The organism is uncultured Gimesia sp., from assembly GCF_963976445.1.
Lineage (GTDB): Bacteria > Planctomycetota > Planctomycetia > Planctomycetales > Planctomycetaceae > Gimesia.
The window spans coordinates 115,343-173,013 of sequence record NZ_CAXBKP010000013.1 but is presented as its reverse complement, the minus strand read 5'-3'; the positions used below and the strand labels follow the sequence as shown (position 1 = coordinate 173,013).

The 57,671-nt window shown below is 49.1% G+C and carries 39 protein-coding genes (2 of these 39 running past the window's edge); 20 read left to right on the top strand and 19 right to left on the bottom strand.

Features of this window, described 5'->3' with window-relative positions; all coding sequences use genetic code 11:
* The 5 genes from AAC022_RS15880 to AAC022_RS15860 all read right to left on the bottom strand — a co-directional run.
* A protein-coding gene (locus AAC022_RS15880; RefSeq protein WP_339732498.1) for an FtsX-like permease family protein crosses the window boundary here: on the bottom strand, positions 1–3,380 show its 5' portion. It extends 130 nt beyond the left edge of the window; 3,380 of the gene's 3,510 nt are visible here — the first part of the coding sequence; the start codon lies at positions 3,378–3,380; the stop codon falls past the left edge of the window.
* Positions 3,381–3,415: 35 nt separating this feature from the next.
* Entirely contained in the window at positions 3,416–4,108 is a 693-nt protein-coding gene (locus tag AAC022_RS15875; protein ID WP_339732496.1) for an ABC transporter ATP-binding protein, read from the bottom strand.
* Between the two features lie 20 nt (positions 4,109–4,128).
* Positions 4,129–4,560, bottom strand: a complete 432-nt coding sequence (locus AAC022_RS15870) for a thioesterase family protein (RefSeq protein ID WP_339732494.1) — start codon at positions 4,558–4,560, stop codon at positions 4,129–4,131.
* Positions 4,561–4,665: 105 nt separating this feature from the next.
* Positions 4,666–6,672 carry a sodium:solute symporter family protein gene (locus AAC022_RS15865; RefSeq protein WP_339732491.1) on the bottom strand — a complete coding sequence of 669 codons (2,007 nt, stop codon included), beginning with the start codon at positions 6,670–6,672 and terminating at the stop codon, positions 4,666–4,668.
* Positions 6,672–6,923, bottom strand: coding sequence for a DUF3311 domain-containing protein (locus AAC022_RS15860; RefSeq protein ID WP_339732489.1), 252 nt, complete (start codon positions 6,921–6,923; stop codon positions 6,672–6,674). Before AAC022_RS15860 ends, AAC022_RS15865 begins: the two co-directional genes overlap by 1 nt.
* Positions 6,924–7,295: 372 nt before the next feature.
* Here AAC022_RS15860 and AAC022_RS15855 point away from each other — a divergent pair, with 372 nt between their 5' ends.
* The 6 genes from AAC022_RS15855 to AAC022_RS15830 all read left to right on the top strand — a co-directional run bounded on the left by AAC022_RS15855 (position 7,296) and on the right by AAC022_RS15830 (position 13,774).
* Positions 7,296–8,366 carry a DUF1080 domain-containing protein gene (locus AAC022_RS15855; protein ID WP_339732488.1) on the top strand — a complete coding sequence of 357 codons (1,071 nt, stop codon included), beginning with the start codon at positions 7,296–7,298 and terminating at the stop codon, positions 8,364–8,366.
* Positions 8,367–8,637: 271 nt separating this feature from the next.
* A complete protein-coding gene (locus AAC022_RS15850) occupies positions 8,638–9,321 on the top strand; it encodes an NfeD family protein (RefSeq protein WP_339732486.1) in 684 nt (227 codons plus the stop codon).
* A 135-nt stretch (positions 9,322–9,456) separates the two neighbouring features.
* Positions 9,457–10,506 (top strand): flotillin-like protein FloA, encoded by a 1,050-nt coding sequence (floA, locus tag AAC022_RS15845; protein ID WP_339732484.1) that lies wholly within the window; start codon positions 9,457–9,459, stop codon positions 10,504–10,506.
* A 75-nt stretch (positions 10,507–10,581) separates the two neighbouring features.
* Positions 10,582–11,289: a hypothetical protein gene (locus AAC022_RS15840; protein WP_339732481.1), complete on the top strand. Its 708-nt coding sequence runs from the start codon at positions 10,582–10,584 to the stop codon at positions 11,287–11,289.
* Between the two features lie 63 nt (positions 11,290–11,352).
* Positions 11,353–12,447, top strand: coding sequence for a glycosyltransferase family 4 protein (locus AAC022_RS15835; protein WP_339732479.1), 1,095 nt, complete (start codon positions 11,353–11,355; stop codon positions 12,445–12,447).
* 76 nt (positions 12,448–12,523) lie between these two features.
* Positions 12,524–13,774: a CinA family nicotinamide mononucleotide deamidase-related protein gene (locus AAC022_RS15830; protein WP_339732477.1), complete on the top strand. Its 1,251-nt coding sequence runs from the start codon at positions 12,524–12,526 to the stop codon at positions 13,772–13,774.
* Positions 13,775–13,788: 14 nt separating this feature from the next.
* On the opposite strand, the gene AAC022_RS15825 is transcribed toward AAC022_RS15830, so the two are convergent.
* The 9 genes from AAC022_RS15825 to AAC022_RS15785 form a co-directional block, all read right to left on the bottom strand.
* Positions 13,789–18,078: a DUF4332 domain-containing protein gene (locus AAC022_RS15825; RefSeq protein ID WP_339732474.1), complete on the bottom strand. Its 4,290-nt coding sequence runs from the start codon at positions 18,076–18,078 to the stop codon at positions 13,789–13,791.
* The gene (locus AAC022_RS15820; protein ID WP_339732471.1) at positions 18,075–19,415 is read right to left on the bottom strand and encodes a hypothetical protein; all 1,341 of its coding nucleotides are present in this window, start codon (positions 19,413–19,415) and stop codon (positions 18,075–18,077) included. The genes AAC022_RS15825 and AAC022_RS15820 overlap by 4 nt, the downstream gene beginning before the upstream one ends.
* A gap of 342 nt (positions 19,416–19,757) precedes the next feature.
* Positions 19,758–20,177, bottom strand: a complete 420-nt coding sequence (locus AAC022_RS15815) for a response regulator (RefSeq protein WP_339732470.1) — start codon at positions 20,175–20,177, stop codon at positions 19,758–19,760.
* A gap of 265 nt (positions 20,178–20,442) precedes the next feature.
* Complete coding sequence (locus AAC022_RS15810) at positions 20,443–21,519, bottom strand: alpha/beta fold hydrolase (protein WP_339732468.1); 1,077 nt, start codon at positions 21,517–21,519, stop codon at positions 20,443–20,445.
* A 208-nt stretch (positions 21,520–21,727) separates the two neighbouring features.
* Positions 21,728–23,011: a beta-ketoacyl-ACP synthase II gene (gene fabF / locus AAC022_RS15805; RefSeq protein WP_339732466.1), complete on the bottom strand. Its 1,284-nt coding sequence runs from the start codon at positions 23,009–23,011 to the stop codon at positions 21,728–21,730.
* 181 nt (positions 23,012–23,192) lie between these two features.
* Entirely contained in the window at positions 23,193–23,681 is a 489-nt protein-coding gene (locus AAC022_RS15800) for a 3-hydroxyacyl-ACP dehydratase FabZ family protein (RefSeq protein ID WP_339732464.1), read from the bottom strand.
* Between the two features lie 166 nt (positions 23,682–23,847).
* Entirely contained in the window at positions 23,848–24,234 is a 387-nt protein-coding gene (locus AAC022_RS15795; RefSeq protein ID WP_339732463.1) for an acyl carrier protein, read from the bottom strand.
* A 197-nt stretch (positions 24,235–24,431) separates the two neighbouring features.
* The gene (gene fabG, locus AAC022_RS15790) at positions 24,432–25,184 is read right to left on the bottom strand and encodes a 3-oxoacyl-[acyl-carrier-protein] reductase (RefSeq protein WP_339732461.1); all 753 of its coding nucleotides are present in this window, start codon (positions 25,182–25,184) and stop codon (positions 24,432–24,434) included.
* 84 nt (positions 25,185–25,268) lie between these two features.
* Positions 25,269–25,757 carry a 3-hydroxyacyl-ACP dehydratase FabZ family protein gene (locus AAC022_RS15785; protein WP_339732460.1) on the bottom strand — a complete coding sequence of 163 codons (489 nt, stop codon included), beginning with the start codon at positions 25,755–25,757 and terminating at the stop codon, positions 25,269–25,271.
* A gap of 539 nt (positions 25,758–26,296) precedes the next feature.
* On the opposite strand from AAC022_RS15785, the gene AAC022_RS15780 reads away from it, so the two are divergent.
* Positions 26,297–26,944, top strand: a complete 648-nt coding sequence (locus AAC022_RS15780) for a PilZ domain-containing protein (RefSeq protein WP_339732459.1) — start codon at positions 26,297–26,299, stop codon at positions 26,942–26,944.
* Positions 26,945–26,966: 22 nt separating this feature from the next.
* Here AAC022_RS15780 and AAC022_RS15775 read toward each other — a convergent pair whose 3' ends face one another.
* Positions 26,967–27,761, bottom strand: a complete 795-nt coding sequence (locus AAC022_RS15775; protein ID WP_339732458.1) for an SDR family oxidoreductase — start codon at positions 27,759–27,761, stop codon at positions 26,967–26,969.
* A 454-nt stretch (positions 27,762–28,215) separates the two neighbouring features.
* Between AAC022_RS15775 and AAC022_RS15770 the strand changes: the two genes are divergently transcribed.
* The 5 genes from AAC022_RS15770 to AAC022_RS15750 all read left to right on the top strand — a co-directional run bounded on the left by AAC022_RS15770 (position 28,216) and on the right by AAC022_RS15750 (position 34,964).
* On the top strand, positions 28,216–29,862 hold the full coding sequence (locus AAC022_RS15770) for a DUF1549 domain-containing protein (protein ID WP_339732457.1): 1,647 nt from the start codon (positions 28,216–28,218) through the stop codon (positions 29,860–29,862).
* A 76-nt stretch (positions 29,863–29,938) separates the two neighbouring features.
* Positions 29,939–31,213, top strand: coding sequence for a DUF1501 domain-containing protein (locus AAC022_RS15765; RefSeq protein WP_339732455.1), 1,275 nt, complete (start codon positions 29,939–29,941; stop codon positions 31,211–31,213).
* A gap of 124 nt (positions 31,214–31,337) precedes the next feature.
* On the top strand, positions 31,338–31,928 hold the full coding sequence (locus AAC022_RS15760) for a sigma-70 family RNA polymerase sigma factor (RefSeq protein WP_339732454.1): 591 nt from the start codon (positions 31,338–31,340) through the stop codon (positions 31,926–31,928).
* Positions 31,921–34,110 (top strand): DUF1549 and DUF1553 domain-containing protein, encoded by a 2,190-nt coding sequence (locus AAC022_RS15755; protein WP_339732451.1) that lies wholly within the window; start codon positions 31,921–31,923, stop codon positions 34,108–34,110. Before AAC022_RS15760 ends, AAC022_RS15755 begins: the two co-directional genes overlap by 8 nt.
* Positions 34,111–34,211: 101 nt before the next feature.
* On the top strand, positions 34,212–34,964 hold the full coding sequence (locus AAC022_RS15750) for an SDR family oxidoreductase (RefSeq protein ID WP_339732449.1): 753 nt from the start codon (positions 34,212–34,214) through the stop codon (positions 34,962–34,964).
* Between the two features lie 4 nt (positions 34,965–34,968).
* Here the strand turns inward: AAC022_RS15750 and AAC022_RS15745 are convergent, their stop codons facing one another.
* The 3 genes from AAC022_RS15745 to AAC022_RS15735 all read right to left on the bottom strand — a co-directional run bounded on the left by AAC022_RS15745 (position 34,969) and on the right by AAC022_RS15735 (position 37,819).
* On the bottom strand, positions 34,969–35,364 hold the full coding sequence (locus tag AAC022_RS15745; RefSeq protein ID WP_339732446.1) for a PilZ domain-containing protein: 396 nt from the start codon (positions 35,362–35,364) through the stop codon (positions 34,969–34,971).
* Positions 35,365–35,528: 164 nt separating this feature from the next.
* Positions 35,529–36,872, bottom strand: a complete 1,344-nt coding sequence (trkA, locus tag AAC022_RS15740) for a Trk system potassium transporter TrkA (protein WP_339732444.1) — start codon at positions 36,870–36,872, stop codon at positions 35,529–35,531.
* Between the two features lie 50 nt (positions 36,873–36,922).
* Entirely contained in the window at positions 36,923–37,819 is an 897-nt protein-coding gene (locus tag AAC022_RS15735) for an ABC-2 family transporter protein (protein ID WP_339732442.1), read from the bottom strand.
* Positions 37,820–38,148: 329 nt separating this feature from the next.
* Between AAC022_RS15735 and AAC022_RS15730 the strand changes: the two genes are divergently transcribed.
* The 6 genes from AAC022_RS15730 (at position 38,149) to AAC022_RS15705 (ending at position 46,358) form a co-directional block, all read left to right on the top strand.
* Positions 38,149–38,817 (top strand): hypothetical protein, encoded by a 669-nt coding sequence (locus AAC022_RS15730; protein ID WP_339732440.1) that lies wholly within the window; start codon positions 38,149–38,151, stop codon positions 38,815–38,817.
* A gap of 425 nt (positions 38,818–39,242) precedes the next feature.
* Entirely contained in the window at positions 39,243–40,379 is a 1,137-nt protein-coding gene (locus AAC022_RS15725; protein ID WP_339732438.1) for a DUF1207 domain-containing protein, read from the top strand.
* An 87-nt stretch (positions 40,380–40,466) separates the two neighbouring features.
* Positions 40,467–41,993 (top strand): uroporphyrinogen-III C-methyltransferase, encoded by a 1,527-nt coding sequence (cobA, locus tag AAC022_RS15720; protein ID WP_339732436.1) that lies wholly within the window; start codon positions 40,467–40,469, stop codon positions 41,991–41,993.
* A 207-nt stretch (positions 41,994–42,200) separates the two neighbouring features.
* Positions 42,201–42,869 (top strand): hypothetical protein, encoded by a 669-nt coding sequence (locus AAC022_RS15715; RefSeq protein WP_339732434.1) that lies wholly within the window; start codon positions 42,201–42,203, stop codon positions 42,867–42,869.
* Positions 42,870–42,943: 74 nt separating this feature from the next.
* On the top strand, positions 42,944–44,479 hold the full coding sequence (locus tag AAC022_RS15710) for an HTTM domain-containing protein (protein ID WP_339732433.1): 1,536 nt from the start codon (positions 42,944–42,946) through the stop codon (positions 44,477–44,479).
* A 400-nt stretch (positions 44,480–44,879) separates the two neighbouring features.
* A complete protein-coding gene (locus AAC022_RS15705) occupies positions 44,880–46,358 on the top strand; it encodes a TolC family protein (protein WP_339732431.1) in 1,479 nt (492 codons plus the stop codon).
* Between the two features lie 28 nt (positions 46,359–46,386).
* On the opposite strand, the gene AAC022_RS15700 is transcribed toward AAC022_RS15705, so the two are convergent.
* Positions 46,387–47,790, bottom strand: coding sequence for a hypothetical protein (locus tag AAC022_RS15700; RefSeq protein WP_339732429.1), 1,404 nt, complete (start codon positions 47,788–47,790; stop codon positions 46,387–46,389).
* Between the two features lie 455 nt (positions 47,791–48,245).
* Between AAC022_RS15700 and AAC022_RS15695 the strand changes: the two genes are divergently transcribed.
* Together AAC022_RS15695 and AAC022_RS15690 are read left to right on the top strand one after the other, a co-directional pair.
* On the top strand, positions 48,246–51,764 hold the full coding sequence (locus AAC022_RS15695; protein WP_339732427.1) for a hypothetical protein: 3,519 nt from the start codon (positions 48,246–48,248) through the stop codon (positions 51,762–51,764).
* Between the two features lie 84 nt (positions 51,765–51,848).
* On the top strand, positions 51,849–57,671 hold the 5' portion of the coding sequence (locus AAC022_RS15690) for a hypothetical protein (RefSeq protein ID WP_339732425.1). It continues 2,223 nt past the right edge of the window; only the first 5,823 of its 8,046 coding nucleotides appear in the window; it begins with the start codon at positions 51,849–51,851; its stop codon lies off the right edge, out of view.

Here is a 57,671-nt window from a genome sequence, read left to right as displayed (position 1 = left end):
CCTGTTGACAACAAATGGGGCAGCATCGCCAGAAGAGCCGAGATGGTTCCGGACATGAGCCCCCAGACTAACAAGAACGCGTTTTCCGCGAGCACGATCAGCGCTACATTGCTGCCCGTCATACCAATGGCGCGAAGCAATGCAAGTTCGCTACGTCGTTCGACGACGTTACGTAACATGACGGTGGCCAGTCCCAATGTGCCAAGCAGCAGCCCCAGGCCACCCAGTGTTTGAAATGTGGAGAGGTAAGTATTTTGCACAGCCAGGAAATCGGCCAGTCGATTGGCGACGAGGTCGGCATCGAAGCCATATTCGGTGAGCCCGGTTTCCAAAATCCCCGAAAGCTGGGCGGCGTCTTCCGGAGGAACTTCGATCAGAAAATATTGAAAGCCGGCCTGTTCGGGAAACAGCTTTTGGAAGTCGGTTTCCGAGACAAGAAGGACTCCCTGAAAGATGCTGCCATCAAACATACCTTTGATTTTCAACTTGTGTTCGGGGCGTTCGTCGGATGGAATGCCGACGGTGGCGCCGACGCCTTTATGCAGGCTATACATCAACGTATTCATATCGCCGAGCGCGGGGATTGATCCATCCTCTTGTGGTTCGTTCAAAAGTTTCCAGGGATTATCGCCGGGGGTGTCAGCGAATTTGAAGCCGCCCCGTTCGATCAGTTCCTGTGGGACACCCAGGATAGTGGGGACGCTGGTTTGATAAATATTCAGACAGCTGGCATTTTCGCCTGGCTTAACGCGAAATGGAATCGGATTCATTTCGCTTAATAATTTATGAGTCTCTGGATCATTGGGAATGTTGACCAGAGTTTTGGCGCGGCCGTCAGCCGTATTCAGATCATAGATCAGTGGGGAGGTTGACTCGGCGATGATGGTAAAACCACCGTTGCCGGAATTCATATCAGGCGTTTCAACGGCCGGGTTCCGATGACCGGCGGCGACGGAGACGAGCACGAACGTGGCAGACGCGATCAGCGCGGTGGTTAAGACACTGCGTTGACGAAAGCGGCCCGCATTGCGGAAGCCGAGCTTGATCAAGGCTCGCATACCGGTACCTTTAATGGGGATGGCCGATTCAATTCTGAGTCTGCTGGATAAAAAGGAAAGACTGGCAACGAGAGAAAGTATGCCGACCAGAAAGAACGAAACTGTCTGCCAGGAGAAACCGGAAAAGGCTTCCTGTTTGGGAATGAGGAGGGAGATTGTCGCCAGTAGCAGAATGAAAGCGGCCACGGAGGATGCTTTATAAACATAACCGACGCGGCGGGCGTCTTTGGCTTTGTCAGACTCCGGCGTGTTTACCCCCAACAGCATGCTGCGAATCGAGAGTTGTTTGAGTTCGGCCATCGCGCGCCAGGTGACAAAGGTAGAGCAGAGTACCGAAATCATCAAGCCGACGATGATACTGGTAGCCGTGAGATCAAGATATAAGAAGCGGGTTCCGATGGCCCCGATCCACCAGGTTTTTAAGCCATAGAGCATCAGCCAGGCATAACCGATGGCAGCGGCGATGCCGAGGATGCCTCCGAGCAAAATGACGGCGAAGGCTTCTTTGAAGATAACCTGCCTGACCTGCTGCGGAGTGAAGCCGATGGCCGACAAGAGACCGATGGATGAGACGCGTCGGTCGATGCCGAGCTTGAACAACAGACGGATTAAAATAATCGCGGAGAGAATAATAAAGAAACTGAAGCCGATAAACAGACCGCTGAAATCAGTCGTGCCACTGGCAGCCATCAGGCCGAGGAACTTGATGGGTTGGACCGTCAGTCCCATTTTGAAGACGTCAATTTTCTTGAGCACTTCATTGCCGAACAGGTTTTCCGATTCCTTAAGCGACTTATCGGCCAGGGGGCTGACGCGTAATGAAGTCAGACTGCCGTAACGGCTGTTCCATAAGTTTTGCGCTGTCTCCAAAGCGACAAACGCTTTGGGGGTAGCTTTGTATTTATCCCAGTAGGCTTCATCCCGATCGGTGACTTTGTCGAGTTTCATGGGGAAGGGTTGTTTCCAGTCGCCGAAGGTGTCGGCATCGGTGATGCCTTCCATTTCCGGAGTGAGCTTTCGGTCAGCGGCGGGAGTACCATCGAGGGCAACAATGCCGCGGACGTAGAAGGTTTGTTCGACTTCAGGCAACTCTCCCCGCGAGCCCACCACATGATATTTCATGAGCACGGCCTCGCCGACTTTGGCGTTCAGATCTTCTGCCAGCCATTCGTTAAGTACGATTTCATTTTCTTTAAGAGGCAGCTTTGGTTTGTCTCCGATGAATTTGAAAGGACCAAAGGGGGCCTGTTCGGTGAACTCGATGCCAACCATGATCGAATACATCGAGAAGCGTGTCTTAGGGTCGGGTTGCTTCGAGACTGCGGGCCTGATTTCATTGGCGATGTAAACCATCACGGGGGACGCGGTGAGCATGAGAGACTTCGCCGCCGTTCTGCCCGCCTGTTCGATTTGCGGGTCGAGAATCATTTGTTCGCTTTCCAGCGAGAGATAGTTGAACGCCTCGTTGGGGGCGATTTTGAGATTTAAGTCTTCGAGTTTCAATGCTTCTTTGAAAGCGGCTTCCAGGTCCTTCGCGATTTCGAGCGCGGCGGGAGTGGTGCCTGCTGCTGGATTATCGGAACTGAAAAACAGGGAGTTCACACGAGCGGGCCGTGATTTCGGATTGCGACGCGAGGCTTGAATTTCATCCAAGTCTAACGCCTCTTGGAGCGTGCTTAAGGAAACGAAGAGATCCAGTGGCAGCTGCTGATTGGGCATGAGCGCCAAGCGTCCTGCTTTGGAAGACTCATCAAGAATCGCGCTGACGGTGAGTGTGATTTCGACCGATTGTTCTTCGCGTTCGCCGAGCAGCGAATCACGGGGAATGGCGGAGGGGAGTTCGATCCAAAGCGTGATTTCATCGCCAACATCAGCCTCTAGCTGTTCTGCAACGCGCGCATTGAGAATCGCCTCGTCACCTGAGGGATGTTCCTGGTTCTGGTGTTCGAGTAGCGACCAGAGCCGCTCATCGGTACCAAAGATATTGACCTGTCCGACGCGTAGATGCTGTTCTTCTTGATTTTTTTCCAGGCTGCCTCGGAGCAAGAGCGCGGGGGCGATGGTTTTGATGTTGTCGGGTAAATCGGGTGATTCCGCGAGGTCAGAGGCGAGTTGTTCGCGGAAAAAACGATGGCCGGAAACGACGAAATCGATTTGTCCCAGGCGGTCGAATGTCATTTGCCGCAGGCTGGCGCGGACGGAATCTCCGACAATTAAGGCCCCCCCGATCACGGCGGTTGCCGCGATGACTCCCAATAGGACAGCCAGGTTGGTGCGCCAGTAATACATCAGGCTTCTGATGACAAATCGCGTTTGATTCATAACACGAACTCTTGTGAAGATTTTGAAAACGAATGTCAGACCGCTTCGGTGACGAGCAGTCCGTCGCGTAATCTCTGATGTTGGGGGAACAGGGTCGCCAGTTCGCTGCTGTGGGTCACGCAGATGAGGATCGTATTTTGTTCCTGATTGATTTCGAGCAGCAGTTTGCCGATCGATTCGGTATTGGTGCGGTCGAGATTTCCCGTTGGTTCATCGGCCAATAAGAGACGGGGATTATTTATCAAGGCACGGCAGACGGCGACGCGTTGTCGTTCGCCACCCGAAATCTGTGCGGGTCGGTGCTGCATGCGGTCTTGCAGGCCCACGCGTTCGAGTAGATGGCGGGCCCGTTCTTCGGCACCAATCGCCGCTTCCTGATTGACCATGGTCGGAATTAAAACGTTTTCCAGAACGGAAAATTGCGGCATCAGATGATGGTCTTGAAAAATGAAACCCACATTCTGATTGCGATACTCGGCCTGTTCTTTGGCGTTCAGAGCGAACGGGTTTTGGCCGAACTGGATGACTTCACCGGAAGTCGGTTGGTCGAGGACTCCCAGAATGTAGAGCAGGGTGCTTTTCCCTGAACCGGAAGGACCAGTGATGGCGAGGGCGTCTCCCCGGCTGAGTTCAAGGTCCACGCCGGCCAGAATCGGCAGTGATTCGGCAGCGATCGAAAATGCTTTGGTTAACTCGCGGACAATGAGCTGGTCGTTGGAGTCATTCATGATGGTCCCTGGCAAACAGACTATTCAGCGTGATCAATGGAATCTTCGATTTTCTTTTGAATCCACTCTGGAATTTCAATCGACTTCATGGGATTCCCGTGAGTGAAGTGACAGCAGACGGTTTTCATACGTCCTTTGGCAATTTTCGTTTGATCTCGCCAGAACTCGTATTCAATCGTGAGCGATTTTACCCCGAGACGTTCGACGGACAAACGGATTTCGAGCAGATCGCCATAAAAAGCAGGAGATTCAAACGAGCATTGTGCAGAGACACGCGGCCAACCCAGCACGGAACCATCCTGCTGTTTATCGACAATGGTCAGATCCAGCGAGCGAAAGTATTCATGCTCGGCCTGTTCCATGTACTTATAAAAGTTAGCGAAGTGGACGATGCCGGCCATGTCTGTTTCGTGAAATTCAACACGGCGCGTTGTTTTAAAAGTACAGGACATGTGGAACTCGATCGAAGTCAGTAAACAGCAGGCTGTGACGAAAAAAGGAATGACCGTCACAGCCTGTCTTGGTATTTATTTCATAACGTAGCAGAGCATCGAAAATTAATTTTCCGGGAAGAACCGAACCAGCGTTTCTTTGCTGGGTGGCCTCGTGACGAGCGAAACCAGGACCATAGCGGTCGCAGACGCGACGACCATTGTGGCAACCGGCATCATTCCCAGAAACGTATAATTCGGATTCAAAGCATACTTTGCTTCTTTAAACAGGTAGAGCCAAGATCCAATCGCCACGAGTACTCCCGCGTAGGTGCCGGCTTTGGTGAGTCTCTTCCAATAGACCGCCGCAAAGATAATGGGGAACAGGCTGGAAAATCCACTAAAGCACCAGACCCCCAACGTAAAGACCCGCCTCGGTTCTAACAGGCTGCAGCCATACGTGATGGCGACAACGAGAATGATAAACATGCGGGCCATCATGACAACCTGCTTATCTGTAAAACGATCTTTTCCGCAGTAATGGACCACGATATCTTCGGTAAACATTGTCCCGATACAAAGGAACTGACTATCCAGCGAAGACATAATCGCCGCCAGAATTCCGGCAGTTAAAAATCCGGCCAGCATAGGCGAGGTCATTTTTTTCACCATCGCCGCCAGGACGGCATTGGCCGGGAAGTGAGGCGGAAACATGGGAGCCCCGTTGAGCATTGCCGAAGTAGCCCATACGCCAACCAGCACACAGGGGACCCACACAATCATGATGAAGAGCGGGTGTGCTACGACAGGCAGCTTAAACGTGCCCGCGCTGCGTGCGGTGAGCCAGTGCTGGAACAGGTGAGGAAACATGCCAACGGAAAGCGGGACGAAGAAGTAAGTTAAAAAGACAAGCTTACTCATGGGATGCGGTGCATCGGGCGCCCAATTGCTGGCACGGTAGACGCCGACTGCTTTTTTGATCGACCATTTTTTCCCTTTTGAAGGATCATCCGGATCGAGGTCATGTTCAGGATGCCCCACTTTTCCACCGAAAATCAACATCGCCTTCTCTTTTTCGGCGTTGGCTTTTCGTGGATATTCGCGTACATCATGATGCGACATCAAACCCATTGTCCATTTTTCCGGGAACGGGTCTGGCATGACGCGGTCATCTTGAGTTAACAAAGCCTTATTGACTTGTTCCGAAGATAAATCATACAGTTTATTTTTTGAAGCATAGAGGGCTTCAGCCGTATTTTGCCAGTTGGGCATACGTGGCTTGAACTCTTTATATGCTTCCGTTTTCTGTTCGGGAGTCAGTTTCAGAGTTTTGAGAATCCGTACGGAGTAATTGTATTTTGCGATTAAAGTCCAGCGTTGATACTTTTCGGCGTATCGTTCACGGTCCAGGGGATCGACGGCTCGCATTAACTTGGACGGATTCTTTTCCAGAACCGCATGACTGGCAGCCTGGAGGCCTCCCAGCTTACTGGAAATGACGAAGAAGGTGACGACGCCGAGAATCATGAAGACAATCGTCTGGAACGTATTGGCCCAGGCTGTTCCTCGCATGCCTCCAAAAAAGACATAGATCAGAACCACCAGACTGATGACCAGAGATCCCAGCCAGGGAGGGACGCCGTAATCGTAGGCGGCGAAGGAGCTTTCGAATGCCCCTTCGGTGATGCTGCTGATGACGACGCCGGATGACATCACGCCGATCAAGAGGTAGGGAATCACCAGTCCGACAAGAACCGGAAACAGAAGAATCCCGATGCGGTCACTTTCGAGCCGATCACGGAAGAATTGAATCTGTGTGGTATAGCCGTATTTATATCCCCAGGACCAGAGTTTAATTCCGAGCAGGAAGAAGCAGAGCGAGTGGATGATACCGCTGGATGAAGCCAGCATTCCATATACGCCGACGCCTTCTTTGTAGGCTTCACCGCTGGAGCCGACTAAAGCAAACGCAGTCATCGTGGTTCCGAAGATTGACATTAACAACAGAAAGGGGCCAATCGAGTGACTGGCCAGCATATAGTCTTTACTGGTTCCCTTAAACAGGCGGCTGGAAAACAGGCCTAGACATAACAGCAAACCTAAATAGATTCCGATGATTACTAACTGGGTCATTATTCTGTTTCTCCTGTTTCCTGGGCAGGTGACTCTTGTGCGGGATGCTCTTGCACGATTTCTTCAAGGTGATGCGGCCAGGCAAACTTTGTAGCGAGAAACCAGACAAAGGCAGCCCCCATGGAAATTCCTGCCTGATAGAGCAGAGTAATGGGCATGAATCCGAAGATGAGTCTTTTGTCATCCCAGAGCCAGTTGTCCTGGTGAATAATGATAAGCACGACAACCAATCCATAAACGGCGTATCTCATATGTCATCTTTTCTATGTAGACAAAGTCATCACGGTGGGTTTGCTAATGCCAGAAGGCAGCAATCACTTTGGCGGGAAACAGGATTTTTGGAGATCCCGCTGGTTCGCACAGGCCTACTATTGTGACAAAAACCCAGTAGAGTCACAACGTAACGGTTCAATTTGTGGAAATAATCCTCCTGAATCCGCCGGAAGCGAAGCGAGGTGTGCTAACTTCCGTTTACAAACCTGCTGTTCAATGGATCAAGTACTTTTGGAAATTTCAAACGTCAATTCCAGACTTGCAAATGGTGGACGCTCAGCCCAAAATGGTGACTTGCGTATAATTGTCGATCTGTTTCGATTAAAGCTCTTGGAGAGGATGGAGAATTGATGTTTCGCCTTGCACTTATCGGGTTATTCTGTGCCAATTGTTTGCTGTCATCTGAAGCGTTCGCTCAGGCGAAAAAAGGTGATAAGAAATTTGCCATTCTGGACATCAAACAAGTTGACGAGGATTTCCAGTATCAAGGCGAATATTATGGCCAGATCGGCGCTGACTGCTCCTGGTGCGGAGAATGTGCGATCGGCCTGCAGGTGGTAGCCCGCGGCGACGGAAACTTTATCGCCTCTCTCTATAATGGGGGGCTTCCCGGAAATGGCTGGGATCGTTCACAGAGACAGGAATTATCGGGCAAACGGCAGGGGGATGTGCTGACACTGACAGACGACGACTTCCAAGTACAGGTACAACAGGGAGGAATCGTTGATGTGCGCGATTCACAAGGACATTTACTGGGTCAACTTTCTAAATACCAACGGAGCAGCATCACGCTGGGAGAGAAACCGCCGAGGGGAGCCACCGTGCTGTTTGATGGTTCGTCAGTCGAACATTTTAAAAATGGCAAAATTACGGACGAAGGCTTGCTGAATGTCGGTACCGAATTTAAGCACAAGTATCGCAGTTTTCGTCTGCATGTTGAGTTTCGTTTGCCTTATATGCCTTATGCAACCGGCCAGGCCCGCAGTAACAGCGGCGTCTACCTGCAGAGCCGTTATGAAGTGCAAGTCCTTGATTCCTTCGGACTGGAAGGGGTCGAAAATGAGTGTGGCGGGCTGTATAAGCAGAAACGAGCTGATGTGAATATGTGTTTTCCGCCTCTGTCATGGCAGACTTATGATATCGCATTTGTTGCTCCCAAATTTGATGCGGACGGCAAAAAGATCAAAAATGCATTCATCACCGTGCTACAGAATGGGGTCCCCATTCATCAGGATTATTCGATTGTTGCCAAAACGGGTGGTGGCAAGCAGGAAGGGCTTGAATTATTCCCCATCAAATTGCAGGACCATTCTAATCCGGTTCGTTTTCGCAATATCTGGATCGTGGATTTAAGCGATCAGCCCGATCCGACGTATTGCCATCCCTGTCAGCCTCTGCTCTGTGATCGATGTGGCAACTAGCCTGTATCCCGTTCATTGCAGTATATCCAAGGTCATTACATCGAGAATCACAGTCTGGTTGACGCTCTGGTTAATTCAACAGGGCGTGATTGAGTCCTACCAGAATTGATATCTCACTGGTAGCATCAACTTGGTCACATCTGCGGTCAAATCATTCCGAAGCTGGTTCTTCCCCTTCGCGTCTTGCCTTGCTTTTTAAAGCCGGTACAATAGGAGGGTGTGCCTTAAGGGATATCTTCCTTCAGGCATAGGATTTCCGGTTACTAATTTATTGACTCCAATTACTGTACTGATCCGGTTTGAAACCGGTTTGAAACCAGAACTCGAACGTGTGAGTTACGGAAAGTCTACAGATCTAATGGATTATTCACTGATTGCAATTCTGGCATTGGTCGTGACGCTGATGCTGTTTGTGGCAGAGATTTTTCTTCCCTCGGGAGGCCTGATCGCCGTTCTGGCGTTGACGTGTATGGCCAGTTCGGTCTGGGCCGCCTGGATGGCGTGGTGGGGAACGAGTCCTACTCTGTGGTGGACTTATATTGCCAGTGTCATCATTCTGATACCAACCACAGTGGGATTTGCCGTCAAGTTTTTTCCGAATACGAGCTGGGGCAAGAAAATAATCCATGAACTCCCCACCCTGGAAGAGGTCACCGGATTTCAGCAAGAGACGGCACATCTGCAGTCTTTGATCGGAAAAACGGGAAAAACGCAAACTCTTTTGAACCCCAGCGGCTTTGTGCTCGTTGATCATGAAAGGCTGCACTGCGAGAGTCAGGGGATGATTATCGAAACACAGACCGATGTGGAAGTGATCGCCGTGGAAGGCGCAAGACTGGTGGTGAAAGTGAAAAAGCAGCCCACAGCCGAGAAGAAATCACCAGAACCGGAAACCTCACAAACCGGTGAACCTGTTGCCGGTGATACGCTTGATTTTGAGATTCCGGAGACCTGATTTTCTGGTAGTCTCTAGATGGTTTCCAGGAATTCCCTTACAATGGGTTCCTGTATGATGGATGGATTACAAGACAGTTTCAGCGGATAGTTTACAACACTTGAAACGACATTTTTCTCAGGATAGGAAATCGGAATGAATGCCTTGAATCTTTTGGCTGTCGAAAATAGCACAACAATCGCCTGGATTGTGGGGATTGTTATTTTTCTCGGCATGCTGGTCTTTTTTGCGGTTTTCGCGAGATATGCCGGGTTATGGATTCAGTGTAAGATGACAAAAGCCGGGATTTCCTTCCCGAATCTGGTCATCATGAGCATCAAAAAAGTGAACCCAACGATTATCGTTCGTTGTAAGATCATGGCGATTCAATCGGGAGTCACGCGTCACTATGATATTTCCACTCGCGATCTCGAAGCACATTATCTGGCTGGCGGAAATGTGCCGAATGTGATTCGCGCGTTGATTGCTGCTCAGCGGGCAAAGATCGAGCTCGACTGGCAGGCCGCTCAGGCAATTGACTTGGCAGGGCGGGATATTCTAGACGCGGTGCGAACCAGCGTTTATCCCAAGGTGATTGATTGTCCCGATCCCCGTAAAACCAACTCGACCTTGGATGCCGTCGCCGGTGATGGAATTCAGCTTAATGTGCGTGCACGCGTTACCGTGCGAACAAACCTGAAACAGTTGGTTGGTGGTGCGACGGAAGAAACCGTGATTGCACGTGTGGGGCAGGGGATTGTGCAGGCCATTGGTTCGACAGACACCTATGAAAAAGTACTTGAAAATCCTGACAAAATCACACAGATCGTGTTGAATGAAGGTCTGGAGAAACAGACGGCTTACACGATTGTTTCGATTGATATTGCCGATATTGATGTTGGAGAAAACATTGGTGCCCGCTTGCAGGCCGATCATGCCGAAGCAGAAATGCGGGTTGCTCAGGCGAAAGCAGAACAACGCCGCGCCGATCAAACGGCCCGCGAACAGGAAATGGTCGCGTTGACTCAGGAAAACCGGGCCAAGGTTGTGCTGGCAGAGGCCCAGGTTCCTAAAGCGATAGCCGAGGCATTTCGCTCTAAAAAAATTGGTTTGATGGATTATTACGAATTGAAAAATATTCAGGCTGATACCAAGATGCGGGATTCTATTTCGACTCCTGAACGAGAAATTGCTACGTCAACATAAGCACTACTCAAGGCCGTCTTGCTGAGGGAAGTAAGACCTTGCTTGAGAAAAGGAATCAAGGACCGGGGTTAGTTTATGGACATTCCACTATTTGCCGCTGACTGGGTAGAGGGGATCATTGGGGTCATCTTCCTGCTGATCGCCGCAGTAAGCGCCATCAGCAATATCGCCAAGGAAAAGAATAAAGGGCAACCCGGGAAAGTCAAAGAAAAGGCGGCGCTTCAGAAAGAGTTGGAAAAATTCCTGCAGGATGCGATGAACCCACAGCAGAAGAAAAAAGAGAAACCAGCCGAAGTCGATATTTTTGAAGACGTTGAAGTCGAACCCCAGACTTCTGCTCCGCCGCCACCACAACGGCACAGACGTCAGCAATCTCAACCACCACAACGATCCCGCTCTCAAAGGAAGCAGCAGCAAGCTGAAATATCTGCTGCAGTCGGCTCCCAAGAAGCATCAGAATCCAAGTCCCATGTAACACATCGCGAGCGGGCTCTGGTTCATGCACAAGAACAGAAGAAACGGATGGGAGGCGGGGTACGAGATCGTATTGAAAGGAAACAACAATCTCATATGGGAACCCGGCTTACCAGCCATCTCGAAAGTAAAGTCGGCTCTCATTTTGCAGAGACATTCGGTTCCCGTAGAGTGCAATCCCGGAAGAGTACATCTAAGACGGGAGGCAGTAAAGTAATCAGGGCGATGCTCAGAAATCCTCAGTCATTCCGTCAGGCAATCATTTTGAATGAAATCCTTTCTCCTCCCAAATCACGCCGTCATTCCTGAGGGCGATCTGTTACAGCACATCACTTTGATCGTGTTTGACCGGTTGAATTACGAGAAGAGTGAATGAGTAAAGCAGATTCTCCACCCATTAATGTATTGCTGTTTGCCGGCCCTTTCGAGTTGCGGGGCACGTCTGCTTATACACTGCGGTTGGCACAATACGCTCCCGTGTATGACATTCAAACACGCGTCGTCTGTCCGGATGCGTCAAAAGTTGATCCCTGTATGCGGTCGAAGCTGGAGATTTCAGAGTATCGGAATCTGGGTATGCCGATACTCGGACAACTTATTTTGCAATTAGTAAAACAGGAGTCGAAAAAGAATCCGCCTGATTTGATTCATATTCAGTCTCGGCATGTTCTACCGCAGGGACAGTGGCTCGCCAGAAAGCTCCAACGTCCATTTCTGTTAACCGTCAATGACTATCTACAGAGTGATGAAAAATTGCGAATTGACATGCGCTGGTGTAAAGGAATCATCACAGTCAGCGAGTCGGTCAAAAAAGATCTCCTCGCACGCACGGGGCTGCCGGAAGACTTTGTGTTAGTCATCCCCAGCGGTGTCGATGTTCCCGATCACTCGCATCTCTCCCCGGTTTTATCTCAAGACCATCAACCTGTTGTCGGAACTGCCGGGCCTTTAGAAGCAATCAAAGGCCTGCCTTATTTTTTGGGAGCCGCCAGCCGTGTGCTGGAAGTAAACCCGAAAATTCAATTCCTGATTTCTGGTGCGGGGCCTGAAGAAAGCAACCTGCGTCACTTAGTGCGCGATCTGGAAATCTCCGAAAATGTAACGTTCGTTCCCAACTTGTATGACTTCTCGATTTCGCTCAAAGCGATGGATGTCTTCTGTCTGGCATCACTGCGGCAGGGACTGGGGACGATCATGTTGGAAGCAATGGCATTGGCAAAACCCGTGATTGCTACGGGAGTGGGCGGAATTTATTCTGTCATTCGTGATGGGGAAACCGGTCTCGTGGTGCCCCCTTCTAACAGTGAAGCTCTGGCAGACAGTATACTCAAGTTATTAAAAGATCCGTTGAAAGCGCGGGCGATGGGAGAGTCGGCACGAGAACTGGTCAGGCAGGAATTCCGTGTCGAAACGATGATCGAACGAACCGTAGAAGAATATAAACGAGCGTTGCAGGTTGTATCATAACTCTGCGACAGCGTGTGAAACAGAATTCTTGAGAGCGAGTACCGGTGGTTGTTCGATCTCAATATTGGATTAACAAATGCAAGCGGAAATCATTGCTCTTGGTAGTGAATTGACCAATGGTGAAAAACTGGATACGAACAGTCAGTGGCTCAGCACAGAGTTAGCTGCTACTGGGATCTCGACACACTTCCATACGACCATCGCCGATCACATCGATGAAATCGTGGATCAGCTCCGCCTGTCATCTCAACGGTCTGATCTGGTTTTGATCACAGGAGGACTGGGGCCGACTCTGGACGATCTGACAAGACAAGCGATGGCAGAATTAATCGGGACAGACCTGGTACTGGATCAGGAATCATTGCACACCATTGAAAGTATGTTTCAGAAACGCTCTCGAGAGATGCCTGAGCGAAACCGGATTCAAGCGATGGTTCCCCAAGGAGCCGAAGCGATTCAGAACCTGCACGGAACGGCCCCGGGCATCTGGATGCAGGTGCCACGTACTGATTCAAAACCGGACTGCTGTATCGCCGCTATGCCTGGTGTTCCTTCGGAAATGAAGCCGATGTTTTTTCAATCGATTCTTCCCCGGCTCTCCCATGAATCGAACATCATCCGTTTTGCCCGCATCAATTGTTTTGGTGTGGGGGAATCGAAAACGGAGGAACTGCTCGGCGACATTACCAGCCGCGGACGTGATCCAGAAGTCGGCATTACCGCTCATGAGGCTACGATCACATTGCGAATCAAAGCGATGGGGGAGTCTGTCGAAGCGTGTGAGCAGAAAATATCAGAGACGTATGAACTGATCCATGAACGGATCGGTGAATTTATCTTTGGCTATGAGGATGAAGAGCTGGAGCACATTGTGGTGGCGTTACTCGGCCAGCAGGAACAGACTCTGGCGACCTGTGAATGTGGTACCGGCGGCCTGTTATCGTATCGCTTTAATGACGTTGCCAGTTCTGCTAATTTTTATGCTGGCGGCACAGTTTCCACGATCCAGAGCGTGCTCAATCAGAAGGCTCAGCAAACAGGAAATAATCAAATCACTTTAGATGCTTCCGATGCGATTTCCCTGGCAAAAGCAACGCGTGAAAAGTATGCCAGCGATTTTGCGTTGTCGATCATTCTCGACGTGAATCAATCCTGGCAGGAAAGCGAGAACGCGCCGCAGGCTTTTGTCGCTTTGGCAGCCGAGGGAGTCGAACTGGTTGAAGAAATCGGGTTAACGGTGAATCGGGCGATCGCCAAAAGTCGAGTCACAAAAGCAGCCCTCAATTTGTTAAGACGGACGCTGATTTCATCGGCAGATGAAAAGTAGGTTTCAGAGCCGCATCAAGCAGCACGCAGCTTTCTGGCTTGTTGAGACCAGCTGATCCAGTCTGAGATTTCCTGGAAGTCAGGCTCTTTTCCATTGCGGATAATCTGTTGCCCCTGGCTTGTTTTGACAAACGACTTCACTTTTTCGAAAAGTTTTTGTGGCGCAGTACGGGCAATGGCTTCCGGCTCGTTTAAACCACAGGCAACCAGGATCTGTGCGTCATGGCCGCGCAGGCCGGGGATGCAGCAGACCAGCTTCGTTTGTTTTTTCCACAATCGAATCGTCTGCTCTTTTATGTGCCGCACTTTTAACTTCTTTGCGATAAATTCGGGATTGCACTCCAGCAGATCATTCACGGTGAAAACACCTGTTTTTTCCAGCCGATGTGCTGTTTTGGGACCGATTGAAGGGGCTTCTTCCACAGGCATGGAGCGGCTCAAATAGAACGGGGGAATCGTCGGGTTTGAACTGTTTAACTCCGCGTGAGAATTGTCACGCCGATATCCCCGATTACCGCGGGAATGTTCCGCCTGCTGCGTCGTCGTATCTTGTGCGGATGCGACTTGATCAGCAGGATAAGTCCGTGCCTGTCGAGCCCAGTGACTCCATTGCTTTACCCGCTTCAGTGTAATCTGCAGATCGGGCTGGTTTCTTGATGAATGCTGACAGGATTCGACAAAAGACCAGAGTTCTTTGACTGGCATTGTAGCGACTTCGTCTATTTCAGTAATACCACATGATACCAGCTGAGCGGCTTCCGCTGGTGAGATACCACGAATGCACGAAGCCAGTCGTGCCTGACTCTGCCATTCAAAAATCAGACCGGCTGTCAGATGTTCCTGTTGCAGTTCCCCGGCGATCTGATCTGCACTGCGAGCAAGAAAATTATGGATGGTATGAATGCCAATCTGGTGCAGTTCCTGGATCTGAGACTCATTCAGAAGTTGCAAGTTTTGAATGGGAGACGACCAGTCGAGACGATATTCCGGTGTTTCGGATTGTGGTTTTGGAAGATTCTCCGGAATCGGCTCGGCAGGTGTTTCAGCATTCGAGAGATTACGCGCGGTATCAGTCTGTCGTGAATATGACTGTGAAGAACTAGAACGCTGTGAAGAACTAGAACGCTGTGAAGAACTAGAACGCTGCACACGAGTTTCGGGAAGCCAGACAGGCGAACTGCCATGCTCTTCGAACAGACGCGTCAGGTGCAGATGGCAGGTGAAGAACAGGATTTGCTGGCCTTTGGCTGCGACTGCGTTTAACGTTTCGATGGCGGCCTTGGTGCGTTCCTGATCGAAATTCACGAGCACATCATCCAGGATAATGGGGAGTTCAACACCTTGATTCCGAAAACGTTCGACCATAGCCAGCCGAATCGCCATAAAGAGTTGCTCACGTGTGCCGCTGCTCAATTCGCTCACCGTCAGCGTGTGTCCGTGATCGTCATCAATTTTGGGAAACTGTTCTCCCAGCGGAGTCCAGATATTTCTGTATTTCCCATTGGTTAATTGACAGAGATACTCAGAAGCAATCGCCAGTGTTTCCGGTTGCGAGGTGCGTTCATATTCTGAGCGTAACTGGTTGAGTCCCACAGCAGAGAGCTCAGCCGTAAACCAGTTTTCGCCGGCCTGTCTGATTTGTTCGAGAACCTGTTCCCTTTGGAAACGTAACTGAGCTGAACTACGATCGGTTTTGGCATTTTGATAGTCCTGTTTTAACCGCCCCATATTTTCCGCGGTCGTCACCAGGTCCTGTTCGATGTCTTCCAGTTCCAGATTCAGCATATCCAGATGCTCGGTATTTTCGTCTGGATTGAAGTTCAGTAGATCTTCTTCGACAATCGCCATTTCCTGTTCGGAGCGGCTGACTTTTTCCAACTCGGTCTGTGCGTTCGCCAATAGCTTTTCAAGTTGGATGCGTTCCTGCAGAGAGGTGGCGCGTTGCAGGAATTCTTCCCGGTTTGCTGCGCCGCCCTGAATCAATAATCCCGAGCGATTGTGTTTGAGTTCCTGGATTTTTAATTGCAGCGAATCTGCTTCCTGATGTAATCGGTTCTCTTCTTTTCGCAGGCGCGTCCGTTCTTTCTGGTGACCTGAGAGTGTGTCGAGTTCGCGTTCCCATTCTGAAATCACATCAAAGGGTTTGTCAAAATCATGCTGGTCGCGATTCATGCGCAGACCCAGATCTCTGACGCGACTGTAAAACATGCTGATGATATCGCCGAGGGGTTTGATCCGTCGCTGTTCATGATTGAGCTGATCCGCGTACAGATTGGCATTGGAAACCTGATGCCACATCTGGAATGCGTCATTAACTTTCAATGTTTCTGTTAATCCCAGTTGTTTGAGACATTCACACCATTCATGCCGTTTGTCGCTAAACTGCCGTTGAATTTCCTGAGAACGATTTCGCAGTTTGACCAATAGTTGACGGGTTTTCTGCGACCGCTCCTGGGCCACTTTCAACTGTTCCAGTTCTGCGATTTTCAAAGCGAGTTCGTGCAGGAGTTCGGTTCGCAAAATATTTTCGTCATTGAATTTCAGCGAGGGAACTTTTTCCTGATGTTTGTGGCTGGTCAGCGAGTGTCCTTCTTTAATCAGCTTGAGCGAGAAGTATTCGTCTTCCAGAATGCGATCAATTTCTTGCCGCGTTTCGCGCAGATGTACGTCGAGCGCCCAGATTTCATCCTGCAGTGTTTCCGTTTGATCATCAAGATCCACTTCAAAATGTTTTTTAAGTGCCCAGGTCGTGCCCCCTAAAAATGTGCCTGAAAGACAGAAGATCAAACCGATCAGAGCTGCATCAGAGACGCCGCGCCAAAAACCGGCAACAATTAACAGCATGCCCGCTAATGCAAAACCAAATAATGTTTTCTTGGCCCAACTTGGAATACGTGCATGGCTTTGCAGCCCCACCAGCTGTTCTTTAACTGCTTCCTGACGAATTAAGAGTTCGGACTCCCGGAACCGCAGTTGGCTCAGGCGTTCCAGATGTTTCATTCGTTCTCGGGCGCGTTGCAATTCTTCGTCAATGGAATGCCCGTCGATCAGTCGGCTCGATTTCTCTTGAAGTTGCGCTAATGTCTGCTGGTATCTACGGGACACTTTTTTGTACCGTTGATGCGCATGCTTTCGTTTTCCTGCGGACAGTCGATAGGCCCGTTCTGCGTTAATCAATCGTTGATTGTTATCGGGCGTTGTTTTAATGTGTGCGATATCGCTGAGCGTCTGATTCTGTTTCAGATGTTTTTTCAGCGTCTGTTCCAGATCAAGCACTTGCGATTCGCCTGCCTGATGCTGTTGTTCCAGATCAACAATCCAGGTTTTCTGATCGGCCAGACTTTGGATATTCGGTGCAAAGTTGAGCAGCTCGTTATCCAGTTCATATTGCTCGACCTCATTGCGAATTCGTTTGATTTCGGCTTTCACCTCGATCAGTTTTGCTTCGGCCTGTTTGAGCTCTCGATCATAATTGTCAAGCTGAGCGACACCCCCATCGGGGAAATTATGCACAACGGGGAGCTGTTTTAATTGCTGATGTAAGTCTTGTACTTCCTGCCAGGGCCTCCAGACTCGATCCAGAAAACGATGTCCCCTGATTTGGTATTGCAGACCAGTCTTGCGCTTTTTGAGACTGTCGGATTCCGACCGCAAATTCTGCAACTCGCTCGACAAGTTGAAAAAACGTTGTGCCCGTTGTTCCAGATCGGCAAGTTTTGAATTCAGCTCATCCAGCCGTTGGTACAGATCTACCAGCTTTCCATTTTTGAAGTCACGGCTCAAAAGTGATTGTCTTGATTGATTCAAACGGCTGGAAGCATCGAGAATCGCCTGACCTTCCGGGCCCAGGGAGAGGCCGTAAATATGTTCGGCAACCTGGTCGCCGTGCAGTGTTCCCAGTTCTTGCAACTCATTCAAGCCGATCGCGAATACGTTTTCATAAACGCTCTCCTTCACCCCGGCATGCAGCGACGTGAGCAGATCCTGGCTTAAACTACTACTTGAGTCACCTTGAAATGAAAATTGCCCTCTGCCTTTGGCACTGGTCTGACGGCGTATTTCGTAGCGTTGTCCTTGATGTTTGATATCCAGTAGAGCAGACCAGGGAGCCTCATTCGAAACACGAGAATGTTCGCGAATTTCTTCAGTCTGGAACCCATACAGGATACCGCGGATCATGCGCATCAATGTCGATTTGCCGGTTTCATTGGGGCCGTAAAATACATTGATCCCTGCGTTCAGAGACGCAAGATTCAAATCGTGCCAGTTTCCAAATTGGTCGACATGGATTCTGGTAATTTTCATGAGTGTACTTCCTCATCCGACGTAATGTTGAGCCAGGTCTGTCCGTTTCGGATGGCTGAATTGAAGATGGTTTGCTCATCGATTTGTTCTGTGAGCGAACCAAGACGTTCATGCCAGGTCTGATCAAGCTGAGTCGTGTGTGTGATTAATTGTTTGAGCGATGAATCTGTTTCCTGTTTGAATGCTTCAATTTGTTGCTGAAAACGATGCACCAAATCAGATGTGGTTCTGCTGGAATGCGCGTCTCTGTATTGAAGATAAAAAGCTTGCTCAAGCATTACAGACAGACGATCTTTGATTTCGATTGCCAGTTCGCGACTCCATTCACCCTGATGCTTGAAGCTTCTGAGTGAATCAAATAATTCCCCTGAGCCTTTCATGTGCCAACGAACCATCCATAATGTTTCATGGCCCGCCGACTTCTGTGAAAGCAAAGCTTCTTTCATCAATTGCTTGAGTTGTTTTGAGGTTGTTTCCGGCTCCAGATCAAGCTCGATCGCCAACCAGCGAACAGCGGCGACTTTGAGCAGGCGCAGGTCCAGCTTGGCCTCTGGTTCGACAGTAACCAGTGTGACTCCGGTCTGCTTGTGTTCGTCATAATTGAGCCCCTGAGAAGTTCCCGGGTGGTGAGCCAGCCCGGGATGCATTTCAAACGTATGCCGCTGGGTGCCTTTACAGAGTGCAATATAGTCGACAGCCACTTCATTGATTTCATCCGCTTGCCAGTTAGCAGGGAGAAAGTCACCCGAGAGAGTCAGGGGGATTGATTGATTTGACTCTCCGTAATGATCAGCAGACTGTACTGATGAGTTCGCCGCGATCAGGCCAATAGAGAGTGCACGCTGGTCATCTTGATTAAACAACTGATTGCGTTGATTTAGTTTCAAAGGCTGTTGTTTTTTGAGATGCGCCGCCCCGAGTATCTGCAGCGTCGCGATGGTTTCTTCGTTGCGCAGAATATCAAGTGTGTCATGATCTTGCGGAGAGAGAAATGTGACGTTGCCAGGCCAGTTGGATTGTAAATCCCAGGCACTCAACGGATCGTGTTGGCCGGGAATGACAAAGACCTGAATGTTTTCCGATGCGAGTTGCTGGAACCCGTCCAGTAGCGCAATTCGGGCACGAATGCTATGGTCTTCATTGATAAAAGTGTTGCCACTCAGCAGCAGGAAGTCAATTTCATGTTCCAGACACGCTTTAACGATCTCCTGGAACGTAATCAAAGTACAATCTTCGAGACTGATCTGTGATTCTTTTGAAACTGCGCCAACCCCCTGAGGTTGATGGTCGAGGCGCAGATTACTGGCGTGAATAAACCTGATTGGTACGAATGGCATGGCAGACTCCTTTCCGCCGCACAACCTGCCTGTTTCTTGTTCTACAAAGCGACACGGGATGCAGGTGGCAGTTATGCTTTTACGAAATTAATTGCGAGTGGGAGTGTACTTCACTATGCAATTTATGAGAAGTCGATTCTACAGAAAAAGCCGTGGACGCCACCAGGAACACAGCCCGGCCCCCCGTCTCTAAAGAGGGTGACGCGAAAGGAGCGACGTGTCTGAATATTTCAGGCTAGTGCTTTATCAAGCTAGAAATTGAGGGTTGGGGGTGTTGTTTACGTGCTCCGTTGTCGCACTCTCGTGATATCTATCAACCCAAAGTTTAAAAATGACGCTCCGCTAGTTACCTAACCAGGAAGGCACATCTGGATCGTGATACGTGTCTACCAGGGCATGTGCAACGGTCGTGACTAACTCCTGTCGTTTGAGCGGCTTAGACAGAACCTGATACGCTTTGGCGGCACTGGCATCCTGCCGTAATTCCTCGGTTGCATCGGCGGTAATCAGGATGCAGGGCAGAATCTCGTTGGTCTGCTTGATGATGCGTACCGCTTCGATTCCTGTCAAAACGTCCATGTGCATATCGAGCAACACAATATCGACATGGATCTGCTCGACGAGTTCGATCGCTTCTTCTCCCGATTCTGCTTCGAACAGCATGAAGTAAGGAGCTAAAAGCTCCTTGAGAACATCACGGAACCCGGAGTCATCATCAGCAATCAGTAATTGATAAGGAGCTTGCGATCTGGCATTGACCATGATACATCTCACCAAATAATCCGGAAGTCAGCCGCATCAGCGGAGATTTATGTGAATCCTGTCCCCAAAACTCTTCTGATGCAAAACACGTTGGAACGAATTAATAGCAAATCAGATACCATTATCAAATAGAAACAATTGCGTATCTGTAAGTTGTTACTAATAAAACGCTTAAGGGAACACGGCCGTCGGGGGCCCTACGTGAAATGGCTGTATTCCTTAACAAAAAATGCGAATGCGCTGTCAAATAGGCAGTGCTTGGGGGTTATGCAGAACGTTTTCTGAATGGCGATTCGGAATCAGGCCTGCGCTCGGGGACCAACTCGATTTCCATCTGATTGGTCAATTGTTTCTGAGCAAGCGTTTCCTGTTGTTGTGAAAACTTCAACGGCATTTGTGAGAAGAAATTGATCAAGGCAGCATCAAATTGATCTGGCTGAGTAAATCGACCCGCATTATGAATGGCTTTCGGTAGCAGGCAGACTTTGGTTTCTGAATGCCGAATTTTTTGAACAATCAGCTCTGTCATCCGCGGGATCACACTCCGGTCGTTTTCTCCCACGAGAAACAACAGTTCTCGGCTTTTCAGGAATTTGAGATATGATTTCAGATTGATGTAACGACAGCCCTGAAGACGTTGTGAATACCAGATCATAATCCGAAATGCCCGGATGACCTCACTGGTGGGGACTAATTGAATAAACAAACGCGGCAGGAACCGTTCTCCCCAGCGAATGGCATGATCCAGGAAGAGTTCCTCATTCAGGAAGGCACCTTCACAGGCAACGAACTGAATTTCAGGAGATTGTGCTGTGACCGCCAATGCTGCTCCCGCACCGCGGCTCATGCCCAACAAACCGAGTGACAGCTGATTTAATTCCGGCTGCTTTCTGATATACCGAATGGCTGCTTCGACATCACTGATCTCATGGTTGGATAGCCAGTGAATCGAGTGATAACGGGGGTCTCTCTCGCTTTCGCCGTGATTACGAAAGTCAAATGAGAAAACGGCAAACCCGGCATTGAGTAAACCCCGGCATTGAAACAGCGAGATCTTTCCCGTTGATTTAAATGGATGACAAAACAGAATCAGCTTGTGGGGATCACAGCTTTTCGGGGTAGCGATGAAACCGCGCAACGTCAGTCCGTTTGAAGTCGGGAATGAAACGGCCTTAATCTCGATCGTTTCATCGTTTTCAGGAAGGGTCGTGAGCGTGCCCGCGAGATTAAAACGATCCGGCATGGGAGCAAACAGCACCGGATAGGCAGCGCGCATGATGCAGTATTGAATGACCAGCTCTATAGCCAGCGCGATCAGAATGCACCAAAACAACCAACTCACTGCCGTCTCCATGGAGGTGATATGGCCTGCCAAATCCTTCGACAAGCTCTGTTAGCCTACAGGTGATGTATACTCTTAATGACTCGAATTGATCAAGGCCTTATTTCTCCTTGAGGAGCTTGACCAGCGAGCATTTTATGACAGTGTCATCTGTTTCCGAGTGAGCGTCGTTGTGGTTTTCATTTCGACCTGGAAATTGAAAACGGCTTTAGTCTTTGAACTCCGATAAAATCAGTGAAATATTCTGACCACCAAAACCAAAACTGTTAGACAGCGCGGTTGTTACCTTTGTTTGGCGTGCTTCATTGGGAATATAATCCAGGTCACAGTCCGGATCGGGAGTTTCATAGTTCATGGTGGGAGGCACCACGTTATCACGAATGGCCATCAGACAGGTAATGGCTTCCACGCTTCCCGCTGCGGCAATTAAATGCCCCATCATACTTTTGATACTGGAAACTGGGACTTTATAAGCATGTTCGCCTAACGCACCTTTGATGGCTCTGGTCTCGACTTTATCGTTAACCGCCGTACTTGTTCCGTGTGCATTGATGTAATGGATGTCTTCCGGATTCACGTTCGCATGGCTCATCGCCATTTTAATGCACTTGATGGCGCCACGTCCTTCGGGATGAATGTCGGTTACACGATAGGCGTCTGCACTGGAACCGTAGCCGACGAGTTCTCCATAAATGCGGGCACCCCGTTTTTGAGCCCGTTCCAGATCTTCCAGAACCATCATGCCGGCTCCTTCACCAAGCACGAAACCATCACGGTTTCGGTCGAAAGGACGGGATGCTCCCGCGGGGTTTTCGTTGTTTGTTGAAAGTGCTGTCAGCAGACTGAAGCCGGTGACACCAAAGGGGTGAATCATGCTGTGAGCACCACCGGAGAGCATGATATCAACATCGCCACGGCGAATCAGTTCTGATGCTTCGCCAATCGCCTGACTGGAAGCAGCACAGGCTGTGAGGCAGTTCAGGTTCGGCCCTTGTGCATTAAACAGGCTGGCCAGATGGCCGGCTGGCATATTGGGTTCCTGCTCAAGTTCGAAGCGTGGATTGAGTTGTTCCAGTCCGACTTTGGTAAACTTTTCCAGATCGACATGACCATCACTTTGTGCCTGTGCGATGATCTTCATAAATGTGTAAAAGTCTTGTTGTCCTTCACCGGCTCCCAGGTAAACACCGAATGTCGCAGGATCAAAATCGTCATCCAGAATACCAGAATCTTTGACGGCCTGCGTGGCGGCACCAATGGCGTAGCGAATATTGCGGCCGGAATGCTCAAAACGGTCCAGGTTGTCGACATAGTCTTCAAAGTGGAAGTCCTGGACTTCGGCCGCAAAGCGGGTAGGGAAATTCGAGGCATCAAAATGAGTGATGTTGGAAACACCGCATTTTGATTCCTGGAGCGCTTTCCAGGTATCTTCCACGGTTTTTCCCAAGGGAGTAATAGCGCCAATTCCTGTGATCACAACGCGGCGGTTCATAGCTTCGAATTCTTGTTTATAAAATTGGAATTTTGTAACAGCAGGCGAATCACTGTGTCATCAGACCCAGCCAGTTGAGATTTGCTGCCAGATTATCAATCCGGTTCTTGATATCGTTGAATTATGATTGTAGTCCATTTGGAATCAAGGCCTCCATAGCAAGCTTCCCAAAATCGAGGGCTTACGCCTGTTCTTCACCCGTTCCCGCTTTTCCGACATCTAGAATTCCCAGTAGATTCATCGAAAACACGAAATTTTTCTGGTCGATGGCGCCAAATTCGGAATCACCCTGATCCAGGTGAACAAAAATGATGCTGCCTTCTGCCACCAGACGATCACCGACCATGGCGGTAACGTCGACAGCCCCTCCTTCTTCACCGGCGTTTGTAATTTTCGCGGTGTAGATCAGCTGGTCCCCCGGACAGGCCCAACTGTGAAAGGTCATCTGTGGTACCTTTGCCAGAATCACGATGTGTTCAAAATCGTTGATTTCGCCTAGCAGAATGCCTCCGGTTTGCGCCAGGCCTTCGATCATTAAAGAGCCGGGCATCACCGGGAAGCCGGGAAAATGATCATGCAAATGTTCTTCCGCGAGTGTGACGTTTTTCACACTTTTGGCGTGAGAACCGCTTTCGAATTCAATAAAGCGATCTATCCAGAACCATCGCATTTTGATGAACCTTTAAGTTGGTAGCTTGGGGGCACAGGTAAGGCTGGCAGATCAGTTAACTGATCTGCCGTTTGTATCAATGCAATTCGAATAAAAGGTGCACAGCTCACAAACGTGAGCTGTGCCTGCATCTGATATAGCCATCTTGATTTACAACAGTTCCTGATTAAGCAAGACGTGCATTCAGGAAGTTCACCAGCATATCGACGGTAAACAGGTCCTGCATTTTTTCGACTTTAGGATCGTCTACAAATGAATCAACGTCTGCGTGAGGCATCTTAATTCGGAGTTCTGCAATGCCGGATTCTGTGAATACACCATCTTTAACAAAACCGGAATCCGAGGATGCGATATTTTCGGGGAACAGTTCACCACGGGGAATTTTAATATCGAAGGCTTTTTCCAGACGGAATGCGATATCAAGAAAGTCAATAGACTCAGCTCCGAGGTCACCCATCAGGGTGGCTTCTGGCACTACTTCGTCGTCATCCAGTCCGAGAGCGTCCACCAGTGTTTCACGAACGGAATCGAAGATTTCATCTCTAGTTGGCATCTGTAATTACTCCTTGGTTCGACCTGATGGTCGATTGGTCTCGCCGACCCAGCCTGATTAAAAAAACTATTCGGCGAGAAGAATAGTTTTGACAATTCTCGTTACCAATATGTTGAATTGACCCAATTCGAAAATATACTGATAACACAAAATAGTTGCCCCGAAAGCAGCGACGAGCCGTCTCGGAATGGCGTCAGTTAAATTCCACCCAACGTTAATCCGCCGTCAACAGCCAGCGTCTGGCCGGTAACGTAGGATGACTCACCACAAGCGAAAAACAGTACCGCGTTGGAAATGTCTTCTGGAAGACCCAGACGACGGGTGGGAATATGTTTTTTGATTTGATCGCCGGCCGCATTTCGCACATCGACGGTCATGTCGGTTTCAATAAAACCGGGAGCAACTGCATTGACAGTAATTCCCCGTTTTGCGAGTTCCGTTGCCAGGCAACGGGTAAAACCAATGATTCCCGCTTTACTGGCAGCGTAATTGGATTGTCCCGAGTTACCAAAGTGAGCGGCAACACTCGACATGTTGATAATGCGTCCGTAGCGCTTTGACATCATAGGGCGTGTGACTGCCTGGCAGAAATTAAATACACTAGTCAGGTTTGTATCAATGACCGCTTGCCAGTCTTCTGATGACATGGTTGCCAGAAGTCCGTCCCGAATGATGCCGGCATTATTGACCAGAATGTCGATTTTTTCCCATTTTTCAATGACCTGTTCCACAACCGCGTCTGCCTCTGCTTTATTGGCGACGTCTGCTTGAATGGCCATCGCTTCACAGCCTTGGTCAGCGAGCTCTTTCACAATTTGTTCTGCAGCTTCCACACTGGAACGGTACACAAAGGCAACCTTTGCCCCTTCACGGGCCAAGGCTTCTACGACGGCTTTTCCAATACCGCGACTGCCTCCGGTTACCAACGCAATTTTTCCTTCCAGTTTCATTCTTTTTCCAATCTAACTAAATCTAGTTATTTAAATTTCTCAAAATTACTTTGACTGAAACAGACCATTCAGGCAAACGCGGTTTCAGGATGTGGTTTGCCGGTTGGGGTTCCAAAGCTGGCCAAATTGCGTCCGGAGATCTTTGACTCGATCTGCATCGTTCTCTGCCATCGAAGGGGTTTTGTCCCGCAAGTTAAATTGCTCCAAAACAATGCGACCACTGACGGCGGTTTCCCCTTCCACTTCGCTGGTCGCTTTCAATGTACACAGATTCCCATCCCATTTTTGTATGCTCAGGGAGACTTTCAGCTGCTTTCCCGGGGTCACAAAACTGTTAAAGCGGATGGCTTTTGTTTGTTTCAGCAGGATGGTGCTATATTCAAAATCGTTTGTGTAACGCATCAACCAGGCACCAGCCTGCACGATTGACTCGACCATTAAAACCCCCGGCATCACAGCGAAGCCAGGAAAATGGTCCTGCAGGTATTCTTCTGCCAGAGAAAGGTTTTTGAGAGCCGTGATCGACTTTCCTTTCTCTAGAGTTAGTATTTGATCGACGAGCGAAAATCGCATGTCAGTATTATCTCGCTACAGGTCAGGGAAGGGTTGTGTCAGGAAAACCGGGGCAGAAGCTCGTCTGCTGTCAGGACTCACAAGTTTTAGAGTGATTGTCAAACCGGTTTAAATAGAGAAACCCCTAATCGATGATCGAACCGACAATACTTCATTCGATTCTTATGAGTCATTGGAAACGTGGCAGTATAATTTCCTGATACCTGTTTCTCAAGCTAGTTGCCGACCTGACAATCCCGAAATCACACGAATTTTTCACGTTTTATATATTTGTGTGGTAAGCCACTGTTATAAAAGGGGTTGTATCACCCTTCCTGATTCAGGTTTCTTTATGTCAGGGCACCGACCCTCGACTGTTGGAACTGGACGAAATATCGGTACATTCGAAGATTTCTGCTGCATGTTTCAAAATAAGGACGTCCTGTTTTTGACCATAACTCATTTGTAACCTAGGTTTAAACAGGTAAATTTAGCAGTCCCATATCACCGGGCCTGCTCTTGTGGACCGTTTTTGTCTTGTTTTTGTCAGGTTAATGCACATGAATATTTTAATGGACGCGGAGCCACAGGTTGCTCCAGATAAAATCGCTGTCGAAACGGAAAAAGTCGTCTCCTCTGCGAATAATCAGACAGCCCAGTCGATCTCATTCCGCCAATGCCTGGGTAGTGCCAGACGGCCATTAAAAGTTCGCCCGCGCAATTCGGGGTGTTCGTGGAACAGCGTTCTTTCGAAAATTCAAGCGAATTCTCCAACAACAACAGAGGCTCTGATTCAGGTGCCCCAGAGTCAAAACAACCAGAGTCAAAATAACCAGGGAGAAAACAAATCGTTCGAACGCCGCGAATTTCCGCGACACACCAGCGAAGCCATTGTCCTGGCTTTCAGTAAGGACGAACAAAGTCTTTCCGGCGCAGGAGACCATCCTGGGGCAAAGGGATATGCCATCAATGTCAGTCAGAACGGGCTTTCATTCGCATCTCGTTCCGAGTTTCCCTTGCGGGATGAACTGCAACTGCATGTGGAAGATCAGCGCGTGAAATTTGCGCTGGACGTCACCGCTTCGGTAGTCCGTGCAACACCACTTGACGATGAATTCTGGCGGATTGATTGCAAACTCATCGCTCCGTTAACCGATCAACAGGTTGCTCTGTTGAAAGAACACGTCCCTTCCTGCTACGCCGGCTAAGCTCGAAAACTGCCTTAAAAGGCTACATTCCCTGTGGTGGAACGCCCAATGATTTTCCACCATCAATGCGAAGGGCCGTTCCGGTCACCATTAAAGAGTCCTTACTGGCCAGATAACAGATGGCAGAAGCAACTTCGTCTGGATCGATCATTCTGTTGTTAGCTGCAGCGATGGGGCTGGCACGAATCATTGATTGTATCAGCCCATCCGGGTCGTCTGCGTTGGCGATGTCACTATTCATCATGCCGGTTTCACCTACCGGTCCGGGGCAGACACAGTTGATCCGGATGTTGTCCTTGCCATGACACAGCCCCAGGCTTTCGGTCAGCGCTACAACAGCATGTTTGCTGATCGAGTAAACAGGGTCATGCGCGCGAGGCAGCAGGCCGGCATTGCTGGCAGTATTGACAATGGCGCCACCGCCTGTCGCAAGCATATATTTTATCGCATGCTTACAGCCTAAAAATGTGCCTTTGAGATTGGTGTCGATGCAGGCGTCCCACTCGGCTTCCGTGACCTGATGGATCTGTTTGACTAACCCAATGCCAGCGTTGTTGACCAGAATATCGATCCGACCATATTGATTGACCGCCTGTTCGATCAAAGCCTGAACCTGCGATTCCTGTCGCACATCACAAACCACTTCCGTGATTTCCAGGCGAGTAAAGGTTTCCCTGTTCTCTTCAAGGTGGTGTAAGTCGCCGGCAAAAACATGGGCACCCGCTTCGGCCATCATGATCGCGGTGGCACGTCCGATACCATTACCGGCCCCGGTAATGATGACGACTTGATCCTGGAAATGGTATTGGTTTGTCATGTCTTCTTATCTGGTTATCTGGATGAAAAAGGATAATTTGTATCCATGTGTATATACGCTAGGTGTTTTTCAGCCCTGATTAAGGGCCTCTGCCAAAGCTGCGATGGTCCCCCAGCCATGGGGATCAACCTTAAGTCTTTTCATATTGTTACTTTATGCGACACTTACTGGTAGTATAGCTATAAACGTTACATCTGACTTGCTTGATATTTAGATGGGAAATTATGCAAAATTGAGTACGCTTTTATGAACAAATTCGTATAAAATATTGATATTCTTTGAGACTGACTTCGAATGTTTTGTCTTTTCAGGAAGTTAATACAGTAGCGAGGCAATTTTCTTTTCGCAATTTGTCTGAGAGAGAGTTGCCGATAGAGAATATTACAGGGAGTTCATCCTGTCATTTTTCAATACAGTGGAGAACACAGTGGAGAACACAGTGGAGAACATGAAAATGCGTCGTTTTTCTAAACAACTTTGTGTTGTTTTTACATTTGTGATCTGTGCGGGTTCCCTGGTGTCCTTCGTGGGCGCCGCGCCTCCGGAAAGCAGGGCGAAGTCATTTTCTACCGGTGCACTGGATCCTTTCGTTGACTACATCAATCAGCGCGTTCGTCAAGGTTGGGAAGACAATGAAGTAGAGGCCTCTCCTGTCGCTTCTGATGAAGAGTGGCTGCGTCGGGTACATCTGGATATCATTGGCCAAATCCCTTCCACAGAAATAATCGAGCAATTTATCAAGGATCGTGATCCTGCGAAGCGATCAAAAATCATTGATAAACTGTTGGATGACCCTGCTTATGTGCAGAACTTTACAAACGTATGGACGAATTTGCTTATTGGTCGCCGTACTCCTCGACGCGTAAGCCGCAACGGGATGCAGAAGTTTCTGCGGGAAGTATTTACGAAGAATCGCCCTTGGGACGAAGTTGTACAGGATATCGTGACTGCGGAAGGGCACTTTGAAGAAAATGGTGCCGTTAATTATCTGCTGGCTCAAATGCAGAATAATGATGAAGCAGTTCAGGTTACTGCAGCAACCACACGTCTGTTTCTGGGGATCCAGGTACAATGCACGCAGTGCCATAACCATCCCTTTAATGACTGGAAACAGAATCAGTTCTGGGAATACAACAGTTTCTTCCGTCAGATGCGACGTGTGAACCACCGTAAGACAGACCCCAAAACAGGGCGTCAGGTGGATGATTATTCTGAAGTGATTGCGACCGGTTTTAATGGACCTGTCTATTATGAAAAACGTTCCGGACTAATGCAGGTTGCCTATCCGATTTTCGAAAACATGAAAGTCGATCCGGCAAGCGGCGTAGAACGCCGTAAAGAGCTCTCCAAATTGATCGTTCAGGGGGAAAAACCTCTGATTGCAACAGCGATTGTAAACCGTATGTGGGGCTATTTTATGGGATATGGATTTACCCGTCCCGTGGATGATATGGGGCCGCATAACCCTTCATCCCACCCGGAATTGCTGGCTAAAATGGCCGAAGAACTGGTCAAGAAAAAATACGACTTGAAGCAACTGGCACGTTGGATCTGTAATAGTGAAGCATACAATCTGACCAGTCAGTACGGTCGCAAGAATGAAATGGACAGTCCTGAGCGAGGAGAAACCCCTCTCTTCTCTCATATGTATGTGAAGAACATGACTGCCGAGCAGCTCTATGATTCGTTAATCGTAGCGACTGGTGCTCACAAGTCAGGGCGGTCCAACTGGGAACAAGCTGAGGAACAACGTCGACGATGGATGCGTCAATTTATGGTCGCATTTGATAACGATTCCGGCGACGATTCCACAACGTTCAACGGAACGATTCCACAAGCACTAATGATGATGAATGGCGAGTTGACGAAAAATGCCATTAGTGCGGATCGCGGGAGTTACCTGAATCAACTGTTACTGGAAAAAGGAAACGACCAGGCTAAGATTCGCAAAATGTTTATAGCCACATTAAGTCGATATCCTGATCGTCGTGAAATCAACAGTGCTCAGAAATTGATTGGCGGTTCGCGGGACAAATTATCCGCGTACCAGGACCTCTACTGGGCATTACTGAATTCAAATGAGTTTGTCTTCAACCATTAAACTGAAACAACGTATCGCATCGCGATCTTTTTACAAACAATTTTCATCACTATAGAACCAAAAGAGGGCATTCGTTATGACTATTCTCAATCCTTACGGAATGACACGTCGGCACTTCATGAAGCATGTCGCTGGTGCAGCGACAGCAATTCCTACGATGCATTTTCTGTCTCATCTGGAAGCGAATGCAACTCAGGTTAAGAAACAGCAGAAAGCCTGTATTCTGATTTGGATGGCTGGTGGCCCGCCAACAATTGATATCTGGGACCTCAAGCCTGGCTCCAAGAATGGGGGCGAGTTCAAACCGATCAGCACTCAAGGAGATATGCAGATTTCTGAGCATATGCCTAAGACGGCTCAGATTATGGGCGATCTCTCATTGATTCGCTCGATGAGCACGCGTGAAGCCGACCATGCTCGTGGGACATACTACATGCACTCGGCTTATGTGCCTAATCCCACCGTAGTTCACCCCACATTTGGTTCGGTCGCCAGCTATGAGCTGGGCTCTCGCCGCAAAGAACTGGATATCCCGTCGTTCATTTCGATTGGTGGTAGCCGGGGAAGTGCCGGATTCCTGGGAATGTCGCATTCGCCGTTTGTTGTGTCCAGCAATGGAACCATTCAAAACGCAGAAGTGAACACAGCAGAACAACAGCGGTTAGGTCAACGACTCGACATGCTGCAGGTTTTGGAGTCAGGATTCATTAAATCGAAACGAGGTGAATCTGCGAACTCTCATAAAGATATCTATAAGAAAGCTGTGAACCTGATGACTTCCAAACAAATGGAAGCATTCAAAGTGGATCAGGAACCAGCAGCTTTGAAAGAAGCTTATGGAACCGGAAACTTTGGTCAGGGATTATTGCTGGCTCGACGTCTGGTTGAAGTCGGCGTGCCGTTTATTGAAGTTTCTGCTTCAGTCGGCAGCTGGGACTTGCACCAGGGTGTATTTGATACCTTGAAGAATCAGAATCTGCCTCAGTTGGACATGGGCATTTCAGCACTCGTCGCAGACCTGAAACAGCGTGCGATGCTGGACGACGTGACCATCGTCTGTATGGGTGAGTTCGGCCGAACTCCTCGTATTAACCAGAACGTAGGCCGTGATCACTGGGCTGCCAGCTGGACTGCCATGGTTGGTGGTGGCGGACTCAAAAATGGTCAGGCGGTCGGTAAAACTGACAGCGATGGAATCGGCATCGAAGGCAAGAGCTATCTGCCTGGCGACCTGTGGGCAACAGTCGCTCACTCACTGGGCATTCCATTGGATATCGTACATACATCCAAACGCGGTCGTCCCATGAAGCTGGCGAATGGCGGAACTCCGATTAAGGAATTGATTGGCTAATCCTGAGATTCAGCCAGTGAAATTGACAAGCCATAAAACAGCGGACGCTCGAAGAGGGTGCTTCCGCTGTTTTACTGTCGACCATGTTATAGCCGACGATGAAAGAAATTAGTGCAGACCCACTTTGACGAAACGAATTGGAATTACTTTGACAAGTTCGACCGATCAACCTGTTTACCCAGATACAGAAACAGATGAGGGACGTGAATTTATAGCGTTGTTTACCCAAAATCAGCGACGCATTTATTTATACATCCTCTCCATGATTCCACATCCGCTGGAAGCAGAGGAGATTCTGCAAAATACAAACTTGATCATCTGGAAAAAAGCACAACAGTTTGAAGTGGGCACGAATTTTTTTGCCTGGGCGTGTCAAATTTCACATTATGAGATTTTGAAATTCCGAAAAAAACGAGGCCGCGATAAGCATCAATTCAGTGACGAGTTTGTCTCTCAGGTCGCTGAGGCGGTACAAGAAAATCAGGATGTCTTTGAGTTACGTCGCAACGCCTTAACATTCTGTCTGAGCAAATTACGCAAAAAAGATCGAGAACTGATCCAGAGACGTTACCAGGGAACGAACCAGGGTAAGGATCTGGCAGATGAATTAGGCCGCCCGGCAAATTCTGTTTATCAATCGCTAGGGCGTGTCAGACGCACTTTGTTTGAATGTATTAATCGTTATATCGCAACAGAGTCCTATAGTCATGAGTAAGAAAGAAGTCGAAATCGCTGAGCTTTCTTTGCTGATGGAAGCATTGTGCGAGGAAAGTCTGTCTGCGAAGGAAAGCACCAGACTGGAGGAGATTGTTCTTTCTGATCCGGATGCGATGCAATTCTATCTGAATTATTCACACCTGCACGGCACCTTACACTGGGATCAAGCCTTAGGTTCTGACGCGATGATTCCTGTTGCATCTGCTGTGGATGAAGAAATTGCTGCAGAAGAAGCCGTCGAAGAAGGGGAAGTCACTGTAGCCGAGACGGTCCCCCTCCCGAGAATGTCGCGCAAAAATCGCTGGGTCGCGGGGATCACTTCTGCCTGCCTGCTGGTCGCATTCATGCTCGTGTTAAATTCATGGCTGCAAAAAGGCGATGCACCTGGTCTGGCTGAAAATCCTTTACACCAGAACCAAACCCCCGAAGGGACCAATGGTGCTTCAGAGAACCTGGTTGACACTCCCTCAAAACATACTCGTTCAATTCAAGTCAAACCATTCCAGCATCCCATGTTGCGTCCCGGTCAGGGAGGCTCCCCTAAATCACTCAACGACCGTCCTTTAATTGCCGCCAAGCCGAAACAATTAGCCCCGGTCGAAGAATTACCGTCTGGTGCTTCTGATGAATCCATCATCACGTTCATTAATCATCGGATTCATGATGGTTGGGCCGCCGCGAATATTTCCCCTTCGCCCTCTGCTACCGACGAGGAATGGGTCCGGCGCGTTTATCTGGATGTCATTGGACGTATTCCGACCGCTACCGAAGCAGAACAGTTTTTGAAATCCAAGCAGCCAGATAAACACCAGCAACTGGTGAAACAGTTAACCGAAAATCCGACCTATGTGACAAACTGGTCAACAATCTGGACACGTTTACTCATTGGTCGGTCTATGTCTCGCGAGATTAATCGCCGCGCGTTGCAGGACTTTCTGGTTCAAAGCTTTGCAGAAAACCGTCCCTGGAGTGATGTTGTTTATGATCTGGTTTCTGCGGAAGGGGATGCGGATACGAACGGTGCCACCAACTTTTTACTGGCACATTTGAATAATCAAGCCGTGCCCGCGACCGCGATTACCACACGACTGTTTCTGGGAACACAAATTCAATGTACCCAATGCCATAACCACCCTTTCAATGATGCCACGCAGAGCCAGTTCTGGGAAATCAACAGTTTCTTCAAGCAGACCAAAGTGGTTCGCAAACAAAACATGGGAGAGCAAGGCGAAAAGAAAGCTCCAAAACTGGCATTAGTTTCTCTTTCCAAAGGGGGAACCACGTTTTATGAGACGCGGCAAGGCTTGATGCAGCCCGCTTATCCAAAATTTGCAGGAGTGAAAATCCCCTATGGTCCCGGAGTGAATCGGCGTCAGGAACTGGCACGATTAATGACATCTGGTGAAAATAATCAATTGGCTCGTGCAATGGTCAATCGGATGTGGGCTCACTTCTTTGGTTATGGATTCACTCGACCAGTCGATGACATGGGCTTTCATAATTCCCCTACGCATCCCGAGTTACTGGACCAGTTGTCTCATCAGTTTGTCGACAGCGGCTATGATATTAAGCAACTGATTCAATGGATCTGCCTGTCGGATGCGTATCGGCTCAGCAGTCGTTTTCTGGATGAAAACGTGACAGACAATCCCGAGGATGGCAGCACTCCGAACTTCAGTCGTATGTATGTCAAGCAGATGACCGCAGAGCAGCTTTATGATTCGCTCCAGGTTACAGCAAAGCCGTCGCAGATCGTCACCAACTACTCGACGGCCTGGAACAAAATGCAGAAACGCGATCAATGGTTGCAGCAATTTGTCTATACGCTGGAGAATGAAGAAAACGACGAAACCACAACCTTCGATGGTACGATCACGCAGGCGTTGTTAATGATGAATGGTCCTCTGGTGAAACAGAGTCTGGATTTGAAACAAGATGGAAGCATTTTGACACAGGCACTCAAAGAACGCAGCCCGGATGCCAGAATCAGGAAGCTAAGTTTGGCCGCGTTGACACGTTATCCCACTTCACGTGAGCTGACAGAACTGAAGCGTCTGGTGAAGGAACGTACTAAATTTCTGACTGCCCGAAATGTGCCGCTTCCATCAGCAGTCCAGCAAAGCTACCAGGATGTCTATTGGGCTTATCTCAACTCTAATGAATTTATCCTGATTCATTGATCGATCTAACACCGCTTGCGATTTCAATATCGAATTGCTATAGGTAGTTTCTACTTACGCATTCTTCGTTCGCATTTCCGGCGATTCAGTAAAGGATTCTGATGACCGATCTCTTGTTTAATAAAGTTGCTGTTGTCACCGGCGCCAGTAGTGGCATTGGTCGTTCTATTGCGGAGCATTATCTAAACGAGGGAGCAAAAGTGGTTGTCTTTGCCAGAAGGAGCGAACCACTGGAAGAGCTGGAAGCACGTTTTCCCGCACGGACTCTGGTCGTGGATGGTGACGTCACTAGTGAAACGGATCTGAAGCGACTGGCAGACGCAACAGCGCGCCGGTTCGGCCGTGTCGATATTCTTGTTCCCAATGCGGGAATGGCACGTGTGATTCCAATTGAAGATTCAACGCGTGATGCCATCAAGGAAACATTCGATGTGAATTTTCATGGTGCGTTGCAGACCGTACGAACTTTTTTGCCGGATTTGAATCAAGGGTCTGCCGTCATTTTTATCACCACCTTTCTGACCCAGGTCGGCTTTCCCGGCCTGGCAGCCTATTCTGCTTCGAAAGCTGCTTTGAAATCATTGGCCCAGACGCTGGCGGCGGAATTAGGGCCTCGTGGAATTCGCGTGAATTCAATTGCCCCGGGACCAATCGCAACGCCCCTCTGGAGCAGTGTGGGGCTGAATGAAGAACAACTCAACAGCGTTGCAGAAACAGTGACCAGCCGATTGATTCCTCAAGCCTTTGGGAAACCGGAAGAGATTGCAGAAGTCGCCGTCTTTCTGGCGTCAGATGCCGCCCAGAATATTTTCGGACAGGAAATCGTTGTCGACGGCGGTTACACGATCGGCTAAAGTTTTAGCTCCGCATGCAATCATTCATACTAGAGATGCGATCGACAAACTCATTCAGCGTTTTTTCCTGCTTTTCTGTCAGTAAGACACACAATTCACAGCCGGTCGAATATTTCCCGGACTGTTCTTGCTCTTGCCAGACAACTTTTGCAGTCGAATTAAAGAGGTGCTTGCCTGAGTTATGGACTTGCACAAGCAGCGACTCGCCGATGGAAAGCGGCAGATCCAATCGAATGCGAATACCATTTGATGATACATCATACAGAGTACCATTGATGGGAGCTTGGCCAGTAGAGCTGCCAGATCTCAATAAACTGACTTCTGTTTCGACTTTAATTCGTTGATATTGGCGTCGCTCGTTTCCGGAACGTCGGCTTGTTGAATTTCTTCGGTCAGTCATGGGCGCTGCCTGTCTTGTTTGGCTAGGCGAATATTTCATCAACTGTGCAGAAATGAGGGGAACGACTTACCCTGCAGGTCAAGTATAGACCAGAATATCGCAGACTTCGTGAGAGAGTTGCAGAATATCAGAGGATTTTCCTGACAGGTCCGCCTGTATCAACTTTATGCTTTGACCGGCTTAAACAAGGGCAGGACTTCGTTCAAATTGTCTTGTTCACACAAGAGAATGACGGTATCACCTGCCTGAATCTGATCATCAGCACCGGGCACCCGAACACAATCTTCTTTGACAACAGCGGCAATCAGTGCCTGTTTCAGTTTGATGTCTTTTAATAACGCTTGAGTGATGGGGGTATTCTTCCGAACTTCAAGTTCGAGGATTGCCGAATTCCCTCCGCCAATTTCCGAGTGGCTGATAATGGGGCCTGAGTGGACCATGCCCATAATCTGCCGCGTAATGACTTCGCGTGGGCTGACTGCAACATCGATACCCAGTTTTGTCAGTACATTGGCATAATCGGGACGCCGCACAATACTTAAAATGCGGCTGGCTCCGAGTTCCCTGGCTTCGACACCACACACAATATTGTCTTCATCTCGACCGGTTGCAGCGATAAATACATCAGATTTGCCAACGCGGGCCTCTTCCATTTCCGTTCGCCTGGTTGCATCGGCGTGCAGGACTGTTGTGGAATCGAGGTGCCTTGAAAGAAATTCACAGCGAACGGGATCCGTTTCGAGAATCGTAACCGAGTATTCTTTTTTCTGCAAAATCCGTGCGAGATTAAAGCCAATATTTCCACCGCCGGCAATGATCACACGAAATTTCACGGCTCGTTTGTGTTGAAACATGCGGTGCACTTTATCGATATGTTCCTGTGTACCGATCAGCGTTACGATTTGCCCTGCCTTGATGACGTTGTCAGCGCCGGCGATGAATGTATTCACACCGTCTGAAATCAGACCAACACGAACGCCACTGGGGAGACTCAGGTTCCGCAATAACATTCCATCTGCTTTGACGCCCTTTTGCACATCCAGGACCTGAATGACAACTTCCCCCCGCGCGAAGTTTTCCACCGCGAATAAGCCGGGTTCGCCGATTTGCTTGGCCAGTTCGAGAGCCGTCAAATATTCCAGGCTCAATAAGCGGTCGATATTGAAATGACGTTGATAGTCGAACGTACTCAGGTTTAAATACGCATGATTAAATACACGGGCAACACAGCGGCGCGCGCCCATTGCTTTAGCGAGGCTGGCACCAACCATATTGACTTCATCCTGACTGGTTACAGCCAGGCAAAGATCTGCCCCGAGTACGCCGGCTTGAAACAAGATGGCTGAATCACAGGCTGAGCCGCAGATCGTCTGCACGTCGACTCGTTCCTCAACCAGTTCCAAAGCACTGCGAGATTTGTCGATAATGGTGACATTATGTTGCTCGGCACAAAGTGTGTCGGCCACAAAAGTACCAACCGTTCCAGCCCCCATAATTACAATATTCATAGTTTACTCTATAGAAAACTGATTTCAGTTTGATGGTTTGAATTCGCTCATCAGCTGCTGGCGCTGCGATAGCTGTTTAAAGACCAGTTGAAGATGTAGCGGGAAATAAATAACAACGCCAGTGTGACTGAAACAGACACGAGCGTGATCCAGGAAGGTACCAAAGCTTTCGATAATAACTGTCGCGCCGGAACCGTCACTACAAGCAAAATCGGGATCACATACGAGAATGCAAATCGCAGTAGCTCACCTGTCGGAGAACCGCTGTAAATACTCCGTGGATAGCGGGCGAATACCGTAATATAAAACCAGAAATCATACAGCCCCTGATTGCGCCCAAACCAGATACTGCTGCTGGCTAACGCAATCATTAAACTATAAAAGAAGGCGACCCCAACCCCCAACAGCAGACAATACATGAAAATTTGGCCTACGCCCTGGCAGCAGATCAGCAGCAGAGTCAGCCATTGTCCTGAGTGGATTAGATTTTGTAGCGCGAGAATCCCCAGATCAATATGTGCGATTTGCGACATCGAATAGAACAAGAGTGCGCCCGCCAGGAGCACCTGATTCAGCATTGCCACATTGACCTTCTCAAAGGAAACAAGAAACTGAGTGTCGATCGGCTTCAACAGCACAAAATCCAGGTTTCCATTTCGTATCAATTCACTGAAATTGGCACAGTTGGGCATGAAAAACGTTTCCACGATGGCATTGATCAGCATCCCGGTAGCCATAAAGGCAAAATATTCCTCACGGGTCCAGTCATTGATCGTATTCACATTGCGATAAATAATATCAAACAGGATCAACTGAGCCGCAAACCAGAATCCGCGCGTGACAATGGTAATGATCAAGTTGCCTCGAAACGTCATTTCACGAATCAGGGAATTGCGCAAGAACGTCAGCCAGACACGCCCATATTGAGGCCGGGTAGAATTTTCCATTTCAGGAAGCACTTTCTGTACGATCTTGGAATTCTCTCACTGATAGTTTTATCGAATCACGCATCAGCATTTTATTCGATTTGCCTTGCCTTGTCTTCTCTGACTGCCCCACCAGAAAAAGAAACTGATATAGTATGTTAAATTATCTCGAATAAGGAGTTTGTGAAGAATGTGCCCGTAGTGCCTCTCACGGAAACAAATTAGACGGACTTCGAAATGTGAAGTAAAAAACACTGATATTTCTGAGGGAAAAAAGCCTTGCCTCTGTTTGGCGTGTAAACTTGAGGTAAGTGTTTCCTAATAGATTTGCTGAACCTGAGGTGTGATCAATGAATTCAAATGTTTTTTTCTCCAATAATGTTCTTCAGCTCTGTCGCGTGATCGTGGTGGCAGTATTGATCAATTTTACAGGAGGCAGCCTCGGCCAGTTTGCTCATGCTCAAAATGATCCATTTTCTTCGGATGCTGAGCGGGCGAAAATGACGCCGGAGCAACAGGAAGCAGCGGCTCAGGAATTATTAAAAGGCGTGCAAAAGCTGGTTCTTTCACAACAACAACGAATTGCGCGAAAAGTGATTCGACTCTATCCCAAATCAGAATCTGCAAAAGTCGCCAAGTTGCTTCTGGAAGAATACGAGCGTTTTTCTCAGCTGAAAGAAGAGGAACAGCAGGCAGATATCGAGTGGCTCGACCAAGTGAGAAACCACTGGTTCAAAGAGCGAAGCCCGGTACATAATTCCTGTTTCTTTACCATTCTGGAAGGGACGCAAAAGTCGGCAACCACGGTCATCAACAAATCGAATTCGCCCGTTTTGTATGAGTTGAAAGGCCCTTCCATGCCTTGGAATGGTCCATTCCGTCTGCGTATTGGTGAATCGCACAAATTCTATTATTCTGCCCAGGTTCGTTTCTTTTCCGACCAGGGAGTTGTGGTAAAAAATTTGGCGCCAGGCCAGACGCTCCAATTAAACGAAAAAAACACTCTACATATCAAATAAAAAAACGCCCCCTTGTTTTTTGTGCATTATCTCACACACTACAAGGTTTTTTTTTTGATTCTGCCGACAGAGCTCTGGCTGTAAACTGTTTAAAGATAGCAGCTTAATACCTGTTAAAAAACTTACTTGCTCCAATTCCTCTAAGACGGTATTCACCTTTTCCCTTCTTAAACATCTCGCTATACTCCGTCCGCTCATCTTATTCACATCCTGTGAATCTGCCTCTCTCAATCTCTCCGTTCAGATTTTCTGATCTTCTCACACATAATATATTCGCAGCATATTTTTGCTGACGTTCACAATAAGGAGCCTCACCAGTGAGGTTATTTATTCCATTAATCATACAACGCACTCTGTTGGGGCTTTTGTTATGCGCTTATTGCGGAGACTTAAGTGCACAACAGGCTTCAGGCAGCAATCCTTTTATGGCACCATCGCCCTATAGTGGTCGTCAGGAAAGTCAGAGTTTGCAGCCAGCAAGTCAGGCACAGGTTTATCTGGAACAACAATATTCCAACCAACAACAAAAACGAGTGCAATTGGGATCGCCTTTACATCAAACCGATCCCGGCTGGAAGCAGGATCTTACTCAGAGCTTGCCTCCTCTTTATTCTCAAAACCGTGCTCAGACACGCCGCGGCCAATCCGGTTCGATTCGGCAGGTAGGCGCGACACAGACAGATTACCCCTCGGCCTTTGAGGCGTTTTCAGACGATCAGGAGTATCCGGAGCTGGAAACAAGGTCTGTTTCTGAGGAAGATTACGCCGAGTCCATCGACGAACTCTGTGGTGGAAACTGCTGGGGTTGGACGGTCTTGCCGACCGATCTGCTTTATACGTCTTATTTAGCAGGTCCTAAGGAGCCGAGAATGGGTCTGGCGGTTCTGAATGAAAAAGACATCGGCTGGCAGATGGAACTGGAAGCAGGAGCGCGCGTCGGAATTTTGCGTTATGGTACAATGGATGACGATAATGTTCTGGCAGGCTGGCAGCTTGATATCGAAGGAGCGGGTCCGCCTCGACTGAACATTGAAGAAGACCTTGATCTGGATGCCGCCGATTTTCGGGTCGGTGTTCCATTAACCTGGAGGCAGGGCGCCTATCAGGCTAAGTTCGCTTATTATCATACCAGCGCCCATGTTGGTGATGAGTATCTCAAACGGCATCCCGGTTTTCAAAGAATCAATTACGTACGTGATGCCTTTGTGTTGGGCGGAGGGTATTTTGTCGATCCGGACTTGCGGCTGTACGCCGAAATTGGTTACGCATTCAATACAGACGGGGGAGCAAAACCCTGGGAATTACAATTTGGTGCTGAATTCAGTCCGGCCGAGCATTCTGGAATCTATGGTGCTCCATTCTGGGCCATCAATGGATATTTGCGTGAGGAAGTGAACTGGGGCGGTAATGTGAACTTCATGTTTGGCTGGCAGTGGCGCGGCGATCGAAATAATCATCTGCTCCGCATCGGTTTTCAATACTTGGACGGAAAAACCATGCAATACTCGTTCTACCAGAATTCCGAACGAATGGTGGGCTTTGGTACCTGGTATGACTTCTAACCTACTCGCCATCTCTACACACTCTGCTATAATGTCGGTTTACGATTCATATTCAGTAAACAGTTGTTGTGGAGCGAAAGAGAGCAGATGGCGGGAGGAAAAGTCTATTTAGTCGGCGCTGGTCCTGGGGACCCCGGTTTAATTACCATCAAAGGGGTCGAGTGTCTCAAACAGGCAGATTTAATTCTGTATGATGGACTTGTCAATCCACTGCTGCTGCACCACGTTTCTTCGGAAATCGAACGCACCTGCCGTGTTGCCGAAGGATGTAATAATCGTCGCGTCTTACAACAGGACGAAATCAATCAGCGTTTGATTGACGCCGCCCGTGAAGGAAAGACCGTCGTTCGACTAAAAGGGGGCGACCCTTTTATTTTCGGTCGAGGCAGCGAAGAAGCGGTGGCGCTACGCAATGCCGGCATCGACTTTGAAGTGGTTCCCGGAATTACCGCCGCCACGGCTGCCGCCGGCTATGCCGGTATCTCTGTCACACACCGGGCTCACGCTTCCGCTGTCGCGCTGATCACCGGGCATGAAGACCCCAGCAAAGCGGATTCGGCATTAGATTACAATGTATTGGCGAAGTTTCCCGGCACACTCGTGTTTTATATGGGCCTGCATAAAATCGAACGCATCGTGTCTTCGTTAATTCAGGCCGGAAAATCAGCAGACACGCCTGCCGCTGTTATCAGCCGCGGAACCACGCCTTTTCAGAAAACGGTTCAAAGCGATCTTGCCCATTTGCCGGAAGCAGTTCGAGAAGCGAACCTGGTCGCGCCATCGCTGATTGTCATTGGAGAGTGTGTTTCCCTGCGCGATCAAATTGCCTGGTTTGATCAAAAACCATTATTTGGACTGCGAATCGGGATCACCCGCCCCTGGGAACAGTCAGAAGCAGAGATTCAACGCGCGATCAAGCTGGGAGCACAACCGGTTCTTTTACCAACGATTGAAATCAGCGCCCCCGCAGACTGGAAGCCCGTCGATGATGCGATTGCACGGCTGGAAGAATATCAGTGGCTCGTTTTTACGAGTGCCAACGGCGTGCAATATTTCCTGAATCGATTATGGGAGACCGGCTTTGATGCCAGAAAATTGGCGCATCTGAAACTTGCCACAATAGGTCCATCCACTGCTGAAACTTTGAACGCCTGGCACTTACGCGCGGATGTCATTCCCCCACACTATCGAGCAGAAGAGTTGGCGGCAGTACTGAAACCGTTGGTGAGTCAGCAAAAAATTCTCTGGGCAGGCGCGAATCGGGGGCGTGAAGTATTACAGACCGAATTAGCCGAAGTCTCTGCCACCGTGGATAAAATTGTCGCGTATGAAAATCATGATGTGACCGCCTGGGATCCGGAAAGTGTCCAGTTACTGGAATCAGGCGAATTGGACTGGGTCGGTTTAAGTAGCCCTTCGATTGCGCGAAATTTTCACCGCCTGTTACCTGAAAAAGCACGTGAGCAGATCGGAAACACGATCAAGCTGGCCAGTATCAGCCCCGTCACGACCCAGGCAGCGGAGGAAGTCGGCTTGAAAATCAACGCCGAGGCAGACGAGTATACCTGGGAAGGGATTTTCGCTGCGATTCTGAAGCAGGAAGCGGCTTGCTAATTCTCAACCGGCGCTGTTGAAAACCGCAAATCGGACAAAAAGGTTGCTATTGACCTGAATTGAAAGATTTACGATATTGCCCACCTATGAAAACAGGGTGCGGGTTTTGACTGGTCATTGTGGTGCCAGATTCACTTGCGCGACACTTTTATTTACAGTGTTTTAAGAATTACTGATCTCATTGTTAAGCCAGGGAAGGCTATTCGGATGCGATTATTCAAACGTGGACTCACTTATCTGACCATTGCCGGCTATGTGGGAATTTTAATGTTTGGCATCTTGAGCCATACATTTACCTATCAGACAGGCCGGCATCCCGCCATGTACTACATTGTCTGGGATATGTTTTGTGGCTGGTCAGCGTATTCAATTCGCACCCATATTATTGGTGAAGGAATCAGTGGGAAATATTACGAATTGTCGCCAGGCCCCTGGGGAGATTTCAAGCCTTACGGTGATTTGGGACGGCGTCATTACGATACAACCGGTGATGCCTGGATGAGAATTGCCATGAACACACTCGATAAGACCGAACACGAACCGATGCTTCGCATTTTATGTATCGAAGAAGCGTGGTGTAAGAAGTATAACCTGCCCGATGTGGTCTGGGATCAGCGTTATGATCAGCCTAAAGATTTTCAAAATTATTATCGTTTAAGAAAAGTCATCACGCCTGAAGGCGTCGTCGCGCAAACGTATGTGCCTTGGCTGACCAGACAACGATATCTTCAGATTAATGATAACCCTCGACTGATCGCCGACATGAGCCGTGCGCGTCCTTTTTTTGCTGCGACCGTGGGTAGCCGCGTTGAGCCTCCCAGCCCGCAACATGACCCTGACGTTCCGATTCATTTGGCTTCCCCTGTCGGAAATTAACCCACACCATAGTCTGAGCAAGATCATTCCCGTTCACGGCATTTTGAGTCACAACATCAATCAGGAATTCAAGCATGGATGCTAAAGAAGTGATTCCCACACAAACTAATTCGATTCGTGATCGCTTCCAGCGTTTCTTTTTCGCAGAAGAAGTTCCCTACGGACTGGCCATTGTCCGGATGTTGCTTCCCCTCGTCTTATTGGGAACAGTATGCACCAGATGGCCTTACGCCCGTGAGTTGTTCTCGGCAGATGGCGCGCCGGCCCCTTTGGCAGAAATATTTCGATTTTATGACTTCTTACCGATTCTTCCAGGAACGATTGCCGTAGGATTATTTGCCGCGCTCGCATTTTTTCTGTTCTGCAGCACCATCGGCTGGATGACCCGGTTTTCCTTGATCGCTTCCGTAACGCTTTATACTTATTTCTGTTTCATGGATTGCATCAGCATGGCGACGAAGTATTCTGCCATCGCGTCCCATGTTTTGTTTCTACTTTCGCTGTCACGGTGTGGATCGATCTGGTCTGTTGACAGCTGGTTGAAAGGCCGAAAGGAAAATAAAGCACTGCCGCTCTATACAAAACAGGAACTACCTCGCTGTGAGATCTGGCCGCAGAGGCTGATGCAGATTTTGATCGCGCTGATCTATTTTGGCGCTGCCATCACAAAGTTCCACACACCCGGATATCTCGAAGGGGATCAGATCAGTTATTGGGCCATGTCACGTTATAATAATCCTCACCCTGTGGGTGAGTTTCTGACAATGTATCCCGTTCTGTTATCTGTGATGTCATACGTTGCCATCGTCTGGGAGCTCGTTTTTGTATTTGTAGTCTGGCGAAAGTGGGGACGCATTATTGCCCTGGCATTGGGAACCGCTTTCCATATTGGCACGACCTTTTCTCTGGGGCTGTACATTTTTCCGATGATTTCGATTTCGATCTATTTCTGCTTCCTGACCGAAAACGATGTGCAATGGATGTCTGCTCAATTTCGTCGGCTTGCTCGTCGTGAAGGATGGATCAAACAAACTGCTGCAAGCCTGCGAGCAGCTATTGAAAAGTATCGCCCCCAACCGGTTGCTGGCTGGAAATCTCCCACTGCCTGGGTGACTGGAATTGTGGCTGTGTTATTCCTCAGCATTTATGTCGAGCACCAACAAGATCCCTACGGCCTGCGGCGCCCTGAAGGCCGGATGTCTCTGCATGAAGTTGATCCGGAACTGATGGCAGAAATGCTGGCACCAGAGCAGACGATGCGACAGAAAGACAAATTCCTTTCTGTCGATACGGGAACCCTAATGGTGGGGGGCTGGCTGACCAATCGTAAATCCGAATTTATGATCGGAGAGATGATTCTCGTTCAATGTTGCCTGAATCCACCCCATGAAGACATCTGGATCGATTGCCACTTCTGTGAAGAAGACGGACGCATTGTTCATCGCAGTGGACAAATCGTAGTACGAGAGAATTTACGCAGTGCCTTCCAAATCTACCCACCTGAGGCTCTGGAACCAGGAAATTATTATGTTTCCATTAAATCGAAAGGCAAAGAAGTCTTGCGGCGATCCGTCACACTGCTTCCCAAACTTTCAGCGGTTGCAAATTAATTAAGAGCAGAAAATGCGGTCGCGTGGTGGTGATGCCTGCCTGTTTTGGCATTCAAAACTAACATATTGGAACAGCTTTGCTATTTTGCCATTGTTCGTTAATCGTCGTGATGGTGATGACCCGAAGCAGTACCTGATTATTTGAGCGACTCTGCTCGAACCGGTCATTCTTACTACTGATGTAGTATTTCCCTTTGCCGATACTCTGACTACGTACTCTCGATGTCTCAGAGATTTGCAAAGGACTGCAATGACGACTCCTATTCAATCTGCTTCTCGCCTGTTGAGCAATCATGCCCAACTAAAACGATATACCTTTGTGGATTTTATCGCTTCCTTTTTTTCCATCCTCTGTTTGTTGTGCTTCCTATCTGGCTGTTCCCATTTTGAACAATATACGGTGTCCGAAACGCAAAAACCGGATGCCCGAAAGTCGCTTGCTACAACACCCTCTGCTCGGAAAACAATCGTTGAAAGTCGTGCAGATGAATTTCAAGAAGAAATTCCCGTGCTGGAACTGGCAGACTCGAACGTGCCTGAATCCAACAGTCAGGATCACTCCTCTCTGATCACACGTGTCTCGCTCAAGGAAGCATTAGTGCCTCCCGCCCCCTCAGATAAACAGAGTGCGGCTTGGAATTCGGGAAAGAAAACGTATTCACTGGCTGAGCTGGAAGGGTTGGCGAGTCAATATAATCCCACCCTGTCTCAAGCATCTGCCGTTGTGGGAAAAGCCTGCGGCATTCAAACACAGGTCGGAAAACGGCCGAATCCCATCGTGGGCTATTTTGGCGATGAAATTGGCGATGGTGGCACAGCCGGTCGGCAAGGCGCTTATATCGCCCAGACCTTTGTGACTGCGGATAAACTTCGGCTCAATGAACTGGTGGCCGAAAAAGACGTACAGGAACGATCGTGGCAATATGAAGCCCAGCGGATGCGTGTCGAGAATGATGTCCGTTCCCGCTATTTCGAGACCTTAGGTGCGCAGCGACGAATTGAACTGGCGAATGAATTACTCCAGATTGCAGAAGATGGATTAAAAGTCAGTCAGCAGCTGTTTGAAGCACAACAGGCAAGCCGGGCAGATATTTTGCAATCGAAAATCCAATTGAACGAAGTACAGATTGTGCACCAGAATGCAGTCCTGGCACATGAAGCAGCGTGGAAGCGAATGGTGAGTGTCGTAGGAACTCCCCATTTGGAACGGGGGCGTTTAGCAGGAGATCTGAAACAGCAAGTCGCACCTGTTTCTGATTGGGACACGGTTTATCATGCGTTAATTTCTAACAGTCCGGAACTGCAGGCTGCCTACTATCGCGTTCAGCGAGCACAGTCTCAAATCGAACGACAGCAGGTACAAGCGAAACCAAACTTTCAGACGCAGGTTGGCATCGGACACGATTTTCAGACAGGGAGTGAAATCGTGAATGCACAGGTTGGCGTATTTTTGCCGATCTTCAATCGGAATGAAGGGAATATTAATCTTGCATCATCAGACTATCATCGTGCTTTGAATGATGTCGAACGGATCGAACTGATGTTACGGGATCGACTGGCAACCACGTATCAAAATCATCAGCAGGCCGCACAGCAGGTCGAAAAATACCAAAAAGACATTCTGCCTTCCGCGAAAGAAAATCTGGATCTGACCAATGAAGGATACCGTCAGGGAGAATTCGAATTTCTGCGCGTGCTGACAGCACGTCGTACGTTCTTTGAAACGACGCAGTCCTATGTCACTTCACTCATCGCATTGCGGCAAGCAGAGATCCAGATTTCTGGTCTGCTGCTCTCGGGTGGATTGAATGATGTGCCTGATATCAGCCAGGGTGCCGGTGGTACCAGCCAACGCGGACAGGCGTTGAATGGTCAATAAACGTGCCTGATTCTAGAGGATGATCATTTTAAGGGTTCTCTGGTGCGGAGGTGACCAGGTTTTGGATCACCTTCATCAGGACTGATTCGACTTCCGGAGCCACCAGACTTGCTCCGGGACTCGACTCATATCCTCCCTGTGAATAAGCGATCTCCGTGCAAATATAACCGGGACCATAATCGCCGTAGGCAGCCATGCAGACGGTTCGCTTGGGCGCAAATTCCTGCGCTTTCAATTGGTATTCAATAAACAACTCTCCCGGAAGATGCAGAATGGACGCTGATTTCAAATGCAGGCAGGTAATCGGGATCTGATGCCCGGCGGCGGCTCTCCGATACCAGACCAGTCGAAACGCGGCTGAGGCGCGCTCTTTCGGAGTCTTTGTTTCATCTTTGACCGTTGCCAATAATTTTTCCGGATCCAGATGGGAAGCGACAGGCAAGGCGGTCATTTCGGTTTTCCAGCTCAGGTCGGCGGAAGTGACTTCTGTTTTATTTTGATGTTCAAATGCGTGCTGCATTGCCTGTTCGACACGCCCGGCCAATATCGGACGCATTTTAGTAGAGCCATCATTATACTTCCCGGCTGCGATATTGCCCGCTGCACCGTTGAAATAAACATTGAGTGTACCCGGTAGTGCTTTATTTCTGGCCTCCCGCGCCATGCCAACAAATTCATAATTGACATCGCCTTTTCCATAATAACTTTGAGGATGTGTGGCATAGTAGTTTAAGACTGCGACCGGGTGATCCTGATTCCAGAAGCAGAGCGAACGCAACACAGGATCGATGACTCCTTCCGGAGCCTTGATCGCCTCTGGAGACTTCGATTTGCTCCATCGCATCAAACGTACTTTGCCATCTCCGCCCAAAAGACGCCGATTCGACGCGACTTTTTCCACTTTTGCTTTGCCAATCCCCAGGTGCGTTACCGTTTGAGGGGCTTTCAAACCCTGAATGATGGCATCTGCGACTTTCTGAATACATTCTTGATTGTACGCATTGTCATAATTTTTGCCTGCAAGTCCCTGTTCTTCCATCAGTTTCCCGGTGGCGAAGTCGAATCGCGGCGCATCATGCTGGTGCAGTGAATGCACGGCGACTCGATCTGCGGTCGTATTTGCAGCCTCGGCCAATTCCTGACGCCAGGTATCATAGCCCGCATTTCCAATTCCGATCGCATCGACCGCACACAAGACAACCGGTCGCTCGTCGGACAAAAGGACAATACCCCTTGCATAGAGTGGCGTGACAATTTTCCTGGCGGGAGCATAGGCGACAGGAACTCCCAGTTCAGGGGTCACGTCGGCATTGAAGGTGACAATTTTCAGCTCGCCTGCTGACAGACATTGATGGGGGCCTGTTACAAAACAGATTCCGGATAGAACGATCAATTGAAGAAAGGAAAGTCGTTTGAAACTGAAATGAGACATGCAGGCGGGCTTCCTGAATCAGAACCGGGAAAAAGATCCAATAGGACAGACAGGATCTGGTAGTAACAACTTTAACTTAAACGGGTTGGGGATCGGAAGCAAGTAAGAAACGCGGGGAGCGTCTTGGGATGTGAGAGGTTTAAAAAGAGAGTTGCTCTATTCAACGGCAGACTGAATTCCCCCTGCTTTCTCAGTTCGAGAACCCGTCGTCAATCGTCTTCTTACTGGGCAAGTGAAATCAGGCCGCCTAATTCTCTGTATTCGATTCAAAGAAATTTTCGTTTTTTTCGCAATTTCACTCGTCTCACTTACGTCCAATCTTCCAGTCAATACGCGAAAAAAACTATACTGTCTTCTATAAACTCTGAATTTGACGCTTTTTACGCGATCGCCCTGTTTGTTGTCTCTTTTCACAAAAGGACAGGAGATCGAATAATGTACAAAAGGTGGGTGATATGCGATACCTGAGATTCACACCTCGATTTATTCTGTTTGGGATAGTAGCTTGCGCCTTGATGGTGGGGCCTCGTTTCTCGTTAGCACAATCAACGGTCGAAGCAGACAAGCCGGCCGCAAGCAAGAATGAGAAATCAGAGGAAAAACAGGATGACTGGGATCGCCTGATCTATGTCCCTTTCAAAAATATCAAGGATGTGTTCGATAAATCGGACGCGACCATTTTTATGCCTTATCTGGAGTATTTAAAACTCTGGTCAGAGTCGGCGGGTCTGGGCAAGGATGGGGGAATTCAGTTTCCCGTGAAAGCGGTTGTCACCAGCGCTGCTTATAAGGGAACCGTTGAAGAAAATGTGGTCCGCATTCAATGTGAGCTGACGATTCAAGTCATGGGCGATCCCTGGGTTGAAGTCCCTCTGCGTTTCGGTGATGCGGCGATTGGAAAAGTGAGTTCGGCGAAGTCCAAAGTCTTTCTACGCGGAACCGGTAATGGGAGCTACTCGCTGTTGCTCTCGGAGAAAGGCGCGCATCAGGTCCAGATCGAATTGCTGACGCGTGTGAAAAACTCTCCCGAAGGGCGCAGTTTTCAATTTGTCTGTCCGACGGTAGGAATTACCACGCTGGAATTAACTATTCCGGAAGCCGACCAGGCAGTAAAAATCACTCCGCAACTGGTCCGACTGCCTGCGACGTCTCCCCCCAAAGCAACCCTTATCAAATCTACGTTGGGAGCCACGGATCAAATCAGTGTGCTCTGGTATCCCCGTGAAAGCACAAAACCGGAAATGGATTTACTCGCCAGTGTTGACAACTCGACGCTGGTTTCAATTCGTGATGGCCTGGTTCATACGCAGACGTCATTAAAGTACGACGTCCTGCGGGGCGATATGCAGGGGGCACGGATCGCTGTGCCACTGAACGACCGCATTCTGGATCTCTCTTCTCCGAACGCCAAAATCAAAAGCTGGAAGGTGGAAAAGGCCGCTGATCGGCAAGTGATCTCGGTCGAATTCCTCAACAAGCTGCAAGATGGTGCTGTAATTCAGGTGCATACGGAAAAAGAGATTCCGGAAGAACCATTTGAGATTCTCGGTTTGACCGATTCCGCTACGCACGGAATTCATGCACTGGACGTCATTCGGGAAAGCGGCCAGATCGCCATTGATCCTGGTGAAAGCATGACATTTTCTGTCACGAGTATGGAAGGCGTCACCCGCAGTGAAGCGACGGGCATACCGGCAAGTATTCAGAGAACCAATGCCGTTTATTATCGATTCTTCAATCCATCAGCAAAGTTACAAATTAGTGTGCAGCCGCTTGAACCTCGGATCTTTGTCAATCAAATGACCGAGTGTTATTTCGGCGAAGATGAAATCAGACTGGGGGCGCAGCTCGACTACGATATTCAGCGGGCAGGTATTTTTTCATTCCAATTGAAAGTTCCCAAGCCACTGCTAATCGACTCGGTCAATGCGATGGGGTTAAAAGAATACAATTTTGATAAGCAATCACGGCTGTTAACCATTTCATTACTGCAAAAGTTTCAGGGAAAGCTGAAACTACATATCCGCGCTCATCAGGATTTCCCCCAAGGGGAACAGGAATCAAAAATCAACATTCCGTTACTGGAACCGACCAGTGTTGAACGGGAAACTGGCAAAGTTGCCATTTATGCACCAGAGTCAATGGAACTGATTATCAATAACCCCGATGTTGTTGGCGCACAGCCTGCCACGAATGCCAGAATAAGGAATTCTGGAAATATGGCACTGGCTTCAGTGTGGGATTACAATCGACGACCAGTGGATATTCCGGTGCAGATTCGAATCAAGCCCACCCGACTTGTCGCAGACGTCTCTACCAGCGTTGATGTCAAAGAGCAGATTGCCGAAGTCACAAGTCAAATTTCCTATCAGGTGCAGTATGCCGGCATTGATACGTTTCGGTTTGCTGTGCCGGAAGTGATTGCCGATCTGATTCAGATTCGTTCTTTATCCGCGGCTCCCGCACCTTCGATCAAGCAGAAAAGCCGTTCTGAACAAGCCGTTGACGGTTGGGTGATCTGGACGGTGACCACGCAACGCAATGTGCAAGGCCCTTATGTCCTGGAAGTACGGTATGACATTACACCAGGTCTGTTAGCATCCGTAACCAAGCCTCCAGAAGATGGTGACGCCGCTGCAGCGACAGAGAAAGCAGCTAAGAAAAAGAAAGAAAAACCCGAAGATGAGTCGGGGGAAGTCGCGCTGCAGAAAATTCGTTTACAGCCTGTGAAAGTACTGGGGCTGGAAAAATCGGATAACAATAAACGCTCTCGCGATGTTCCGCTGTCCCGCGTCTACGGGGAAATTTCGATTCAGAAATCAAAAACACTTTCTGTCTCGACCTCTCAGCTCGATGAGCAACTCGATCCGATTGACATTCGCGAGTTGAAGCTATTACCCCAAGACGGATTTCTGGCGTATCGCTACTTCACTCAGCCTGTCACTCTTGAACTGGCTTCCACGCGACACAAAATTCAGGAAGTCGTTGAGACGATCATTTTGAAATCGTTGGTCGAGGTGGTCGTGAGCAAGGAAGGGCGGTCGACGTATCGTTGCCGCTACTTAATGAAATCCAGCGAACGGCAGCAATTGAAAGTGGCGTTACCAGAAGGCATGGAGCCTTTAAGCGTGACAGTCGCCGGCCAGCCGGTCCCATTGGAAAAAGATGAACAGAGCCAGAGCGAAAAAGGCTGGTCAACCTACTTTGTGAATGTCGCCCGTGACCAGGCTTCCGATCAGACATTTCTGATCAGCCTGTTATTTACGAAATCGGTTCCCCGAATTACCGATTCACCGGGTGGCAATTTAACGCTTCCCTTACCCCGCTTTGGTGGAACTCAGGCAGAAAACGTGGTCGTTCAACAATTGAGAACTGCCATCTGGGTTCCGGAGAAATATACTCTGGTGAGCGTGTCTGACGAATTTGAACCTGAGCACCAACCCTATCTCGCCGGGATCATTCCCAAACGTGGTGGCCGACGGGCTTCTGGCAATGACTTTGATTCCTGGATCGGAAAGTCCGGTGGTTCTCTTGTCGATTTCCCGACGGAGGGCCGTGCGTTTTTATATACGCGATTAGGCGACAGTAATGAAATCAGTGTTTCGTGGTGGAAACTCTCCTTTTACTCCTGGATCTTGAGCGGCGCTCTGGTGCTGATTGCCTGGGTAATGCGAAAACGATGCTGGCAGAATAAGCTGACCCTGCTGATCTTTCTGGTCTTCATTCTAGCGATGTTCTCGTTAACGAATGCCAATATTGTTTTGAACGGTATCTACACCGCACGTTTTGGAATTCTTACCATGCTCGGGCTGTGGCTTATCTATGCATTCTCAGGACTCCGTAATGGAATGTCATCCCATAGACTGTCCGGTTCACTCGATTCCAAAGCCAACAATGAGGGCTCAACAGCGGCAGTGATTCCACCGCCGGGAATTTTTGATGACTTCCTGGGTGATCCCTCGGACAAAAAATAGCCGATCGAGAGCTCAGGCAGCGACAATGTTTTGTGAAATGATTTAGAGACTTACAGTGAGCGACAAACTTCAATGAGGTTCGCCATGATTCAGAATAAAATAAATCGAGCCGTGTCTGGAAGAAACAACGGGCGTCTCCTGGTTCATCGAAACAGCATACCCTTGTGGCTGTTCTCGATACTGAGCTGCTGCTTCTGCCTGACACTCTTCTTTCAGCAGATGACACTGGCAGAGAAACCGGCTACAAAAAAAAGTGCTTCGATGCCTGCCCCGAAGAAATGGCCGAAGACCGCGGTTTATCTTCCCGTCGATCAATTGGATGCATTACTCACCCGCGATCGCAGTGGTGTGCTATTGCCGCGGAAACAGTATGAAGCATTGAAAAAACAGGCTGAGACAATCGCGGGCGGCGTGGAACTTCCTCAGACGAATGCCATTATTTATGCAGCCGACTATCAGGCAAAAGTGGTTGACCATCAGCTAATAATCGAAGCAACCATTTCATTTCGCCAGTTCCAGCAGAAATTGACTGTGATCAATCTCCCCTTGAATGGACTGGCAATTGAATCGGCGACCGTCGATCAAAAACCGGCGATGATTGCACGTTCGTCAGGGAAAACTCAGGTTCTTCAGTTGTTCAATCAACGGCCAGGTGAACACCAATTGAAATTGCAAATGTCGGCGGCACTCAATTCCGTAGGCAGCGATCAGGTCTCGCAATTCCAGCTACTGCCTCAAGTCGCCAGTAGCCTCAAGATGGAAATCCCCGCCAGCCAGCATCTGGTTGTCAACGATCTTAAAGTGAAATCGTCTACCCCAGATGGGCAGAAAGGCGTTTATGAATTTCCTATCGGCGGTGAAGCCCGCGTCAGTTTAAAGATCACCGAGCAGGCTCGCGAACAGACCAATGATTCCCTGATCTTTGCCCGCAGTGGCATTGGCGTTTCAGTGAATCCGGGGAAAGTAGCCTGGCAGGCACAAACCGCACTCAATATTTATGGTCAGGCGCTGGATCGAATCGTTCTCAGCGTGCCTCAGTCTCTGGAAATTGTCAGTGTAGAATCGACGGGCCTGGAATCGTGGGTGCTGAATGACAGTATGCAGGATCGAAGTCGGACTGAAATTACCCTGAATTATCGGCAGCCTATCGAAGGGGAACGACAGATTATCTGCCGTGGCGTGATGACAACCGAAACAGAGAAGTCTTGGAAAGTCCCCGATCTCACAATCGAAAAGGTCAACTCGCATGTCGGTTCTGTATTGATTCGCTATCCACTGGGTGTGCGGCTGCAGGTGGAACGAACCAATAACGTCAGACGCAAAGAACTGGCACAGCCGATCACGCGTAAAGGTTCTCCCGAACGTAGTTTGAAGAATCCCGGTCTGGATTTTGATTTCTGGCAGCAGAAATTTAACATCACACTGATGACTCAGGAAAAACGCTCTGAAGTTCAGATGGCGGCTTCGACCGTGGTCAACATCAATGAACAGGGGATGGATTTGCAGCTCGTCACAACAGTGGAAAGTTTGTTTGCACCGCTGTTTGAGTTTCAGATGAAAGTTCCCGCCGAGTGGACCATTCTGGGAGCAACACTGCAAAACCAGCCTGTCGTCTGGAAAGAATCGTCACGAGAAGCAGGCATCAAATTAATTCGACTGCCTTTCTCCAAAGCACTACCCGCTAATACTGAAGCCAAGGTCGTCGTCATTGCACATCGCGACTTGGAAAACTGGCCCCCGGATGCGGACAGTCTGTTGCTCGAACTGCCTAAAATTGAATTACCACAGGCGAAAATCCTCGAAGGTTCATTGGTCATTAATGCGGATAAAGACTGGGATCTGGTTCCCAGCAGTTTAACAAATCTGGAACCGATGCAGGAACGCATTCCCAATATGCGGTTTGGGTATCAGTATCAGGATAATAATTATGCGGGCAGTCTAACGGTGTCACGCAAGCCATTACAGTTAGCGGCCCATCATTTGCAATATGTACGCCTCGATCCGACGACTCTGTTTTCACATTTTGAAGCGACACTAAATGTAGAGCGAGGCAGTTATCGCTCCTTAATGGTGGCGCTCCCGGAAAGCGTAGGAACAGACTTACAATTCCGCCTGATCAAAACGGCTGGCAAGATTATTGAACAGGTGGCTGATGAACCGCAAAACGGTGTCCGCGTCTGGACATTGAAAATGGATCGACGTTTAAGTGGAAAACAGATCCTGGTGGTGACGGTCGAACAGCCTCGAAAAAAGGGAGAAGTCGTCAAGATTCCTCAATTGCAGATCATGTCCGCCGATCGCCAGTATGGCGAGGTGGCATTTGAAGCAGAAGGGGATCAGCGTTTGAAAATTCAAGCGACCGGCTTGCGAGGTCAATCGCTAACCGCCATTGATGCCGCCGAATTACCGATGCCAATTGCTTATCAACCACGCGAACGAATCGTGGCCGCTTACCGATTTGTCGGAGTCGGACACGAGATTCAAGCGGAAGCGACCCGCTTTGATCAGACAGCGGTTCCCACAGCAATCGCACAACAGTTGAGTCTCAAAAGTGTGCTGGGACATGCCGGCGAAGTGCAGAATGAAGTGCTGCTCTCCTTTTCCGCGGTGGGGATTCAATCTCTGCAGGTCGTCTTGCCCGATCAAGGCGAATTACTGTCTGCGCTGGTGAATGGGACTCCGGTGGAAGTCCGCAACACCGGCGAGGCGTTTATCGTTCCGATTTCGTCCGACACACAGTCTGACGGCAGCCACACGTTGAAATTATTGTATGATGCGAACCGCGCGCCGGTTCATGAAGCGAAACAGTTTTCACAAACGCCACCACAGTTGGCAGTCATCGATGGTACCGGCAAGATTCAGCCTTTGATAATCCTGAACCAGTCCTGGACGATTCTATATCCCAATGAACTGTTAATTACTGAAAGTTCGGGAGACTTTGTGCCGGATCAACCTTTAATGCGACCGGGGATGATTGAATATCTGCGTCAGCATCTCGCGGTGCTTTCTCTGGGCGATATTATCTGGAGAGTCATTTGTGTCTGTTTTGTTGCCGCGATCATTGCCATTGGTGCGTACTCATTTCGCAAAAGAGGCATCTCGTCTGCCGTCTCACTGATTGCCGGATTTATTATTCTCTGCGTGCTATTTGCTTTAATGCTGCCCGCAGTCCAGCTGTCGCATGAAGCCGTCCAACCTTTGCCGTCACGAAACGAGCTCAGCTATAGAGATATGAGCGCGGTGCCTGGTAAGTCTCTCGAGCCAACGAGTAACAGACAGGCGACGCCGCAATTGCGAGAATTTGTAGAGCCTGAGTCGGCGCCAAAGCCTTCCGCTAAAAATGCAGGAACTGTAGAATCCCCTTTACTTGTCGGCCCAGAAGATCTTGCTAATAGGAAGTTAATTACAAAATCCAAACGGCGAATTGAAGGAGGGGCGGTCTTTGAAAAATCACAGCAGGATAATCCCTTTTCTTCCAATACAAAATCCGGCGAAACGGTATTCCAAGGAATGGCCGCTGGTGCTGAACCAGCAACACCCATACCTGCCAGAGCATTGGGGGGACGGTTGTCGGTTGAGGCACCGCTACCCGAACCCGAAGGATTTCGGTCGCTGGCATTTCAATATTATGGGGAACCGCAGCAAAAACCTTTGGCGCTGACCGTTTCCTTACTACAGCGACAGCGGAGTCAGCGAATTTATCTGACGGTCATCGCAGGCGTTCTCTGGCTATGTTGGCTGTTGCGGGGGATTTCCTGCTTGCGAAAACTGCTCGTCAGCATCGTTGGAATTCTGGTGCCAGTTGCCTGCAGCGCTCTGTTCCCGGTCTGGTCTCAAGAGATTCTGGATGGCATCTTTACCGGGACCATCCTAGCCGTCTGCTTCTGGGGATTAGACTGGCTTGTGCGGCAGCTTCGATCTGAGATGAAAGAATTACTGAGTCGAGTAGACAAAACGAAGGCCACCACTGCATCATTGATTCTACTGGGAACGTTGATGAGTGACCCTGCAGTGAGTGTTGCACAGCAGAAACCAGTTGTCAGTCCACGATCGCCTCAGAATCTAGTCGTTCCTTATGAAGCGGGTACGGACCCGTTAAGTTCACAACGAATCTTTCTGTCACGTGAAGAATTCAAAAAACTCTGGAATGCCGCGCATCCCGAACAGCCAGTGGATCAGGCAGCCACATCTGTGGGAGCCGTCAGTCAGGCGCTGTATGCTGCCCAAATCAAACCAGGCGCAGAAGCCGGGCAGGCTGTCGTGCATGTGACGGGCCGTCTGGTGATTCACACCATTGGCAAACAGCCGGTCACACTGCCTTTACCATTAGGAGCCACGGCGATCAGCAGTGCGCTCTTAGATGGAAAGTCGGCCATGTTGTTGGCGCATCCATCCATTAAACAAAAAAAGGCGACCGAACATTTTTATTCACTCGTAATTTCGGAACCAGGCCTGCATTTACTGGACCTCGAATTTGATCTCCCCGCGCAGCAGACGGGTCCCGCAGGCAGCTTTCGTATCGATTTAAAGCCCGTTGCCAGCGGGCGATTGACGCTGGAACTTCCGAATAAGGACTCCCAGCTGAGTGTGACCGGAACCAAAGCCTCTTATCGTAAGCAGACCGCTGGCGAGAAAGCAACGCTTGAACTTCCCGTGGATCAGGGGGGCGAGATTCAAATCGCCTGGAGACCGGCAGAAGAACGCGGCGCGATTCAGGGAATCGTGCATTGTCAGTCAACACAGGCGACGATCATTCAAGATGCCGGCATGGAACTGCAGAGCACACATCAATACCGCATCCGACAGGGGCAAATCAATCAGGCCAGTCTGAAGATCTCAGAAGATTTACGGATTCAATCGATCACTGGCCCTGATATAGGGGGCTGGGAGATTGTCGGCACCGGTGAAGCACGCCGCATCAAGATCTTTTTAAGACGTGATGTAAAAGAGACAACGACAGTCAACGTGGTCGCCTTCCAACCCTTGTCAATTGGTAAACAAGCGCGGGCCGTTAATCTGCCTCAAGTTGTGCCCGAAGAGATCACCAATGAAACGGGGACGGTGGGCGTGTATGCCGAGTCTCAGTTTCAGGTTCGTCCAGCTGAAATCGCAGGAGCGATCCAGATTGATACCGGGCAATTTCGAAATCCGGCAACGTCTTCCCCGATAGTCAACATTGCCGGACAGAAGCTGAATCCACAGTGGGCTTATCGATTTTCTCGGCGGCCTTTGACGTTGCGATTTTCCGTTTCGCGACGGCAACCGGAAAAACAGGCGATTGCAGAGCATGCGGTGTTAGTTTCCCCGCGAAAGACGAGTCTTTCCAGCCGGATTCGATATCAGTTGAAGGGAATTCCCGAATCCACATTTGTGATGGAACTGCCGGAAGATTATCTGGTACTAAACGTCAACGCCGAAGGTCTGGATGACTGGTATATTATCGAGCAGAATGCCGATGATATGCGAGTGTTGGTTTTTGAATTTAAAGAATTGAAAACCAATCAGGTAGAAATTGTGTTTGAAGGGGTCATTCCTCGCGATGCAAATCAAGCGGAAGCGGAAGTCATGATGCCCACGCCGCTCGAAGTGTCGTCCGTTCGCAGCGATCTTGCGATCTGGTGTGATGAATCTTTAGTGGCCCGCGCACCGGAATTAAAAGACTGGCGTTCGATTTCCGCCACTGATTTATCAGCCGAACTGAAAGCACAACAAAGCCGTCTGCCACAATTCGCATTTCGTTCGACGGCGGAGTTGCCTGAGTGGATTAAACTGGCACTGACTCCGGCGCAGCCGGGCATTACAGCGAATTCCCTGGTGATGACCACGGTGGGCAATGTTTCGGTGAGTCATACGGTAGCGATTCGCTGGTCGATTCAGGGGGCTGCGACGAGCGTCTTGTCGTTCACC

Coding starts and splice junctions, on each gene's coding strand:
- AAC022_RS15875 (WP_339732496.1), bottom strand. CDS start 4,108: ATGAATGACTCCAACGACCAGCTCATTGTCCGCGAGTTAACCAAAGCA.
- AAC022_RS15870 (WP_339732494.1), bottom strand. CDS start 4,560: ATGTCCTGTACTTTTAAAACAACGCGCCGTGTTGAATTTCACGAAACA.
- AAC022_RS15865 (WP_339732491.1), bottom strand. CDS start 6,672: ATGACCCAGTTAGTAATCATCGGAATCTATTTAGGTTTGCTGTTATGT.
- AAC022_RS15860 (WP_339732489.1), bottom strand. CDS start 6,923: ATGAGATACGCCGTTTATGGATTGGTTGTCGTGCTTATCATTATTCAC.
- AAC022_RS15855 (WP_339732488.1), top strand. CDS start 7,296: ATGTTTCGCCTTGCACTTATCGGGTTATTCTGTGCCAATTGTTTGCTG.
- floA (WP_339732484.1), top strand. CDS start 9,457: ATGAATGCCTTGAATCTTTTGGCTGTCGAAAATAGCACAACAATCGCC.
- AAC022_RS15840 (WP_339732481.1), top strand. CDS start 10,582: ATGGACATTCCACTATTTGCCGCTGACTGGGTAGAGGGGATCATTGGG.
- AAC022_RS15835 (WP_339732479.1), top strand. CDS start 11,353: ATGAGTAAAGCAGATTCTCCACCCATTAATGTATTGCTGTTTGCCGGC.
- AAC022_RS15830 (WP_339732477.1), top strand. CDS start 12,524: ATGCAAGCGGAAATCATTGCTCTTGGTAGTGAATTGACCAATGGTGAA.
- AAC022_RS15825 (WP_339732474.1), bottom strand. CDS start 18,078: ATGAAAATTACCAGAATCCATGTCGACCAATTTGGAAACTGGCACGAT.
- AAC022_RS15820 (WP_339732471.1), bottom strand. CDS start 19,415: ATGCCATTCGTACCAATCAGGTTTATTCACGCCAGTAATCTGCGCCTC.
- AAC022_RS15815 (WP_339732470.1), bottom strand. CDS start 20,177: ATGGTCAATGCCAGATCGCAAGCTCCTTATCAATTACTGATTGCTGAT.
- fabF (WP_339732466.1), bottom strand. CDS start 23,011: ATGAACCGCCGCGTTGTGATCACAGGAATTGGCGCTATTACTCCCTTG.
- AAC022_RS15800 (WP_339732464.1), bottom strand. CDS start 23,681: ATGCGATGGTTCTGGATAGATCGCTTTATTGAATTCGAAAGCGGTTCT.
- AAC022_RS15795 (WP_339732463.1), bottom strand. CDS start 24,234: ATGCCAACTAGAGATGAAATCTTCGATTCCGTTCGTGAAACACTGGTG.
- fabG (WP_339732461.1), bottom strand. CDS start 25,184: ATGAAACTGGAAGGAAAAATTGCGTTGGTAACCGGAGGCAGTCGCGGT.
- AAC022_RS15785 (WP_339732460.1), bottom strand. CDS start 25,757: ATGCGATTTTCGCTCGTCGATCAAATACTAACTCTAGAGAAAGGAAAG.
- AAC022_RS15780 (WP_339732459.1), top strand. CDS start 26,297: ATGAATATTTTAATGGACGCGGAGCCACAGGTTGCTCCAGATAAAATC.
- AAC022_RS15775 (WP_339732458.1), bottom strand. CDS start 27,761: ATGACAAACCAATACCATTTCCAGGATCAAGTCGTCATCATTACCGGG.
- AAC022_RS15770 (WP_339732457.1), top strand. CDS start 28,216: ATGCGTCGTTTTTCTAAACAACTTTGTGTTGTTTTTACATTTGTGATC.
- AAC022_RS15765 (WP_339732455.1), top strand. CDS start 29,939: ATGACTATTCTCAATCCTTACGGAATGACACGTCGGCACTTCATGAAG.
- AAC022_RS15755 (WP_339732451.1), top strand. CDS start 31,921: ATGAGTAAGAAAGAAGTCGAAATCGCTGAGCTTTCTTTGCTGATGGAA.
- AAC022_RS15750 (WP_339732449.1), top strand. CDS start 34,212: ATGACCGATCTCTTGTTTAATAAAGTTGCTGTTGTCACCGGCGCCAGT.
- AAC022_RS15745 (WP_339732446.1), bottom strand. CDS start 35,364: ATGACTGACCGAAGAAATTCAACAAGCCGACGTTCCGGAAACGAGCGA.
- trkA (WP_339732444.1), bottom strand. CDS start 36,872: ATGAATATTGTAATTATGGGGGCTGGAACGGTTGGTACTTTTGTGGCC.
- AAC022_RS15735 (WP_339732442.1), bottom strand. CDS start 37,819: ATGGAAAATTCTACCCGGCCTCAATATGGGCGTGTCTGGCTGACGTTC.
- AAC022_RS15730 (WP_339732440.1), top strand. CDS start 38,149: ATGAATTCAAATGTTTTTTTCTCCAATAATGTTCTTCAGCTCTGTCGC.
- AAC022_RS15725 (WP_339732438.1), top strand. CDS start 39,243: ATGGCACCATCGCCCTATAGTGGTCGTCAGGAAAGTCAGAGTTTGCAG.
- cobA (WP_339732436.1), top strand. CDS start 40,467: ATGGCGGGAGGAAAAGTCTATTTAGTCGGCGCTGGTCCTGGGGACCCC.
- AAC022_RS15715 (WP_339732434.1), top strand. CDS start 42,201: ATGCGATTATTCAAACGTGGACTCACTTATCTGACCATTGCCGGCTAT.
- AAC022_RS15710 (WP_339732433.1), top strand. CDS start 42,944: ATGGATGCTAAAGAAGTGATTCCCACACAAACTAATTCGATTCGTGAT.
- AAC022_RS15700 (WP_339732429.1), bottom strand. CDS start 47,790: ATGTCTCATTTCAGTTTCAAACGACTTTCCTTTCTTCAATTGATCGTT.
- AAC022_RS15695 (WP_339732427.1), top strand. CDS start 48,246: ATGCGATACCTGAGATTCACACCTCGATTTATTCTGTTTGGGATAGTA.